Here is a 57671-nt window from a genome sequence, read left to right as displayed (position 1 = left end):
TCGGCGGCGGGATCGTCGAACTCGCGGGCTGGCGCTGGCTGTTCTTCCTCAACCTGCCGATCGGCGCGGCCGCGCTGCTGCTGGCCCGCCGCACGGTACCCGCCGACCACCCGGACAGCGCCCCCGCGCCCACGCCTGCCGGCACCGCCAGGAGCACCGCGCGCTTCGACGCCCCGGGCTTCGCGCTGCTCTCCCCGGGCCTGGGGGTCCTCGTCTACGGCCTCTCGCAGGCGGGCGCGGGCGCCGCGGCGGGCTCGCCTGCGGTGATCGTGCCGCTCGCCGTCGGCGCCGCGCTGCTGACCGGTTACGCGGTCCACGCGCTGCGCACCGCCGCCGAGCCGCTCATCGACCTCAGGCTCTTCCGCAACCGCCGGTTCGCGCTGTGCACGGTGACGCTCTTCCTCCTGGGGTTCACGGTCAACAGCGGGCTGTTCCTCCTGCCGCTGTTCGACCAGATCGCCAGGGGCGAGGGCCCGGTGCACGCCGGGCTGGTCGTGGCGCCGCAGGGCCTGGGGGCGGCGCTGGTGCTGCCGTTCGTCGGCCGCCTCACCGACCGCTTCGGGGCGCGCGGCGTCGTCCCTGTCGGCATGGCCCTGGCCGGCGTCGGCACCCTGGCCTATACGCAGATCGACGCGGAGAGCGGCCAACTGTGGCTGGCCTTCTGGCTGTTGGTGCGCGGAGTCGGCACGGGAGCCACCTTCGCACCCGCGCTCGGCGCCGCCTACCAGGTGATCGACGGCGCGGTCGCCGCCCGCGCCACCAGCGCCCTGTACGTCCTGCTCCAGCTCGGCGGCGCGGTCGGCACGGCGGGGCTGGCGCTGCTGCTCCAGAACCGCATCGCCGCGGCGGTTCCGGGGGCCGACGCGGCGTCCGGCCCGCCGAGCGTCGCCGACGACCCGCACGTGGCCGGGCCGCTCGCGCACGCCTTCGGGCAGACGTTCTGGGGCGCCGCGGCCGTCTGCGCCGTGGCGGTCGTCGCCGGGCTCTTCCTCCCCGGCCGCTACCGCGGCCCGGACGGCGGCCGGGATCAGGAGGTCGCCGAGACGGCCGGCTCCGCCGGCAGATGATCCGCCGGCAGGTGAGAGGTGTCGTTGTGGCACAGCAGCGCCCACCCCAGGGCGCTGCCGGGCACGGGCGGCCACGGCAGCGGCCGGCGCGCCCAGTGCGTCAGCCCCGTGGGGTGCGAGACGAACGCGGTGTGCGCGCGGACGTCGGCGGGCAGCCGCAGCAGGATCTGGCTGACGGCCGCGACGGTCTCGCCGTGCCCGACGACCAGGACGCGCTGCCCGGCGTGCCGTTCGAGCAGCCGGTCCAGGGCGGCCCGTACCCGGCGCAGGTAGGCGCCCCAGCTCTCCGCGCCGGGGGCCAGCGGCCGCTCGGGGCGCAGCGCCGGGGCTCCGCCGAAGGCGGCCACCACCTCGCGCCAGGGCCGCCCGTCGGCCGCCCCCATGTCCGCCTCGCGCAGGCCGGGTTCCGTGACGACGTCCAGCCCCAGCGCCGCGGAGACGAGACGGGCGCTCTGCTGGACGCGCGTCAGGTGCGAGGCGGCGTACAGGGCGTCGAGCGGCCGGCGGGCGTGCTCGGCGCGCAGCCGCCGGGCCAGCCGCCCGGTCTGCCGGCGCCCGTGCGCCGTCAGACCGCGACAGCCGAGCGGCCCGCCCACCGTGCCCGACCTGCTGCTCTGCGATTCGCCGTGGCGGACGAGCAGCAGTTCCGTGGGTGCGTCCCGGTTCACGCCGCGGGCCCCGGGCCGGGGCGGGACGGCGTGCCGTCCGGTCCGGGCGGGACGGCGGGCGGTGAGGCGAGCACCGCTTCCAGGCCGGTGCCCACGCGGGGGCCCGGGGCGAACGTCGCGGGCAGGGCGGCGAACCCGTTGACCTGTCCCACCGAGGGGTAGTCGGTGGCCCCCGCGAGGTCCACCTCGTACGCGGGCATCCGTTCCAGGACGGCCGAGAGCATCGTCTCGAACATCAGCCGGGCGAAGTGCGCGCCCAGGCAGCGGTGGATGCCGACGCCGAAGGCCAGGTGGCGGTTGGGGGCCCGGTCGACGACCAGCCGCTCGGGGTTCTCCACCGTCGCCGGGTCGTGGTTGGCCGCGGCCCAGGAGATCAGGACGCGGTCCCCGGCCCGCAGCCGGCGGCCGCCCAGCTCCGTCTCCCGGGTCACGGTCCGGGCGTTGAAGTGGATGGGGGAGAAGTAGCGCAGGAACTCGTCGGTCGCCCTGTCCGTCAACTCCGGTTCCTCGCGCAGCCGTCGGCGTTCGTCCGGGTGGCGGCCGAGCCACTCCAGGCTGCGGCCGAGGAGGGCGGTGGTGCTGTCCGCGCCGCCGAAGAACAGCAGTTGGCAGATGCTGACGACCTCGTCGTCGGACAGGCCCGTGCCCCGCCGCGTCAGATGGCTGATCAGGTCGCCCCGCGGCGCCCGCCGCCGGTCGGCCACGACCTCCCGGAGCAGGGCGAGCACGTCCTCCAGGAGCCGTCCCGCCGCACGGTGCTCCGCGCTGCCGGGGGCGGCGGAGACGAGGGTGTGGAACGGGTGGGTCAGCTCCCGCCAGTCCTGCGCGGGCAGGCCGAGCCAGGCGACCACGAAGCAGGCGGGCAGCGGGAATCCCAGGTCGCCGACGAAGTCGATCCGCCCCGTCCCGATCCGCTCGTCGAGCAGCGCCGTGGCGAGGTCGGCCAGCCACGGCCGCCACACCTCGCACGCCGTACGGGAGAAGCGCGGTGCCAGGACGCGCCGGTAGCGGTGGAACTCCGGCGGATCCACCTCCTGCGGGATGCTGCGCGTCCCGGAGGAGAAGGGGACGCCCACGCCCCGGAAGCCGCCGCGCGCGCCCTCCGGGTCGTGGTCGGAGGAGTAGGTGGCGTCGTCCCCGGCGACCGCGGCGACCGCCGCGCCGCTGGAGACCACCCAGAACCCGCCGTGGTGCGGGGAGTGGGCCACCGGGCACCGCTCCCGCAGCTCACGGTAGAGGTCCTGCCACCGCTGCCCGTACTCGGCCGAGCCGAAGTCGACGTCGGTGTCGTACCGTTCGACGGGCCCGCCGGATCCGGGAGGGCCGGAGGACCGGGCCATCAGTAGCGGTAGTGCTCGGGCTTGTACGGACCCTGCACCGGCACGCCGATGTAGGCGGCCTGCTCCTCGGTGAGCTCGGTCAGCTCGCCGCCGAGCGCCCGCACGTGGATCCGGGCCACCTTCTCGTCCAGCTCCTTGGGCAGCCGGTACACCTGGCGCTCGTACTTCTCGCGCGCCGTGAACAGCTCGATCTGCGCGATGACCTGGTTGGCGAACGAACAGGACATCACGAACGACGGGTGGCCGGTCGCGTTGCCCAGGTTCACCAGCCGCCCCTCGGCGAGCACGATGATGGAGTGCCCGTCCGGGAACCGCCACTCGTCCACCTGCGGCTTGACGGTGATGCGCCGGATGCCCGGCACCCGCGCCAGACCGGCCATGTCCAGCTCGTTGTCGAAGTGGCCGATATTCGCCAGGATGGTCTGGTGCTTCATCCGGGCCATGTGCTCCAGGCGCACCACGTCCTTGTTGCCGGTGGTGGTGATGACGATGTCGGCCCGGTCCACGACGCTGTCCAGGGAGGCCACTTCGTACCCGTCCATCTGGGCCTGGAGCGCGCAGATGGGGTCGATCTCGGTGACGATCACCCGGGCGCCCTGCCCGCGCAGCGAGTCGGCGGACCCCTTGCCGACGTCCCCGTAGCCGCAGACCACGGCGACCTTGCCGCCGATCAGCACGTCGGTTCCCCGGTTGATGCCGTCGATGAGGGAGTGCCGGATGCCGTAGCGGTTGTCGAACTTCGACTTGGTCACCGAGTCGTTGACGTTGATGGCCGGGAACAGCAGCTCGCCCGCGTCCGCCAGGTGGTACAGCCGGTGCACGCCGGTCGTCGTCTCCTCGCTGACGCCCAGGATCTCGTCCGCCGCCCGGCTCCACCGTGAGCCGTGCGCGGCCAGGGAACCGCGCAGCTGCTCCAGGAAGGCCCGCCACTCCTCGGAGTCGTCCGGCCCGGGCTGCGGCACCGCGCCGGCCTTCTCGTACTCCACGCCCTTGTGGACGAGCAGGGTCGCGTCGCCGCCGTCGTCGACGATCGCCGTCGGGCCGCGGTCGCCCGGCCAGGTCAGCATCTGCTCGGTGCACCACCAGTACTCTTCGAGGCTCTCGCCCTTCCACGCGAACACCGGTACGCCGGCGGGCGCTTCGGGTGTGCCGTCGGGGCCGACGACGACGGCGGCGGCCGCGTGGTCCTGGGTGGAGAAGATGTTGCAGGAGGCCCAGCGCACCTCGGCGCCCAGCGCGACCAGGGTCTCGATCAGCACGGCCGTCTGGACCGTCATGTGCAGCGAGCCGGAGATCCGCGCGCCCCGGAGCGGGCGGGCGTCGCCGTACTCGCGGCGCAGCTCGACCAGTCCGGGCATCTCGTGCTCGGCGAGCCGGATCTCGTTGCGGCCGAACTCGGCCAGGGACAGGTCGGCGACGGCGAATTCGACGCCGTTGCGGATCTGCAGTCGATCGGCGGTCATCGGTGCGGGTCCTCTCGTGTCGTCAATGTGCTGCGACGATAGATCAATAGGCGGTGTGATCAAGGGAGTTGGGGAAAGAGTCCGGCCACCCGCGACTGGTGAACCAGCACCCGGCGCGGTAGTTGACGATCGCGGCGCGCATGTACGGGACGACGTCGGCGGGCAGCGCGTCGAGCGGACTCCACAGCAGCCCGGCGCACTTGTGCGGCTCGGCGTTGGACACCTCGCCCGTCCAGCGCCCGCAGACGGCGAAGAAGTCGACGCGGCTGCCGCCCTCCAGGCGGTGCACGACCGACACCACCTCGACCTCCCGGCGCCGCACCGTCACACCGACCTCCTCCCGGGCCTCCCGGGCGGCCCCGCCGTACACGCTCTCGTCGTCCTCCAGATGACCGCCGACCAGGCTCAGCCAGCCGTCCCGGTAGCCGGTGCCGCGCCGGCGCGAGAGCAGCACGTTGCCGTCGCGCACCAGGAGGAGCCAGACGGCCGCGATCACCTCAGGTGACCTCGGCGGCCTCGGGCCGGGGGTCCTCCCCGGCCCGGGAGCCGCGCGCGGCCGTGACCGGGCCGGCCGGGGGCCCGGGCAGCAGCGCCGGGTCCTTGGCGGCCAGCCGGCCGTCCAGGACGAGCAGGTCCAGCTCGCTGCCCAGGAAGGTACGGACCGCGTCCCGGGGGAGTTGACGATCGGCTCACCCGCCAGATTGAAGGAGGTGTTGAGGAGGACCGGGACCCCGGTCAGTTCCTCGAAGCGCCGGATCAGCGCCCAGTAGCGCGGGGCGTGCGCGCGGTCCACCGCCTGCGGGCGCGCGCTGCCGTCCACGTGCACCACCGCCGGAATGCGGGAGCGCACCTCGGGCCGTACCGTCGCCGACACGTTCATGAAGGGGGAGCGGTGCGCGGCGTCGAAATAGTCGTCGAAGCGCTCCGACAGCACGCTGGGCGCCAGCGGCCGCCAGATCTCCCGCCCCTTGATCCGGTTGAGCCGGGAGACGATCCGCCGGTCCCGCGGGTCGGCGAGCACGCTGCGGGCGCCCAGGGCCCGGGGGCCGATCTCCGCCCGGCCGCAGAACCAGCCGACGATCCGCCCCGCGGCCAGGGCGGCGGCGACATAGCCGGTCAGCTCGGCGTCCGACAGCCGCACCGATGTCAGGCCGCCCGCCGACAGGGCGTCGGCGATCTCGGCGTCGGTGGCGCCGGGCCCCCAGTAGGCGTGGTCGATCCGGGTGGGGGCGAAGGGACCACCGGTGGCGCGGGCGTGGGCGTGCGCGGTGTGCAGGGCCGCGCCCAGGCTCACCCCGGGGTCGTGGGCGACGGGCAGGAAGTAGTACGCGTCGAAGAGGCCGCTGGCGGCGATCCGGGCGTTGGCGGAGCAGTTCTGGGCCACGCCGCCGGCGACGACCAGGCGGCCGCTGCGGGTCGACCGGCGGGCGGTGCGGGCGAGTTCGAGCAGCGCCTCCTCCAGGGCGGCCTGCGCGGCGGCGGCGAAGTGCGCGTAGGCCATCTGCTCCTCCCCGTGGCCCGCCACGTACGGGAAGGCGGTGCGGCGCCACCAGTCCAGCAGCGCGGCGCGCATCTCCGTGCGGGTGTCGGCGGTGTGCGGCACCCGGACCCCGGCCGCCAGGGCGGGGCCGCCGTCCTCGGTGATCAGGGGCATCGTCTCCCGCGCGGCGGAGGCCTCGGCGCGTCCGTAGGCGGCCAGGCCCATCAGCTTGCCCTCGCCGCGCGAGGCGGGCGACTCCAGCCCCGCGTACTGGGTGGCCGCGCGGTAGAAGTGCCCGAGGGAGGCGTTGACCGGGTAGCTCGCCAGGATGCGGATGCCGTCCGCGTCCCCGTACGCCACGGAGCTGGACTCGCGCTCGCCCTGCCCGTCCACCACCACGATCGCCGCCTCGTCGAAGCCGCTGGACCACAGGGCGCTGGCGGCGTGGGCCATGTGGTGGGCCACGGGCACCACCGTGGGGCGCAGCGGGCGGGCGAAGTCGGCCGGCAGGGCGTTGTCCAGCTCCAGGCAGGGCGCGGGCGGCAGCGGCGGGTCGAAGCGGGCGACGTCCCAGCCGGTGGCGACGGCCTCGACGTCGCCGGCCCGTGCCCCGGCCTGCCGCAGGCAGGACTGGACGGCCTCGATCGGCATCTCCAGGCGGGCCCGCTTGCGGCGGCTGAACCGCTCCTGCTCGGCCATGGCCAGCAGCCGGCCGTCCTCCAGCAGCGCGGCCGAGGGGTCGTGGAAGCCGAAGTTGATCCCCAGGACGAGCATCAGAACCCGCCCTGCGCGGTGCGCGCCCGCCCGGCCGGTGCCCCGGGCCGTACGGGGGCCACGGGGTCCACGAGGTCCCGCAGGGGGTGTCCGGCCCGGAGCCGGTGGATGTTGGCGCAGGCGGAGCGGAAGTACATCTCGGCGACCTCCCGGGTGCGACCGGCGATATGGGGTGTCAGCAGCAGATGGGGGGACCCGTCCAGCGGGGAGGACGGGCCGGGGGGCTCGGTGGTGAAGACGTCCAGCGCGGCCCCCGCCAGGTGACCGGCCCGCAGCGCCCCGGCCAGCGCGTGCTCGTCGACGAGCGTGCCGCGCGAGGTGTTGACGAAGTATCCGCCGGGGCGCATGAGGCCGAAGAGCCGGGTGTCGAAGACGAAGGGCGCGGCGGGGTCGGGGCGGATGTGCAGACTGACGACGTCGGCGGCGGCCAGCAGCTCGTCGAGGGGCCGGTGGACGGCCGCCAGGTCCCGCTCCTCCCCGGGGGCGAGGCGGGTGCGCGACCAGTAGGCCACCTCGGCCCCGAAGGCGGCCAGCAGCCGGGCGGTGGCCCGCCCGACGCGGCCCATGCCCACGAGCGCGACCGAGGCGCCGTCCAACTGCCGGGTCGCCGCGTCGAAGCGGTGGGAGCCGCCGGCCTCACGCCACTGCCCTGACCGTACGAACGCGTCGGCGTCCGGCAGTTGCCGCAGCAGCGCGAGGATCACCATGACCGTGTGCTCGGCGGTGGCGCGCGCCGCGAAGCCCGAGCGGTTGTGGGCCACCGGGACGCCCCGGGCGCGGGCGGCGGCGAGTTCGCCGGAGATGTCGAACTGTCCGCGCCCCAGGCGCTGGACGAGGCGCAGGCGCGTCATCCGCGCGAAGTCCGCCTCGGTGAGGGGGGCTTGGTCGACCAGCACCGCCTCGCACCGGGCGAGCCGCTCGGCGCGCAGCGGGTCGGTGTCGTCGGTGAACTCCAGGTGGTAGGGGGGCGGGGCGAGTTCGTCGCGCAGCACCCGTTCCCCCAGTGCGCTGACGGCGCCGCAGACCAGCACGTTCACCCGGTGCTCCCTTCTTCCGCGGCGGCGGGCCAGTCGTGTCCGAGCGCGGTGAGCTTGCGCCGGGCGACCTCGGCGTCGACCGCGTCCGGGACCGGCAGCAGGCGCCGGGGCAGCCGCGTCGTGCCGAGCCCCGCGAGGTGCGCCAGGCACAGGGCGTGCAGGGCGAGGGAGACGTCCATCATCTCCGGCGGGTTGATCCCGGCGAAGACGTGGTTGTGCCCCGGCCCCTCCAGCAGCGTGAGGTGCTTGCCGTCCAGGAGGTAGGTGATCCGGCCGGGCCCGGCGCGGCGTTCGGTGGCGGCGCCGTCGAGTGCCGCGCGGTCGATCTCCTCCCGGGAGTGGCCGATGCCGCCGACCACCGCGCCGTCCTTGAGCGCGCGCAGCCGCTCCAGGGTGAGCACCCGGGCGGAGTCGGTGACGGTGAGGACCACGTCGGCCGCCGGCAGGCCCTGGTCCAGCGGCACCAGGCGGTGGCCCTCGTAGACGGCACGCAGCGCGGCCACCGGTGAGACCTCGGCCACCGCGACCCGGCCGTGGCACCCCCGGGCGTAGTCGGCGACCGCCCGTCCGGTGACGCCGAACCCGACCACCAGGACGTTCTTGCCCGCCAGCAGGACGCCCGCGTCGAGCAGTCCGCGCAGGGCGGCCTGCCCGGTGCCGTGCGCGGTCTCCACAGCGGCCTTCAGCGGGGAACCGAAGACGGAGAGCAGCGGGAACGGCAGGTCGCCGCCGAGCGCCCCCAGGTTCTTGACCGCGTTCCGGGAGTGCGCGGTGCCGCCGGTCACCGGCGGCGGCTGCGGCGTCCGGCTCCAGAGCCGGGCGAACTCGCCGTTGTCCAGCACCAGGTCCGGCGCCGCCGTCAGCACGGCGCGGGCGGTTGCGGCGGACTGCTGCACCGGGGCGGCCCATACCTCGGCGCCCAGCTCGGTCATCTCCTTCGCCGCCCCGGCGTCGAAGGTCGTGGTCTTGGAGGAGACGACGGTGACCCGGGCGCCGCCCGCCACCAGCACCCGCACCAGGCCACCGGCCTCCGGCGTGACGTTGAGCGCGGCGGCCACCCGGCGACCGGCCAGCGGGCCGCGGTCGCCGAAGTCCCGCTCCAGGGACGACAGAACGGGCATGACGGGGCGGGCGGCCGCGGGAGGTGTGCGGGTCATGCGACGTACCCCAGGGACCGGAGCTTGGCGCGGGCCACGGCGTCCGTCAGCTCGCCGGGCATCTCGCCCAGCCCCGGCGGCAGTTGGCCGCGCCGCTCCCACAGGCGGACCGTGCACAGCGCGTGCAGGGAGAGCGAGAGGTCCATCATCTCGCCCGCGTTGCCGTCCCCGCAGACATGGTTGAACTGCGCGCCGCCGCCCAGCAGGTAGAGCGACTTGCCCGGCAGCTGGTACTCCTCCAGACCGGGCGCCACCGGCAGCACCTTCTTGGCCGCGGCCCGCAGCGCCGGGACGTCGATGGCGTCCGGATAGTGCCCGATGTTGCCGAGCACCGCGCCGTCCTGGAGCAGGTCCAGGTCGGGGCCGGTGATGACGTCGTGCGTGCCGCTGGCGACGATGACGGCGTCGGCGTAACTCAGCGCCCCCGTCAGCGAGTCGATGCCGTACCCGGCGGCGACGGCCCGCAGGCACGCCACGGCCGAGACGTCCACCACCGTCACCCGTGCCCGCAGCGCCGAGAGGTAGGCGGCGATGCCGGCTCCCGCCGTGCCGTACCCGATGACCACGACCCGCTTCCCGCCGAGCTGCATCCCCGTCGCCCTGATGAGCGCGGCGGCGGTGGACTGGCCGGTGCCCATCGGCGTCTCTATGGCGCTCTTGAGCGGGTTGTCCGCCATGGCGATCACGGGTACGGGAGGCCGGTCGGGCTCCTCGGCCAGCAGCTCGCGGACCGTCCGCAGTCCGCTGCGCGAGTGCACCGTGGCGCCCGCCAACTCGCCTGCTGCCCGGGGTGATCGACGGCATACGCCCAGGAGCGTCGAGTTGTCGATCAAGAGCTGCGGGCGGAACCGGTCCAACTCCTCGGGGAGCGCACCGGGTTCCCCGGGAAGCACGCGCACCGCGCGCAGCCGCTCCAGCTCGGCCACGGCGCCCGGGTCGACCGTGCGCGGGTCGGACGGGAACAGGAGGAGCTGTGCGCCGGCGTCCTTGAGGGAGACCAGCAGGTGGGCGCTCTCCGCGCTGATGTGCAGGGCGGCGGCGATCCGTACGTCGCGCAGGGGTTTTTCGGGGCGGAACCTGCGGCGCAGCGCGGTCAGGACGGGCATCTGGCGCCAGGCCAGCTTGACCCGGGCGCGCTCGGAGGCGGGGGTGGGGGCGGGCGGGGGCACGGGTGCGGGGGAGGAGGGGGACGAGGAAGGGGCCGGGGCCGGGGAACCGGGCAGGGACGGGGAAGTCACCGCGTTCGTCGCCCCGTTCACGCCTGCGACTTCCACAGCCGGCACATGGACACCAGCCCGTCGGGGGTCTGGGGTTTGCCGTTCTTGGCGAGCACCGTCTCGGCCGGGCAGCCGCTGAGCCACGGCTCGTCCTTGGCCTGGAAGGTGGCCTGGGTGAACAGCTCGAACTCGTTGTGCTGGCGGTTGAGCCGGAGCCCCCGGTCGGTCATCGTCGCGAAGTGCATCGGCTCGTCGAAGAGCACCGAGCACACGTAGCAGCGGCCGTCGGGGAAGATCGACAGGCGGTCGAGCGAGCAGCCGACGCAGCCGCGGTAGCCCTCGTCGATGTAGCGGTCGAGCTTCTTGGCGTGGGCGTAGGTCGGCGGGTACCAGATGGACGTCTTGTAGTCGTCCTTGATCGACTCCAGGTGTTCGTAGAAGTCGATCCAGCGCTGCGGCGAGAGCGACCAGTCCTCGGCGTTGGCGATGCCGCGTCCCTCCTCGGAGAAGACGTGGAAGTTGACCATCTTCACGCCGAGTTCGTCGGCGAGCGCGAGCAGCGGCTCCGCGTCGTCGATGTTGAGCTGGGAGATGGTGCAGATCAGGCGGACGTCGTAGCCCGCGGCGATGGTCTCGCGGATGCACGGCACGGTCTTGTCGAACATGCCCTCGCCGCGGATCGCGTCGTGGGTGGCCGGGCTCGCGCCGTCCAGGCTGAAGGAGATGTAGTGCAGCTTCTCCGGGGCGATCTTGTCGATGGTGCGCTCCAGCAGGCCATTGGAGTTGATCATGACCTGGCGGTAGCCCTGGTCGAGGGCGTAGTCGACCATCCGGGGCAGCTCGGGGTGGAGCGTGGGCTCCCCGCCGAGGAAGGTGATGTACTCGCCGCCCAGTGTGCGGCAGTAGTCCATGATCTTGGTCGCGCGCTCGTACGTCAGCGACAGGCCGCGCTCCAGCCGGTCGCCCATGTAGCAGTGGCCACAGCGGAGTTGGCACTTCTCGGTGATGTAGAGGTAGATGTTGTGGAACCGCTTGTAGTGGACCCGGGTGCGGTCACGGGGCGCTGCGGTGACGCTCTCCGTGGGTATGAACGCTTCCATCGGCACTCCCTGTACTGCTGTACGGAAGGAAACCCGGCCGGGGTAAGACTTTCGGCGGACTCGTCAACAGGCGCTCTGCGCAGGCGAATGCGGCCGATCCATGTACCCCTCACGCTTTTTCGAGGCTAGTGGCGCTGCTTCGTATGAGGAGAGAGGTGTTCCGGTCGCTGCCCTGGGCGAGTGCCGGGAGCACTCTTCCGGAGGGCGTACGGGGGCAAAGCCGGGCAAAGGTGATGGTTGAAGCCGGGTGGGCGTGGTGGCCGTCGACGGCCGCCGGCGCTCGCGAGGCGTCGCCTCACCGCACGGATTCGCTGATCAGGCGCCTACTCATGGCGTTCGCCGGGGAATTGACGACCCGTCTTGTCCACTTTTCGTGCACTGCGGCCGAATCCCGATTGTGCTGGATGTGCCCTGCGTCGTAGGTTGATCCATTTAGGTATGCCTTACCTAAGCGGCTTGGGGGGTGTCGCGGCCGGGAGCGGGGCGCGGCCATGGGAGACGCGGCCGCCGCCGGGCGTCGGCGGGTCCGGTGCCGGCTCGGGGCCTCCGGGGTGTTGTCGGGCCGGGCACATTCGGTGAAGCGCCGGTGGTGCGTACCGCCTGCGCGCCCGAGGGCCGCGTGCCGCTCGCCCAGGGGCGGGACGCCGTGGTGTGCGCCACCGTGGTCCGGTGCGAGCGGGATGTGGGCTCGCGGTCAGGGACGCTCCGCTCGGCGGGGGTGGGCGGTCATGGGCAGATGGTCGGGGTGGGGCATGCCGGCGGGAGAGGGTCTGGGCGTGTGGCCGGCGACGGGCGCGAGATGCCAGCGGGCCAGGACCGTGGCCAGGGTGATCACGCTCTCGGTGACGGCGTACGTGTCGCCGACGCATTTGCGGTTCCCGGCTCCGAAGGGGATGAACCCCGGAGGCAGAAGGGCGCGCGCGGGCCGGTCGGGATCGAAGCGATCCGGGTGGGGAAAGAGGCGGGCGTCGCGGTGGAGGGCGTAAGGGCTGAAGGCCAGTTCCGTGCCTGGCGGGAGGGCGTAGCCGCCGAGGTCGACGGGTTCAGTGGCGCGGCGCATGAGCAGGGTGATGCTGTGCAGACGCAGTGTCTCCTCGAAGACGCGGCGGGTGTACGCGAGTCGGGGCAGCTGGTGGCTCCCCACCGGAGACGGGGGCGTCCCGAGCACGGCGTCGAGTTCGGCGACGATCCGTTCCTCGACCCGCGGGTGCCGGGCGATCTCATGGAAGGCCCAGGCGAGGGTGGAGGCCACGGTTTCGGTGCCGGCGAAGAGCAGGGTGACGAGTTCGTCGCGTACCTCGGTGTCGGTCAGGGGCGAGGCGAGCAGGGCGGACAGCAGGTCGGTCCGGTCCGAGGGCGGGTTGTGCCGGGCGGTGGTGATGAGGTCGTCGACGGCCCGGTGCAGCCGCTTCGCGGTTGCGTGGAAGCGGCGGTTCGGCGAGCTGGGCAGGCGGTCAAGGAAGGCGGGCGTCACCGCCCGCATGAGCATGGCGTGATGCCGGGCGGGACCCGAGCCGACCGCTTCGGCGAGCGCCCGGTGTCCGTTCCCGGCGACACCGGTGGGGAACAGGGTCGCCGTCAGCGTGCCGACCGCGAACGTCCTCATCTCCTTCTCCACCGCGATGAGTTGGCCCGGCGTCCAGGACTGGGCGAGCTCGCGGGCCCGCTCACCGATGATCCGGCAGTAAGCGGTGATGCGGTCGTTGTGGAACATCGGCTGGATCAGCCTGCGGTGCGCGCGGTGGGTACGGGCGTCGGCGGTGCCCAGGCCGTTGCCGAGCATGGGCCGCATCAGCTGGTGGAACCGCCCCTTTTCGAAGCCGCGGGCCTGCCGGGTGGTCACCGCCTGGATCAGGTCGGGGCAGGCGACGAAGACGACGGGCAGGGCGCCGATGTCGATACGGACCAGTTTCCCGGCGTTCTGGAGGCTCCTGAGGAAGCCGAGGGGGTCGCGCCGCAGGGGCAGGGCGTGACCGAGCAGCGGCAGGCGGCCGGGGGCTGTGGGCATCTGCTCGAGACCGCGGAGCATGGCGCACCTTCCTCCGTAGGCGCTAGAGAGACCACCACCAGGAGATGGCGGGGATGGCGAGCGGCTCATCACTGCTGTCGGAGGGGCGGTCGGTGAAGGCGGCGGGCAGCGGCGCGGGGGCGTCGGGGGTGGTGTAGCGGCTGGTGGTGATGCTCCAGTCCTGGCCGCCGCGGATGAAGGAGTCCAGCATCCCCAGATGCGTCCCCAGTCCCGGGCCGCCGTCGGCGGCCGCGAGCCGGTCGCGCAGGTGCAGATAGCGGCACAGGACACGGTCCCGTTGGGCGACGCACTCCCGCACGGCCGCCGGTGCGGACAGCGACCGCTCGTGGGCGAGGACGCTGACGGCGTTGAGCCGGTGGCGACTTGTCCGGCTCTCCCGGTGCAGCGAGAACAAGTCGTTGTCCCAGCAGATGACGAACTGCGCCATCTCGGTCACCGCCCGCACCGCACGGGCATCGCGCACATCGGCGTCGAGCCGGTGGGCGGGGTTGGTCTCCATGAGGCGCCAGATCGCGGGAACGGCGCCGTCGTAGAGCCGCATCAGGGTGTAGTCGCCCAGCCCCGGCACGACCCGGCGCCGCCGGTGCTCGGCCTCCCACACCACCGCCAGGAAGTACTCCCGCAGGCCGTCCACCCAGCGCGCCACCCCGCTCGGCGGGGCGTACGCCTCGGCCCTCCGCCGCACGTCCCGCAGCCCCGCGGCGAGCCGGTCGCCACGGAGCACGTCGCTGTCCGGGTGCTGCGCGACCCTCAGCAGCCGGGAGAAGGCACCCGCCAGCCACCCCGGGTCGCTCCCCAGCTCGTCGTCCTCGCAGTACCCGTCGTCCACCCCGCACAGCCAGCACATGAAATCCGCGACCACCTGGACGAAGGCTTCGTCCGCCTCGGGCAGCATCCGCGCGGCCAGCGTTCCGAAACCCTGCCCCGCCAGCTCCTGCCGCTGCGGCAAGGTGCCGATGCCGAAGCGCTCCACCCACGCCGCGCTCCGTTGATCGACGGCCGCGTGCGCCGGGTGGATGGCCGACACGAACGGTGAGTACAGCGCCGAGATCGTCACCCGGCCCAGCTGCGCGGGGAGCACCTGCCCAGGCGCCACCGCCTCCCCCTCCTCACAGACCACGACTCGTCCCGCAGCGGGATACCCGCCCGGACACGACACATCGCCCTCCCCTCCGGCACGGCGATGTCGCTCGCATCCGCCCGAAGTCCTTCTCCCTCTCCCTCAGCAAAACTCCACCGTGGCAAGCGCGCAGCCCCGACCCGCGGGGCGCATGGATGCACACCGAGGGGAGGGGTGTACGCCCTCTGCGCCGTTGCGGGGACGGCCTCGTTCTGCTGGGGAGAGGGGTGGCCGGGAGGTCCGGACAGGCGGCTGGGGGCCGACGGCACCGAGGTCGCGGTGCAGCGCGGGACGTTCAGCCGCGGGCACCGGTCCCCGGGACTGGACTCGGGGTAGAGAGCGGAGGGCCCCGCACGGAACCGCCGGGAGGCCGGGGGTTCACGTGCCGGGCCGCGCTCACTTGGTGGGGCCGTCAGACTGCGGTCAGGGCGAACGTACCCGTCCCGTCCTGCCTGCCACTGGAGTACTGGCGGATCAACTCCCCATCCGCGTAGCGGTCGTAGCCCATCATGGAGCCGGTGTACTTGTTCTGCACACCGATCTTCGAGCTGCCGGGTACGTCGCGGTAGATGGAGAACCGCTGGAGGTCGTCCTCACCGCAGGTGGCCGTCGTCAGGTATGCCTGTTCCACGTTGGCGATGTCCGCCGGGATGGTCGCGCAACCGCCGTTGCCCCAGTTCCACAGGGTCGCCTCGATGATCCCGTTGTTCTCCGTCACATCGCACAGCCGCCAGTTGTCCAGGTGGGCACTGGTCCAATTGGACTGGCGCAGACGGATGCCGTCGTTGGCCAGGAGCGGTGCGCTCCAGTTCAGGGGCTTGCCGGGGACGTCGATCCTGTAGGCGGCGGGTTGGCAGTTCAGGGCGGCGCGCGGGGCGGGCTTGGCCGCCTGGGCGGCCTTCATCCGCTGGGGGTCCTTGGCGGCTGTGGCGGCGTTGCCGGCGTCGTGCTTGGCCTGGTCGGCCTTGGCCGAGGGAACCGGTCCGGCCGGGTGCTTCGCGGTGGCGGCGGGGGAGCCGCAGTCGAGGAGATCCTGTGCCTTGCGCATGATGCTGTTGGCCGGGACGGTGTCCTCGCAGCGGACCGCGCCTTCTTCGAGGGTGGTGTAGGTGGTGTAACTGCCGCTCCCGGGCCCATCGACCCACGTGGTGGCGTAGGTGCCGTTGCCGGTGTCGACGCGGTTGCAGTTCAGGCTGCCGTACCGCCCGGTGACCTTGCGGGTTCCCTCATAGACGCCGTAGTAGCCGGGCCTGCGGAAGTCCCAGGAGATGGACTTGGACTGGCTGCTGGTGGTACTGGAGGACATCTGCACGTTCAGGCCCAGGCTCCCGCCCACCTGGCCGAGCAGCTCGACCTGGAAGCTGCCCTGGATGTTGGCGGAGAGGCCGACCTGGACGGTGACGACGGTCTGTGTGCTGGTCTCGATCGTCTGGGAGCCTGTCGACCCCTCGGTGACGTACCAGCCCTTGAAATGCGTGATCGTCGGAACGACCTGCGTGGACTTGATGTACGGGTAGCGCTTGCCGAGGTCGGCCGACGTACAGGAATCGCCGAGTTTGGGCTGACCGGCCGCCGGAGTGGCCGGTTTGACCGCGGCCGGAGCCGCCGCGGGCGGAGCGGCCGTCGCCGTTGCAGCGGCGAACGCGGAGGCGGCGAGCGCGGTGAGGACTGGCAGCCCTCTTCTCCAGAGACCGGACGATCGTGAATGACGCATCGTGCTCATCCCCCTCGGACCAGGCTCCGCGTTGGGGCAGGTGGGAGTCCCGGCCAGTGGTGTGGTCGGTGTGAGGGTGGGCGGTTCTTGATCAGGGTGAACGTAGCGTCGGCGGCGGCGGAGTGGCGATGACGGAATCGGTCGGTTTCGGGGCGCAGCCCGTGGCCTGTCATGGACTGTTCGGCAGGCTTGCCCTGAACGGGTTCAGCAGAATTTCATGTGCGGAGATACAGTCCGCCGCAATCAGTGTGGAGATGGCTGCTTGGTCCTGAATCTGCTGCCACGCCTCCGGCAATCAGTGAGTGCCGGACCAGTTCCTCATGATCTGCCGACGCGGCCGACCGCCATCAAATAGCCATGGAATTCGGCCAATTCGTGCACTCCGGAATCGAGTGCCTTCGGCGGCCGGGGCGGCCTCGATATTTGTGCGCTTGCCCAAACAGCTCTAAGAACGACGCAAGCAGGCCGTCACCGGCGAGATGAGGGGACTCGGCAAAGGTGGCGCGCCTGCCCGAGGAGAGGCCGGGCTGTCCAGGGCCGCATCTGCTCGGCGCCAGAGGAATCCCTTGTGAACCGGGATCAGATGCGCCTGCCGGGCCGACTGCGGATGCGAGCACCAGAGCCGGCCGGTGTCCGAGAAGGCCATGACGCAGCGGCACCGTACGACAACCTCGCCTGCCGCCGAGGTCGAGCGCCCGGTAGCTGATGGCCGGCCGTGCCCCACGGCCGGCCCCCGGCAGCGTCCGCAGACCCCGAGCACGTCCGCTACGCGCACCGAGACCGTACCAACCGGAAGACACGGAGAAGGAGATGAACATGTCCATACCGGGTTTACGTCGCCACCGCGGAGGTCGGGACCGAAAGCCGAACAGGCTGCGCCGTGCACTGTCAGGGGCGACGGTGACCGCGACGGCCGCCGCTGTCGGGTTCAGCGGTGGCGCGGCAACGGCCGCCTCCGCGCCCACGTATCCCGCCGACCGCGGGAGCGTCGTCACGGAAGGCCCGACGGAACACACCATCACGTCCAAGATGACCACGGTGCGGGTGACGGAGCTGGTCCCCACACCACCGGACCGCGCGGGCAACGTCACCGTGCGGCTGGCCGACGGGAGGACCATTCCCATCCCGGCGGCCCACAAGGACCTTGTGATGCGCCGCGCCGCCCAGCAGGCCAGGGCCCGGCTCAAGGCCGCCGAGCCCAGACCCTGCGGCATCCCCTGGGTCAGGCTCAAGGAGAAGTCCAACCACCACCCGTTCGCCATGGAGACCGGGTTCGATGTGTTGGGCGGGTCGGCCATCGGCTACAAGTGGCGCGTCACCATCAAGGGGCCGAACAACTACACCCACGAGTACACCAGTCAAGGCCAGCTTGCCTTCCGCGGCAGCTGGCAGGGCGGCTACACGAGCGATAAGAACCAGGACGAGGGACTCTACACAGCCGAGGTCGATCCCGCTGTATCCCACTTCCAGTTCCTGAACGGCGACATCTGCGTGGCGGAGCCGGCGCGCAGAACGGAGCGCCTCACCAAACCGAAGGCCGCATGCCTGAAGATGATGCAGGCCAATTCCGGCGACGGGTGGATCCTCAACAGCACCCAACCGGTCCCGCACCGCAACCAGACCGACCCGACCAGCCCGGCCGGTACCCGGGCAGCCGGCGCGCAAGCCTGCCTGCGGAAGACACTCGGCAAGGGCAGCCCGGCTTCCGGGGAGATCACCGGCTGGCAGGACGCACAGGAATTCGCCCGCCCGTACGCCACGCCCGGCACCCCGGCACCGTACGGGCTCGCCCGGTGCCATCTGATCGCCAACATCCTCGGCGGGAAAGGACAGACACTGGACGGGGGACAGGACAACCTCGTCCCCTGCTGGCAGGTGGGGATGAACACCGGAACACCCAGCATGCGGACCTACGAGACGCAGGTGAAGGACGCGGTCGACGCGACCACCATGGGACCGGACGATGCGGTCTACTACCAGGTGACACCCCTCTACAAGAACGATGCCAGTACGATTCCCACGGGCGTCACCATGAGTGCCGCGATTCAGCGGGCGGACGGAACGCAGAGTCTGCTGCCCATCGCCGGTGTGACCAACACCAAGGGGAACACCGGGCTGCTCAACCTCGGAAACTGACATCCACCGGTTAGTGCCTACGGGAGCCAGTATGAGTCGCACCACGCCGCCGCGGCCGCTCGACGTCACCGCACTCTTCCCTCAACTGGCCCCGCTGGCACGCACGGCGACCCGGTTGCACCCCCGCCCCGGATCACCGTCCGTGCACGACAGTTCCGTCGGCGGGCCGCTGCTGTGGCCCGCCGACGAGCCGTGGCCGCACTGCGACGAGCCGCACGAAGAATACGGTGCGAACGCAGGCCCCTCGCCAGAGGACGTGCGGCTGCTGCGTCGCCACCGGGCGGCGATAGAAGAGCGGCGGCGCCGCGAACCTCAGGGCCCCTGGGCCACGCCCGAGGAACTGGCGACCGACACCCGGCTCCAGGCCGGCCGTCCGTGGCCCGAGGGCCCGGTCGCCATGCTGCCCGTGGCCCAGCTGTACGTGCGTGACATTCCTCAACTCCGCACGCTCGGGCCGTCCGAGGCCGATCTCCTCCAGGTCCTCTGGTGTCCCTTCGACCACCCGGCGAACCCCAGGCCCGTACTGTTCTGGCGGTCCGTCGCCGAGGTCACCGACATCCTCGGCGCCCCTCCCGAGCCCTCCGCGCTCCAGTTCTCCGACTACCTGCCCGATCCCTGCCTGTTCGCACCGGAGCAGATCACCGAGTACCCGAACTTCCTGGAGCTGAGCAAGGAGCTGCAGGAGCAACTGAGCGACTGGAACAGGTGGCAGGCGGCCGGATCAGCGGTGGACAGCTCCTACGAGCCCGCCCCGGACGAGTTCTACCTGAACCACCTCTCGGTCTCCCCCGGTTGGAAGGTCGGCGGCTGGAGCAACTGGGGCCTCACCGACCCCATGCCCCGGCGCTGCCCCGCGTGCGGCACCGAGATGGAGCCGCTGCTGACGATCGCCTCGACCGAATGGGACGGTGGCACCGAGAGCTGGGCCCCCATCGAGGACCAGGCCGGCGACCCCCTGCCGCCGGGAAATCCCCCGGCGAACTTCACCGGTGTCGTCCTCGCCAGGGGCTATGGCATGCAATTTCACATCTGCCCGGTGTCCCCGGAGCATCCGTTCATGGAACTGATTCAGTGAGGATTTCTCGGACACCATCCGCCTCGGGCAGGCCCTAGACCATGTCTCTCCGATCATGAGCGGAGCCGGATGATGACGGTCGCGAAGGTCACGGTGCCCAGGAACACGTAGCCTCGCTTGTCATAGCGGGTTGCCACGTCTTGGAAGCCCTTGAGCTTGGTGATCGCCCGCTCGACGACGTTGCGTTTCTTGTACCGTTCCTTGCCGAAGCCGGGAGGCCGGCCGCCGTGCGAGCCGCGCTTGATGCGGTTGGCCGCCTGGTCGGCCTTCTCGGGAAGGACGTGCCGGATACCTCGTTTGCCCAGGTAGGCCCGCGTGCGGCGGTTGATGTACGCCTTACCGGCGCTGACGCTGTTGGGGCGGGTGCGGGGCCGCCCGGCACCGTTGCGCGGGAGGCGGATCTACTCCATGACGGGGGAGCCGGCTCGAACTGGATGCAGTCGGCCCGCTGTCCAGGTGTGCCCACCAGGGACAGCGGGCGACACCGGCCGTCGGCGCTCAGGTGCACCTTGGTGGTGAACCCGCCGCGCGATACTCCGGACCGTACAGCGTCCCCGCCCAGCCGAAGACGGCCCCGAAGAACTCTGCGGATTCCCGAGCCGAGGCGGTGGGAAACTCGACCATCGTGAAGCTGTTCATGCCCTCGATCATGTGAAGGGCCGTTGAGGCGGGGTGCCCATACATCCCGGTGACAGTTCCGGGTGTGGCCGACAGCGGCCACCCGACATTCCCCAGGTACGGCCAGCTGGCACGCCCGCCCATGGCCAGCAGTGCCCCTCATGGGCGGCCAGCAGCACTGTGTGTGACAGCGCGCGTGGGCCCGGGCAGGGCCGCCGGCGCACGACCAAGCGTTACGGGAGGGGCGGGAGTGTCAGTGGGGGATGCCAGGATGCGATCTTCGAGATCATCGCAGGAGGTTGTGCATGCGTTCGGTATCAGTTGCGGGAACGACTGTCTCCTACCGGAGGGAGGGCCAGGGCACCGGCCTCACCCTGCTGCACGGCAGCATGAGTGATGGGGCGTCAGGTTTCGGGCACCTGGTCGGCCGATTTGCCGACTGCCGTGCGGTCGTGACCCCCGACTTCGCCGGAGCCGGGAATTCGACCATCCCGAACGGGCCGCTCTCGCTCGATCTGCTCGTTGCCCAGGCCGTGGCGGTCATCAAGGACTCTGCCGATGGGCCGGTGGACCTGTTGGGCACCTCCCTGGGGGCCGTGGTCGCTGCCGCCACGGCGGCCACCCACCCCGAACTCGTCCGCCGGCTGGTTCTGGTGGCGGGGTGGGCGAGCAGCGACGACGCCCGCCACCAACTGGTCTTCAAGACGTGGGAGCGGTTGCTGCGCTCCGACCCTGCCCTGGCGACACCGTTCGGCCTCTCGCTCGCCTTCAGCCCGTCGTTCCTCGCCGGTCTCGGAGGCGAGCGGGTCAGCCAGCTCGCCAACCGGAAGTTCCCGGACGCGACGGACCGGCGGATCGAGCTGGGCCTGCGCATCGACATACGCCACCTGGTCGGCAGAATCACCGCGCCCACTCTCGTCGTCGGCCTGACCCAGGACTACTTGGTGCCTTCCCGGCACGCCAAGGCTGTGCACACTGCGATCCCCGCCAGCCAGTACGCGGAGATCGACAGCGGCCACGCCGTACAACTGGAGAAGCCGGACGAACTGGTACATCTTGCGCGAGGCTTCTTTCTGACCGACACCGCCACGGTGACGGGCTGAGTCGTTGAGTCCGCACCCGCGCAACCTGGACAGATCAACCATCTACTGACTACCCACCGTCACCGCTGGCGGCCGGCTTCACTCCCCCTCAACGGGCCGCCACTGGGGAATTCCACGCGGCCACCAACATGTGGCCGCCCGCTATGACAAGCACAGCTACGCCTGTCCGGCACGGTCACCACAGCCGGGCTGCTTGTCTGGCTCTGCTCATGATCGAGGAGACAGGCCCTAGGCCGCTGCGCAAACGGCCTCCGCCCGTTTGCGCAGCGCCTGGTTGAACGTGTCGAGGTCGCCCGTCCCGGCGAGGATCCTGCGGCGGAGGAGAGGGACGAGGACGCCGGTGAACCGCTCGTGCTGGACGAGGCGGGTACCGCCGCCGTCCAAGTCCGTGAGGACGAAGCGGTGTTCGCGGTCGAGCAGGCCCGGTACGAGCAGCCGGCCGCGCCAGCCCAGCTCGCGCCCGGGGACGACGGCGCACACGCGCGGGCGGACGGTCCTCGGCCGGCGGCCCGCCGGGTGCGTCCGCAGCCGCAGCCGGGCGCCCACGGTCACGGAACCGGACGCCTCGCGGACGAACGGATTCCAGTCTCCGTAGTGCCCGAAGTCGGTGAGCACCTCCCAGACCCGTGCGGGAGGCGCCCCGATGTCGATCCAGGCGGCTGTCTCACGCATCTCACCCCGATGGTCCCCCGGTTCCCGCCCCATCGCCATAGGAGGCGACGATTCCCAGGGTCACGAAGACCGCTGTGTGCACCACCAGCACCGTGCGTAAGGCGTACGGGGCGAGGGCGGCCGGCCCACGGGTCGGTGCCGCCGCGCGGCCGACCCGCCGCGCGGCTCCCGGCGCCTTTGGTGCGGGTTCCCCCACCCACCCGGTGTAGCCGGAACGGCGCATCCGCCTGGCAGCGTCACGCCGGCTGGGTCACTATCACGCTATGTCAATAAGTCGACATAAATCGGAATGCGGCGACACCGTCGCCGCCCGCCGCACGATCGCAGTCGGGATGATCGGCACCACCCTGGTCTGGTACGACTTCTTCCTGTACGTCGGCGCATCGGTCGTGGTGTTCAAACACCAGTTCTTCCCCTATCTCGCCCCCCTGTCCGGGGTGCTGACGGGCATCGGTCTGTACGGTGCGGGGCTGGTGGCGCGCCCGCTCGGCGGTCTGCTCTTCGGTCATGTGGGCGACCGGTTCGGCAGGCGCGTGGCCGTGACGACGACGCTGTTGCTCACCGGGGCCGCGACGGGCCTGATCGGCCTGTTGCCGTCGTACCGGCAGATCGGGATCGCCGCGCCGCTGCTGCTGGTGGCGCTGCGCATGGCGCAGGGGCTCGGCCTGGGAGGCGCCTGGGGAAGCGCGGTCGTCATCTCGCTGGAGTCCGCCCCGCCGGGACGTCGCGGGTGGGTCACCAGCTGGGCCCAGATCGGGGCACCGGCCGGGAACCTGCTGGCCTTCGGCGTGACAGCGGCCGTCACGGCCTGCATGACACCCGCCGAATTCCTCGCCTGGGGCTGGCGGTTGCCGTTCCTGGTCTCGGCCGTCCTGGTGGCGGTGGGGCTGTGGGCACGGGTACGCATCGCAGAGACACGGCCGTTCCGGCAACTGTCCATGACGGGTTCACGTCCCAGACTGCCGGTCCTCACGCTGGTCACGAGGCACCGGAGCGAGCTGATGACGGCCGCCGCCCTGGCGCTGGGGATGGACGTCGCGCTGTTCACCTTCTCCTTCGGGTACGTGCTGAACGCCCTCAACGTCACGGGCCTGTCCGTCGTCCCCCTCCTGTGCTTCACGGTGCTCGCACCCCTCGCCCTGATCACGCTGATCCCCGTCTTCGGCGCCTTGTCCGACCGCTGGGGACGACGGCGTGTCTGTCTGGCCGGCACCGCCGTGACCGCACTGTGGGCCGCCACGTTCCCGGCCCTGTTCCGGACCGGATCGCTGCCGGCCCTGGCCGTCGTCTGTCTGCCCGCCCTGCTCGCCTTCGCGGCGGCGCTCGCCCCGCAAACGGCCCTGATCGCCGAGCTGTTCCCCAGCCGGGTACGGCTCAGCGGCGCCGCGATCGGCCATCAGCTCGCCGGCCTCCTCGGCGGCGTTCTCGCCCTCTTCCTCGCCGAGCAGGTGACCGGCTGGGGGCGCGCCCCCCTGGCGGTACCGCTCTGTACCGCGGGGGCCCTGACCCTCAGCGGCGCGGTGCTGCTGATCGCACACCGCTCTCCACGAGAAGCACCGGCACGAGGAGAACCGGCATGAGAATACCCTGGCGTCTCACCTCCGTCGTGACGGCCGCCGCCCTGCTCGGCGGCCTCTTCCTCCACAACGTCTCGTCGGCGCGAGCAGCACAGATCATCACCTGTGACCACTCCTGGACGATGACCTTCGAGCCCGGCCTGACCATCACACCCCAGCCGAAGGTCTCGGTGAGAGTCGGGAACCCGGACGGCACGCTGAGCCGGTGCACCGGCGATCCCGCGATCAGCGCGGCGACCTTCGTGACCGAGGGCGCGGGCTCCAACGTGACCTGCGCGGCGGGCATATACGGCAACGAGGCCGGTTCGACCGATCACGTCGTCTGGAACGCCACGAGCGGCGAGACCGCCATGGACTACAGCTGGACCATGCGGCCCGTCGGGGACCTGCTGAGCGTCAGCACCCCGTTGAGCGGCGGCATCACCCAGGGCCGCTACAAGGGCGGAACCTGGACCGCGACGATCGACCCGACCCGCTCCACGATCGGCCTGACGGACTGCATGGCCCCGGGCGGCCTGAAGTCCATGAAGATCGCGGGCACGCTCATCATCACCACGCCCGGATGAGCGTCCGCCCTGGGAAAGGCCACGGGAAAGGCTTCCTGATGCGCACCCGCCCGAACCCCGGCACCGTCGCGCGGTACTACGACGCCATGACGCCCAAACTGCTGGGCAAGTACGGAGCCGGCCCGCGCGTTCACTACCACATGGGCTTCTACGCCTCCCGGACGTGCCCGGACCACCCGGACGGGACACCGCCCGACACGATCCGGGCCAGTATGAACCGGCACCAGGAGCTGCTCCTCCGGAAGACGGCCGAGGTGTGGGACGCCCCCACCCGGTTCAGCGGCGCCGTCCTGGACGTCGGATGCGGGCTCGGCGGGCCGGCCATCTGGTGGGCGCAACGCTACGGGGCGGACGTCACCTGCGTCACCATCGCCCCTGGGCATCCACCGATCATCGAGCAGCTGGCCGAACGAGCCGGCGTGCGGGACAGGATCGAGGTCCTGCTGTGCGAGGCGGAACGCGTCCCCGCCGGGAGGCTGTACGACACGGCGGTGGCGATCGAGTCGGCGGACTACTTCGACCGGTCCCGCTGGTTCCAGCGGCTCGCCGGGCTGGTCAGGCCCGGTGGCAGCGTGTGCGTGGAAGACGTGTTCACCAGGGAACCGAGAGGAGCCCCGGTCTGGTCGGACTACTTCTACGCCCGTCCCGGCAGCGTGGAGGAGTTCACCGAGGCCGCGCGCGCTGCCGGGTTCCGCCTGGCCGACCTCGTCGACGTCACCGAGGAGACGGCGCCCTTCTGGACGGAGAGCGCCGCCTGGACGAGGGCGGTGCTCGACGGCCCCGGCAGCGAGCGTCTCGACTGCGAGGAGCGGCGCCGCCTCCGCATCTCCCTCCACATGCACCGGGCGCTGCATGAGGAGTGGCGCTCCGGGAGCATGCGCGAGGCGATCCTCCGGTTCGAGAGGACCGGTGTCTGAGATGCGGCTCGCCTGCGGCCACGGCTGGGTCACCGTGCCCGGACTGAGGATGCCGATCCCGGTGCACGCCCCGAACCCCTTCCGGGAACACGCCGCACGGGAGGTGGCCGACTGGCTGGACCGTCATGGCCTGTGCCGGTCCCCCGGTTCGCGGAAGCGGCTGGAACGTGCCAGGATCACGCTGCCCGCCGCCCTCGCCTTCCCCCGGGCCCCCAAGGACGTCATCGTCCTGAACGCCCTGTGGACGGCGTGGGTGTTCATCGTGGACGACGAGTTCGAGGAAGGGCCCGTCGGCCGCCGGCCGGAACGGGTCGGGGACGTCGTCGGCGCCCTCCTCGCCGCCCTCGACGGAGACGGCGCCGGGAGCCCGGTGGAGCGAGCCCTCGCCGAGCTGTGGCAGCGCACCCGGACCGGGCGCTCCGATGCCTGGTGCCGGTACATGCGCGCCACGGTCGGGAGGTGGATGCTGACGTACCACCAGGACAGCGCCGACCGGGCCGCCGGGCACCGGCCCACCATGGAGGAGTACCTCGCACGTCGGCCGGCGGCGGTCGCCGCGTACGTCTACCTGGCCCTCGGCGAGCCCGCCGCGGGCCTCGACCTCGCCCCGGAGAGCCGCGCCCTCCCGTCCCTCCGCCGGCTGCGGATCGCCTGCGCCGAGTACTGCGCCCTCTCCAACGACCTGTGGTCGGTGGCCAAGGACGACCGGTCCGGGGACGAGAACGCGATGACGCTGATGCGGTACCACGACGGGACGCGGCCTCAGGACGCGATGAACAAGGTCGGCGCCGTCCTGGACCGGTGCGCCGGCCGCATCGTCGCCCTGCGCGAGGAGCTGCGGTCGGCCGGGGCGGGAGCGAGCGTCCTGGCCTGTGCCGCCGCGTACGAGGACGTCGTGCGCGGTTGCTTCGACTACTGGCCGCTGGCCGCCCGGTACGCCGATCCGTCTCGCGAGGCGGAGGGGACGGAGCCGTCGGAGCGGTCGGACAGTGTCCACCGGCTCTTCGACGGACTGTTCCTGAACGCCGATCAGCGCGACTCGCTCCGCCTTGCGTCTCCCGCGAAGACGCTGGTCGACGGACGCGACTGAAAGTCCGTGGTCTCCGTCGGCCCAGGGCCGCGCCGGGCTTCTACTCTCGCTCCATGACCGAGAACGAGATCAAGCTCAAGGCTATTGCCGCGTTGACGGCTCTCCGTGGCGGTGTGGGTGCGGAGTATGTCTCGGATCTGCTCGGTGAGGTGGTCCCCCCGCACTTCGTGGTGCCTGCCGACGGGGACGCCAGAGAGGTCGGGCTTGCCGTGCTGAGGCAGCTCTCCGAGCCGTTGAGCGCGCTGATCACCGGGTTTGTGCTGGCCTTCGGGGCGCTCGCGGAGGTCTACGAGCAGACGGGTCCGACGGCCTCCGTGGAGGAGATTCTGCAATCACTCGCACTTGAACTCTCACGCAACTCGGAGTGACCTGCCGCAAGACGGCTGGTCACGAGGGGGACGGCGGCGGGTTCCAAAGCGTCGGCCTCCACCCGGGTACGAGGCCGCCTTGATTCTGTCCGGCTCAGGTTTTACGACAGATAGGAGGGCAGTGGCGACGGTGCCGCGCCTCTCGCGGTCTCGGGAGAGGAGGTCCGAGGATGGCACGCGCGGTTGGAATCGATCTGGGGACGACGAACTCGGTTGTCAGTGTCCTGGAGGGCGGTGAGCCCACCGTCGTCACCAACGCCGAGGGTGCGAGGACCACTCCTTCGGTCGTGGCCTTCGCGAAGGGGGGCGAGGTGCTCGTCGGTGAGGTCGCCAAGCGCCAGGCCGTCACCAACATCGAACGCACCGCCCGCTCGGTCAAACGGCACATGGGCGATGCGCAATGGCGCTTCCCGGAGAAGGGCGACATCGACGGCAAGCGGTACACGGCGCAGGAGATCTCGGCGCGGGTGCTGCAGAAGCTGAAGCGGGACGCCGAGGCGTACCTGGGCGAGGACGTCACGGACGCGGTGATCACCGTGCCGGCGTACTTCAACGACGCCCAGCGCACCGCGACCAAGGAGGCCGGTGAGATCGCCGGACTGAAGGTGCTGCGGATCATCAACGAGCCGACTTCTGCCGCCCTGGCGTACGGACTGGACAAGGAGAAGGAACAGACCGTGCTCGTCTTCGACCTGGGCGGCGGCACGTTCGACGTCTCGCTGCTGGAGATCGGCGAGGGCGTGGTCGAGGTCAAGGCGACCCATGGCGACACGCTTCTGGGCGGTGACGACTGGGACCAGCGGATCGTCGACCACCTGGCCAAGCAGTTCAAGAACGGCTACGGCGTCGACCTGTCCAAGGACAAGATGGCCGTGCAGCGGCTGCGGGAGGCGGCCGAGCGGGCCAAGGTCGAGCTGTCCTCGTCCACCGAGACCACGATCAACCTGCCCTACATCACGGCCTCCGCCGAGGGCCCGCTGCACCTGGACGAGAAGCTCACCCGCGCCCAGTTCGAGCAGTTGACGGCGGACCTGCTGGACCGCTGCCGGGAGCCGTTCGACCAGGCGGTGAAGGACGCGAACATCAAGGTCTCCGACCTTGATCACGTGATCCTCGTCGGCGGTTCGACGCGGATGCCGGCGGTGACCGGCCTGGTGAAGGAGCTGACCGGCAAGGACCCCCACAAGGGTGTGAACCCGGACGAGGTCGTCGCCATCGGCGCCTCGCTCCAGGCCGGTGTCCTCAAGGGCGAGGTCAAGGACGTCCTGCTGCTGGACGTCACCCCGCTGTCCCTCGGCATCGAGACCAAGGGCGGCATCATGACCAAGCTGATCGAGCGCAACACCACGATCCCGACGAAGCGCTCCGAGATCTTCACGACGGCGGAGGACAACCAGCCGTCCGTGCAGATCCAGGTCTACCAGGGCGAGCGCGAGATCGCGGCGTACAACAAGAAGCTGGGCATGTTCGAGCTGACCGGCCTCCCGCCGGCCCCGCGCGGCGTCCCGCAGATCGAGGTCACCTTCGACATCGACGCCAACGGCATCATGCACGTGGCCGCGAAGGACCTCGGCACGGGCAAGGAGCAGAAGATGACCGTCACCGGCGGCTCCTCGCTGCCGAAGGACGAGATCGACCGCATGATGCGCGAGGCCGAGCAGCACGCCGAGGAGGACCGCCGCCGGAAGGAGGGCGCCGAGGTCCGCAACCAGGGCGAGCAGCTCGTCTACCAGACGGAGAAGTTCCTCAAGGACAACGAGGACAAGGTCTCCGCCGAGGTCAGGACCGAGGTCGAGACCGCGGTCTCCGAGCTCAAGGAGAAGCTGAAGGGCGAGGACACCGCCGAGATCCGCACCGCGTCCGAGAAGGTCGCCGCGGTCAGCCAGAAGCTCGGCCAGGCCATGTACGCCGACGCCCAGGCCGCCCAGGGTGCCGCCGGCGCCGCGGGCGCGGCCGGCGGCCGGCAGGCCAAGGCCGAGGACGACGTCGTCGACGCGGAGATCGTCGACGAGGACGAAGGGGAGAGGCGGCGGCACTGACAGGTGCCGCCGCCTTGGGGAACCGGCTCAGTCGGCCCGGTTCTCCGTGTGCTTGGGCAGGAAGAACATCAGGGCCCACATCAGGGTGAGGAGGCTGCCGACCCACCACAGCACGGTGACGAACGCGTCGCGGTGGAGTCCGGCGTCGGGCGAGCCGCCGGTGGTGGCGAAGAACACCAGGGCGGTCAGCGCGGTACCGAGGGCGATGCCCAGGTGGATGGCGGTGTTGAACAAGCCGGAGGCGGCTCCCGCGTTCTCGTGCGGGACCTTGGCGAGGGACAGGTCGGCGAGCGGGCCGCTGACCATGCCGAGGCCGAAGCCGATCAGTACCACCGGAGCGGTCATCGCCGGCAGGGTCAACTGCGCCTGATCTTCGGCGGCCTGGAGTCCGTAGGCGGCCATCGCAGCGGCCGCGATGAGGGCTCCGGCCTGGGGAAGGCGACGGGCGAAGCGCCCGCCGCTCCTCGCCGCGAGCGTCGCGCCGGCCAGCTCACCGACGGACAGCAGCACGAAGGCCAGGGCCGCGTGGAAGGGGCTCATGCCCAGCCCGCGCTGGAGGTAGAGGGTCCAGGTCATGAAGAACAGCCCGCACAGCAGGCCGTGCAACAGCTGCGCGGCCGTGCCGCCGGAGAACTGCCTGCCCCGGAAGAGGGACAGGGGCACGAGGGGCGCCTTGTTCTGCTTGCGCCGCTGATGGCGCAGGAAGACACCCAGGGCAAGGAGACCGGTGGCGAGCATGGCGAAGCACCACAGCGGCCAGTGATGGAGGTGCCCCTCACTGAGCGGGAAGACGATCAGGACGAGGGCCAGAGCGGACAGCAGCATGCCGGCCAGGTCGGGCCGGGCGGCGTTCTTGACGGTCGACTCGGGGATGAACCGGCGTCCCAGGAGGAGCACGGCAAGGCCGACGGGCACGTTGACCAGGAAGATCGGCCGCCAGGACAGCCCGAACACGTCGGCCTCGGTGAGCAGGCCGCCCATCACCGGGCCCAGGACATTGGCGAGCGACATGACGGCCCCGTACAGACCGAACACTTTGCCGCGGTTGTGCCCGTCGAAGGTGACGTGGAGGGTGGCCAGGATCTGCGGGATCATGATGGCCACGCCCACACCCTGGAGGGCGCGGGCGCCGATCAGCACGCCCGGCCCGGCCGCGAGGCCGCACAGCAGCGAGGCCGTGGTGAACACGACGGTGCCGATGAGGAGGACCCTGCGCCGGCCGTAGAGGTCGCCGAGGCGCCCGCCGGTGATCAGCCCGACGGCGACGGGCAGGGAGTAGCCGGTGGTCAGCCACTGCACCGCGTCCGGTCCGGCGCCGGTCGACTCCTGGATCGCGGGCAGGGCGGTCAGGACGACCGACTGGTCGATCATGTCCATCAGCTCGGCGCCCAGCAGCACCAGGAGGGCGATCCAGGCCGTCAGGCCCATCTTCGACAGTCCGGGCGTGGGGTGGTTCGGGGGTTCGGTGGTGTGCTGCGGCTCGTTCTCGAGCGCGGGGGAAGGCACTGCGGGGCTCCTGATCCAAGGAGTCGGGGAGCCCTGCCGTCGGCCGCACCGGGGCCGGACAACACGAAACCCGGGGCAGACGGCAGAGCTGCACCCGGAACATGACAGGGAAACGCGGGGGTGGGTAACGCAACTCAGGCCGGTGCGACGTCCGCCCCCGGACACGTTCAGACGATCAGAACGTGGGGGAACTGCGGACGGCTACTTGGCCTGGGAGATAAGTCGCCACCTCGAAACACAGCGCCGGGGCCCCGGAGTGGGCACAGGCGGAACGTGAAACAGGGTAAAGGCCCCTCCGGCGTGCATGCAACGCGATAACTCACACACCTCGCGGCACCCGCCTCACCCGGGCCCGCACGGCCCGCCCCTCACTCCGTTGCTGTCCCAGATGGTGCCTTCCCACTTCACGTACGGAGGTTCGCGGTCACGGAGCAGCACGGGCTTGAGATGGCCGTGGAAGAGGAGCGTGCGGCCCTGGTCCTTGCGGCTGCGGCGGCTGAACCACAGAGCGCTCTGCTGGTGGCCGGCGGGAGGCGACTGCAAGGACACTACGGCTGCGTGATCCGGTCGCGCAGCCAGGATTCGACGCCGCTGAGGGCCGTCCTGGCCACGGCCGTGGGGTGGCCGGTGAAGCCATGAGGTGATTCGGGGTAGACCCTGAGTTCGACGTCATTGCCGGCCGCTGACAACCGACCCGCCAGCGCCAGGTTGTCCTCCAGCAGCACGTCTGCGCTGCCGACGACCAGCAGCGTGGGAGGAAGTCCGCGAAGAACGCCGTAGACGGGAGAGATGTCGGGAACGGTGCGGTCTTCCACGTGACCGGCATACGCCTGGATGAAGTATTCGTCCGAGATGCGGCGACCGGCCGGGGTGCGTCCGCTCAAGTCGTAGGCGCCGAATTGGAGTGCGGCGCCGGTGAATTGGCCGACTGCACCTCTGTCTCTCAGCCGGAGCAGGGTAGTCAGGGCGAGAGTGGCTCCGGCGGAGCTCCCGCCGATCGCGAGTCGGGACGTTCCGAAGCGGGCTTCGGCTTCTTCGACGAGCCAGAGGGCCGCCGCTTCACAATCGTCGGGTGCCGCCGGCCATGGGTGCTCAGGGGCCAGCCGGTAGTCGACGCTGACGACGGCGAGACGCGCGGCGTTTGCGAGTTCGCGGTTGCGTCTGTCCCCTTGCGCCGCGGAGTCCATGTAGAACCCGCCGCCGTGTATGTCCAGGTAGACGCCCAGCGGCGGACCGTCGACAAGCGTGAAGATCCTGACAGGGACGCACACTCCTGCGGCGTCGATCGTCTCTTCGAGGGCAGGCGGATAGGCGACGGGAGGCGCAGGCCTCTTCGCTCTGGTCTCCTTCAGCTCCTCCAGCGAGCCGGGGCCACGGCCTGCCGCCCTCGACTTGTAGAAGTCACGGGCTTCAGCGACGTACTCCGCGGGTACGTCGGCCAGCAGTGCGTCCAGCGCGAACCGCACGCGCCCTCCTCGTCGTTCGGGTTTTGACTCGCACGCTATCGCGGCCTTGAGGTGGCGCAGGCGGCGAGTGTGGGGCCGTGGTCGGAGGGGAGGCCTGGACGCCGGTGACGCCGGCCCGGTTACTCCGCTGCCCGGTGTTCGCGCGCCGACCGGACGGCCAGCACGTTGTCGACCAGCCGTACGGCCTCGGTCGCCGGGTCCATCGGCATGGAGAGCAGGGCGCGGACGTAGGCCGGGGCGAGGACCAGCTCGAAGATGTCCATCCAGGTCAGGACGGTGGCGTCGGCGGCGTCCAGGGTGGCCTGGATCTGGCGGATGCGGGGTTCGGCGAAGGCCAGGGTGTCCTGTCCGTCGCCGCCGGCCCGGAGGAGGGCGCGGAAGAAGGCCAGATGGCCGGGGTGGGTCAGGTCGGTGAGCAGGTTGGTGATCCAGGTGTGGAGGTCGGCTCGCAGGTCGCCGGTGGCGGGGAGGGGGGAGCGGCTGTCCAGGTCGTCCACGACCGCGTCGATGATCAGGCCGTCGGCGGTGCGCCAGCGCCGGTAGACGGTGGCGAGGTGGACGCCGGAGCGGGCCGCCACCTCGGCGATGTCGACGGTGCCGTCGGTGGATTCGGCCAGCAGCTCGCGGGTGGCGGCGCGGACGGCCTCGCGGGTGCGGGCGGTACGGCCTCCGGGCCGGGCTGTTCCTGGTGCGTGCGTCACCATCCCATCCTATCGCGAAACTCTTGCATTAGTGCGGTCGGCGGGTCTACGTTAAACGCGAATTATTCGCGTCAGGGGTTGCAGGGGAAGCGGAGGCTCTCGTGGCTCATGTACTGGTCGTCGGCGGCGGAATCGCGGGTGACACCCTCGCCCTGCTCCTGGAGCGGGACGGCTGGACGGTCACCGTCGCGGAGATCGCGCCGGCCCTGCGCACCGGCGGCCAGACCGTCGACCTTCGCGGCGACAGCCGGGAGGTGCTGGAGAGCGCCGGACTGCTCCGGCAGGCCCTTGCCTGCCTGGTGCCGCAGCGCGGTGCGGCCTGGATCGACGCGCAGGGGCGGCACCTCGCCGAGATGCCGGTCGAGGCGTTCGGCGGGCGTGGCTACGTCTCCCGCGAAGAGCTGCTGCGCACCGACCTCGCCCGGGTCATCCACGAAGCGGCCGGGCCGGGCGTGACGCACCGGTTCGGCGAGACCGTGGACGCGCTGGAGGACACCGGGACGGGTGTGCTCGCCCGCTTCCGCAGCGGCACGGAGGAGACGTACGACCTCGTGGTCGGTGCGGACGGCGCGCACTCGCGGGTCCGCGCGCTGCGGTTCGGGCCGGAGGAGGACTACCGCAAGCCCCTCGGCCTGGCGCACGCCTGGTTCACCCTCACCGAACAGCCCGGGACGCCGCCGCTGGACGGCTGGTTCCTCATCCACAACGCACCCGGCCGCCGAGGCGTCGAAGCCCGCCCCGGACACCCGGGCGAGCAGGAGATCGGCCTGACCTTCGCCGCCGACGGCCTGCCCCCGCGGCACGACCGGGAGGCCCGATTCGCGCTGCTGGAGCGGACGTTCGCGGGCGTCGGATGGCGCACCGCCGAGTTCCTGGCCGCCGCCCGGCAGGCCGACGACTTCGCCCTGGACACCTACGACCAGGTGCACATGCCGCGGTGGCACACCGGCCGGACCGTCCTGCTCGGCGACAGCGCCTGGTGCGCCAGCCCGCTCAGCGGACTGGGCACCGCTCTCGCCCTGCGCGGCGCCGCCGAGTTGGCGGCCGCGCTCCGGGCCGCCGGTGCGCCCGGCGACACCGCGGGGGTGCCCGCCGCGCTGACCGCCTTCGAGCGGACGATGCGGCCCAGGACCGCCTCGGCCCAGCAACTCCCGCCCGGCCGGGTCGTGTCCATGGCCCCGAAGTCCGCGCTGGGCATCCGGGTCAACGCGCTGGCCATGCGCGCACTCCAGTCCAAGGCCGCCCGCCCGCTCGTCAACCGCGCCCTCGCCGCCTCCGAGCACGGCCGCACCCCGGCCCCCGCCGCAGCGTCGCAAACGGGCGCCGGCGTCTGAGCGGCGCGGCCGGGCAGGGCCGGGACGGTTCAGCAGGTGCGCCTGACGGCCGCTGAGGGGGCGTCGGCAACTTCCGTGATCTCGTCCAGATGTTGTTCCACCCAGCGGCGAAGTCCGGACAGCGGGACGGCCGCACCGCGGCCCAGGTCGGTCAGGGCGTACTCGACGTGCGGCGGGACGGCGGGGAAGACCGTGCGGGTGACGAAGCCCATGGCCTCCAGGCCGCGCAGGGTGGAGGTGAGGACCTTCGGGCTGATGCCGTCCAGGCGGCGGCGCAGGGCGCCGAAGCGTTGCGGGCCGTCCTCCAGGGCTCCGATGGCCAGGGCCGACCACTTGTTGGCGAGCAGGTCGAGCACCTCGCGGCACGGGCACAGGGACGCGTAGACGTCGTGCCGGTCGTGCCTGCCGGACGGGCAGTTCATCGCCATCGCATATCTCCCACCCCTATCCATTATCCATCTCAATGGTATCCGTCGGATACTAATGTCCCTTGCGGGTAACCACCGCCCCATCGATACCGTCCCCGACGTCATCAACGGACCGCACCGGTCCTGCACTTCGGAGGGGACGCCATCACATGAGACTGCACGCGATCCTGCTGACAGCGGTGCTCACCCCGGGCGGCGCCCGATGAGCGAAGAGCCCGTCACGCTGGCCGTCATCGACCTGTCCTTCCACCGTGCCACGGCCGCCGTGGTCCGCCGGATCCTGGAGGCACACGGGCACGAGGTGCGGACCGTCGAGGCGCCGCACGAGGCGGCGTTCGGGCTGCTGGCCGAGGGCCGGGCCGACGTGCTCGTCTCGGCGTGGCTGCCGGCGAGCCACGGCACGTATCTCGCCGCCTGCGGCGACGCAGTGCAGGTCCTGCCCACGCACTACGCGCCGTACTGCCTGTGGGCGGTTCCGCCGTACGTCCCCGCCGGCCCGGTGCGCGAGATCGGCGACCTGGCACGGCCGGACGTGGCCCGGCGCTTCACCCGCATCATCGACGGCATCAATCCCGGGGCGGGCATCAGCCGGTTCTCCGTCCGCGCCGTCGAGGAGTACGGGCTCGGGCGGCAGGGCTACGCCTTCGTGCCCGGGACGGAATCCACCTTCACCGAACGGGTCGAGCGGGGGATCGCCGCGGGCGAGTGGTTCGTCGTGCCGCTGTGGCGGCCGCAGTACCTCAACCTCCGCCACGGGCTGCGGCCGCTCGGCGATCCGCGGGGCGTGCTGGGCGGCGTCGACGCCGCGCGTCCCGTCGTCCGGCGGGAGGCGGCCGGGCGGCTGCACCCCGCAGCACTGGCACAGTTGGAGAACCTGTGGCTCGGCAACGAGGGCGTGGAGGCCATCGACTTGCTCGCCCACTCCGGGCATCTCACCCCCGTCGAGGCCGCCGACCGCTACCGGTGCGGGAGATCCGGCCCACTCGGCGGCTGATCGTGCCGTTGCGGCGCAGCGCCCGGGCTCCCCCCGCCCCACGCCCCGTGGGAAGGCACCGCAAGGCCCCGCTACAGGCCCGGGATCCGGCCGTTGCGGAAGAGGTCCACGAAGATCTGGTGGTCCTGTCGGGCGCGGGCGCCGTAGGTGTGGGCGAAGTCGGTGAGCAGGTCCGGGAAGCCGGCCTCGTCGGCGGCGAGCACAGCGTCGATGGCGTGCTCGGTGGAGAACGGTACGAGTGAGTGGCCGCTGGTGTCGTCGGCGGCGGCGTGCATGGTGGCGGTGGCGCGGCCCAGGTCGGCGACGACGGCGGCGATCTGCGCCGGGTCGTCGATGTCGGACCAGTCGAGGTCGACGGCGTACGGCGAGACCTCGGCGACCAGTTGACCGGCGCCGTCGAGCTCCGTCCAGCCCAGCCACGGGTCGGCGTGCGCCTGGAGGGCGCGCTGGGAGATCACCGTGCGGTGGCCCTCGTGCGCGAAGTACGCGCGCACGCGGCGGTCGGTGACGTGCCGGGAGACCGCGGGATGCTGCGCCTGCTTCATGTAGAGGACGACGTCGTTCTCCAGGGCGTCGCTGTTGCCCTCCAGCAGGATGTTGTAGGAGGGCAGGCCGGCGCTGCCGATGCCGATGCCGCGGCGGCCGACGACGTCCTTGACGCGGTGGGCGTCGGGGCGGGCCAGGCTGCTGCCGGGCAGGGTGTCCAGGTAGGCGTCGAAGGCGGCGAGGACCCGGCGGCGGGTGGCGGCGTCCAGTGCCACCGAGCCGTCGCCGTCGAGGAAGCGCCGGTCGTGTCCGCGGATCTCGGTCATCGTCGACAGCAGCCCGAAGCGGGTGCGGGCGCGGGCCTCGCGCAGGGCGCCGAGGAGCGGGCCCTCGGCGGTGTCGAGGGTGAAGGGCGGGACCTCGTCGTCCTTGGCGCCGGTGGCCAGGGCGTGGATGCGCTCGCGGTAGGCGGCGGCGTAGATCCGTACCAGCTCGGTGATGGTGGCGTCGCTGAGCGCCTTGGCGTGGCCGAGCAGGGCCACGGAGGCGGCGAAGCGCTTGAGGTCCCAGAGGAACGGTCCGACGTACGCCTCGTCGAAGTCGTTGACGTTGAAGACCAGGCGGCCGTTGGCGTCCATGTAGGTGCCGAAGTTCTCGGCGTGCAGGTCGCCGTGGATCCACACCCGGGAGGTCCGCTCGTCCAGGTAGGGGCCGGAGTCCCGCTCGTGGGCCAGGTCGTTGTAGAAGAGGCAGGCCGTGCCCCGGTAGAACGCGAAGGCGGAGGCCGCCATCTTCCGGAACTTGACGCGGAAGGCGGCCGGGTCGGCCGCCAGCAGCTCTCCGAACGCGGTGTCGAAGACGGCGAGGATCTCCTCGCCTCGCCGGGCGGCCTGGTCGTGCTCGAGCGCCATCGCTGGTCCTCCTGGGGTGGGTCATCGGGCGGACAGATGTGCGTCCGCCCTTCACCGCGTGAGGCTAGCGTGGTGCGGTGCCGGCCTCCGTCGGTGGGGGCCGCCGGCCCGCCCGGAGCCGGCCGCGTCGACGGCACCGCGCGGCGGCCCCGGCCGGCGGCCGTCCTCGGACGGACGGACCCGGTGGCCGCACATGATCGCGCGTGGCCCTTGCGCGACTCCTGCGCGGCCTTTGCGCGACCGCGCGCACCCGGCCCCGGACAGGAGGACCGCTACGCCCCGGACCGAGAACCGCTACGCGGCGGCGATCGACTGCGGGAAGCGGAAGAACCCATAGGGGTCGTAGGCCGCCTTGACCCGTCCCAGCCTCGGAAGGTTCGAACCGTAGTAGGCGTCGGCCCAGTCCGTCAGTTCGGGGTCGGGGAAGTTCACGTAGGAACGCCCGTTGGAGTAGGGATCCACCGCGCCGAAGACGCCGTTCAGCCACTGCCCGGCGGCCGCCTTGTCCTCGTCGGTGAGGGAGGCACCGCTGAGACTGGCCGTGATGGTCGCGCTGTAGAGCGCGTCACGGTGCACCCAGGCCGTGGAGTCCGTGGCGGGCAGGTTGGCGTTCTTGCCCAGGCCCAGCAGGCTGATGACGCGGAAGTGGCCCGCGCGGCGGTCGGCGTCGAAGGCGGCGAGCATCTCGTCCACGCCCGTCCGGGGCATGACGCGGCTGAACATCCGGCCGCGGTTCCTGACGTACGCGGTGCGGGGGAGGGACGCCTCGGGGCTGCTGCCGGTGAGGTGGCAGGCGTCCACCGTCTTGTCCTCGCAGCCGAAGACCCGCATCATCGCCTTCTCGTAGGTGAGGTCCTGGACGGCGCGCGTCGCGGGCTCGCCGCCGATCAGGGCCGACAGCAGCCGCAGTTCGGCCTCCAGCGCCTCCATCGGGCCGAAGTGCACACCGGAGACGACGAACACGGGGAGCGCTCCCGGGCGCGCGTCGGCCAGCCGCAGGACACCGCCGCAGGCGAGGTCGGCGGACGCCTGCGCCGCCCACTCCAGATAGCCGGAGACCGCGGCCTGCGCCTTGTCCCAGGGCCACGTCAGCGTGTAGTGCCCGACCCGGGTGACGGAGGTCGGTCTCATCCGGTACTCGGTGACCACGCCGAAGTTGCCGCCCCCGCCCCCGCGCAGCGCCCAGAAGAGGTCGGGGTGCTGGTACTTCGACGCCGTGACGATCCGCCCGTCCGCCAGGACGACCTCGGCGGAGAGCAACCGGTCGGACGCGGGCCCGTACTTGCGGTACTGCCAGCCGGTGCCGCCGCCCGTGACGAACCCGCCGGGGCAGACGCTCGCGCAGAATCCCGCGGGCACCGTGAGCCCGTAGGGGCTCAGCCGAGGGGTGACGTCCACCGTCTGGACACCCGGGCCGAGCCGGACCTCGGTCGCGCCGGGCACCACGCGGTTCATCCGGGTCAGATTGATGACGAGCCCCTCGGTGGTCGACCAGCCGCCGTAGTTGTGGCCGCCGCTGCGCACCGCGGCGTGGATGCCGTGGTCCTGGGCGAACCGGACGCAGGCGCCGACGTCCTGGGGCGTCTCGCACAGCGCGACGGCCTGCGGGTGGATGGAGTCGAACTGGGCGCTGGCGAGCCTTCTGGCGCTCTCGTACGCGGCGTCGGAGGGCAGCACCACGTCGCCGGTGAGCGAGGCGCGCAGCGCGTTCCACTTCGCGTCCTCGCCCGCCGTCGCGGGGCGGGCCGTGGCCGCGCCGGCCGTGGCGATTCCGCCGGAGGCGGCGAGTGCGGCGCTCGCTCCCAGGAGCGTCCTGCGGCTGATCATTGCGTCAATCTCCCTCGGTGTGCACGTCGTCGACGTGATGGGACGGTGGGGAGGCCGGCACGCACCAGGCGTCGACGCGTCCGGCCAGGACGTGGGTGGCGATCTGGTCGGGGCGGGCCTGGAAGCCGCTCAGCAGGACGGCGACGCCGAGCGACGAGCGGACGGTGTCGGCCAGTTCGAGCGCGTCGAGCAGCGCCTCCGGGTCGGCCGTGCCGCCGTCCGGAGCCGCGAGGTCGACCAGATCGCACAGGCCCGCCCGGCGCATCACCCGCAGCCGGGCCAGCGTCGCCCCGGCCGCTCCCGTCCCGCCGGAGCAGGGAGTGCGTACGGCGACGGCGGGGGCCGGGGGCCGTCCGGCGGCGCGTGCGTCCTCCGCGAGCGCCTCGGCCAGGGACGTCGCGAGGGTCTCCGCCTCGGTGGCGGCCCGCGCACCGTCCGGCGGGCACGGCCCCATGTCGATCAGGCCGAGGGCGGCCGTCGCGCCGTCCCGGCCCGTGAACGCGATCCGCCCGGTGCGGACGGCCGTTCGCGGCCCGGGACCACCGGTGGCGGCCGCGCGCAGGAGGCGTCCGGGCAGGCGGGCGGCGCCCGCCTCCAGGGGCAGCGCGAGAACGCCGGCGGGCGGGAGCGGTGCGTCGCCGGCCAGCACCCGCGTGGCCCGCCGCACCAGCTCGGGGGCGTCGTCCGCGAGCTTCTCCACCGACGGCAGCGAGGCGCGGCTGAGCAGGTGCACGGCGAACTGCGGCGCGGGGCGCCGCAGGAAGGCCGGGGCCTGCTCGAACCAGCGCATGCTGCGCTCGCCCGCCGCCGTCAACTCCCGCGCGGCGGGCAGCCGTCCGCGCTCGTACTCGGCCAGGGCGGCCGCGAGGTCGTCGTTGCGCCCGAGCGCCTGCCCGAGGGTGAAGGCGTCCTCCAGCGCGAGGCGGGTTCCCGACCCCACCGAGTAGTGCGCGGTGTGCGCCGCGTCGCCGATGAGCACCACGTTCTCGTGGACGCACCGGTCGAGGCGAACGGTGGGGAAGTGCTCCCACCGCAGGTCCTTGGCGCGCAGCGGCCGGTGGCCGAGGTGCTCCGCGAAGACCCGCGACCAGTGGCCGAGATCGCGCTCCGCCCGTTCCCGCGTTCCGGCCGCGGGGCCGTCGCGTCCGGGCACCTCGACCACGAACGTGCTGATGCCGTCGCCGTGCGGGTAGCCGTGGGCGACGGCGAGTCCGTCGGGGGTCTCCTCGAAGACGAACGTCATGGCGTCGAACGCGGCCGGAGTGCCGAGCCACGCGAACCGCGAGCGGCCCCGCCCGACGCGGGCGCCCAGTTCCGCCGCGAGCGCCGCGCGGGTGCGGCTGCGCGCTCCGTCGGCGGCGACCACCAGGTCGTACCGGGACCGCAGTTCGTCCAGGGCGACGGGGGTCTCGTAACGCAGTTCGACCCCCGCGTCGAGGGCCTGCGCGCGCAGTTCGGCGAGCAGCCGGTGCCGGGAGAGGGCGACGTAGCCGTGACCGGAGACGCGGTGCCGCAGGCCGTGGGCCCGGATCTCGACGTCCTGCCAGGCCACTTGGGAGGCGAGGACCGCACCGAGCGCCGGTGTCATGAACCGGATGGTGCGGACCGCGACGTCCGAGAAGACCACGCCGTACCCGTACGTCACGTCCTTCGGCGACCGCTCGTGGACGACGACCTGCCAGTCCGGCCGGGCGGCCTTGATCCGGGCGGCGGCCAGGAGACCGGCCGGACCGGCCCCCACGCAGACGGCCCTCCCGCGCGCCCGGCCGGGACGGGGACCGCTCACCGCGCCCCGCCGCACTGTTCCGCGAGCACCCGCCGCAGGATCTTCCCGGCCGCGTTCCGCGGGATCCCGGAGACGGTCCGGACCTCCCTCGGGAGCTTGTACGAGGCGAGCCGGCCGTGCAGGAAGGTGAGGAGCGCGTCGGGGGAGAACGCGGCACCCTCGCGGACCACGACGAACACCAGCGGGACCTCACCCCACACCTCGTCGGGGACGCCGATCACCGCGGCGTCCGCCACGCCGTCGAAACCGGCGACGGCGTTCTCGACCTCCGCCGGGAAGACGTTCTGGCCGCCGCGCTTGATGACGTCCTTCTTGCGGTCCTTGAGGTGGACGTAACCGTTCCCGTCCATCCAGCCGAGATCGCCGGTGCGGACCCAGCCGTCCACGAGCGTGCGGCCGGTCTCCGCCGCGTCACCGACGTAGTGCGACATCCGCCCGGGGGCCAGGACGCACACCTCCCCGACCTCGCCGTCGGGCAGCGGACGGTTCTCCTCGTCGTGGATCTCGACGCGGACGCCGGGGACGGCGCGTCCGCTGGACTCCAGCGGCACGCTCGCGGTCTCCTCCAGGGAACTGTCGGACAGCCAGGTGCAGAAGGTGCCGCCGGCCTCCGTCATGCCGTAGATGTTGCGGAACCCGCAGCCGAAGGCCTCCCGGGCACCGCGCAGCAGCTCCTGGTCGATCGGCGCCGCCCCCAGCATGATCTCGCGCAGCCGGTTGGGCACCCGGGCGTTCTCGCCGACCGCCATCATCAGGAACCGCAGCATCTGCGGCACCATCCAGACGTGGGTGACGCCCTGTTCGGTGATCTGCCGCAGGACGGCCCGCGGCTGGAACTCGCGCATCAGGTGCAAGGTGGCGCCGGCCGCGAGGTAGTGGAACGTCACGGTGACCCCGCCGTGCGCCAGCGAGTTGAGGTTGAGCAGGCGGACGGTGTCGTCCGCGCGGGCCTGGGCCAGCCACGACAGCGTCATCTGCCGCAGCGCGCCGGCGGTCTGGAGCACGCCCTTGGGCCTGCCGGTGGTCCCGGAGGTCAGCAGCACCGCCAGCGGGTCCTCCAGGGCCGCGGTGGACGGCGGCGGGGCCTGCCCGGCGACGAGTGTCTCCTGGAACTCCACGGAGTCGAACACGGTCGTCCGCTCCTCGGCGGGACCGAGCCTCTCCACCGGGCGCCGCTCGCCCATGACGTGCCGGATGTCCATGCGCTCGGCGGCGTCGGCGAACTCGGCCGGCGACATGGCGTGGTTGACGGGCACGAACGGTGCGCCCAGGTGCGCCAGCGCGAAGTAACTCACGACGACCTCCAGCCGGTTGCGCGAGTACACCGCGACCCGGTCGCCGTGCCGCACGCCCCGCTCGCTCAGGCGCGCCGCCACCGAGTGGGCCGCGCCGCGCAGTTCGAGCCAGGTGAGGCCCCGTTCGCCCTCCACGACGGCGGGCGCGTGCCCGCGCTGGCGGCAGTGCCGGTCGAGAATGTCACTGAACCACATGGGTCTCTCCGATGAGTCGCCGCGCCGCGTCCGTCCGCGCGGGCCGGTGCCTGTCCGGCGCGGCCAGGCCGGCGAGCACCGTGACGGCGTGGTGGATGTCCGTGTACGAGACGTAGAGGCTGTTGAAGCCGAAGCGCAGCAGGGCGGGGGGACGTACGTCGCCGAGCACGCCGCGCGCGGCCAGCCCGTCCATGAGCTCGGAGGCGTGCGGGTGGCTCAACGTGACCTGGCTGCTGCGCCGTTCGGCCGCCCGGGGAGTGACCAGGCCGAAGCCGAGGCCGGCCAGGTGCTCGTCGAAGCACTCGATGAAGAACCGGCCGAGTGCGGTGTTCTTGGCGCGGATGTCCTCGACGGAGACGCCGTCGAAGACGTCCAGCGCCGCGTCGAGCGCCGACAGGGACAGCATGGGCGGCGCGCCGATGCGGAAGCGGGACATGTCCTCGGCGGGGCGGTAGCCGGCCGCCATCGCGAACGGCGCGGCGTGGCCGAGCCATCCGGTCAGGGGCTGATCGGCGGCGGCCCGGTGCCGCCGGGCGACGTAGAGGTAGGCCGGGGCCCCGGGGCCGCCGGAGAGGAACTTGTAGCCGCAGCCGACCGCGAGATCGACGCCGTCCGCGTCCAGCGACAGCGGCAGGGCCCCGGCGGCGTGACACAGGTCCCACACGGTGACGGCGCCGGCCCGGTGGGCCCGCGCGGTGATCGCGGCGATGTCGAAGAGCTCACCCGTGCGGAAGTCGACCGGGGCGCCCAGGACGACGGCGACCTCCTGTCCGTACGCCTCCAGAGCCGCTCGCATGTCGCCCATGCGGCACGGGCGGAGCTCCAGGCCGAGCAGGCGTGCGACGGACGAGGCGAGATAGCGGTCGGTGGGGAAGCCGTCGGCGTCGTACAGGAGGACCGTGCGCTCCGGCCGGAGCCGGGCCGCGGTGACCAGCGCGTTGAACAGCTGGACGGAGGTGGAGTCGCCGGCGACCGTCTGGCCGGGCGCGGCGCCGAGGAGCCGTCCCACGCGGTCGCCGGTCCGCGTCGGCGCGTCCAGCCAGCCGTCGTCGGTCCAGCCCTTGATCAGGTGGTCGCGCCACTGCCGGACGGTGCGGTCGAGGGCCCGCGGGACGCCGCGGGGCAGGGCGCCGAGCGAGTTGCCGTCCAGGTACACGACTCCCGGCGGGATGTCGAAGGACGCCCGGGTGCGGGCGAGGGGGTCGGCGCGGTCGAGCCGCTCGGCGGTTGCGCGGCTGGTCATCTGCGGGATCTCCGATCGGACGGTGGCGGGTCGTCGTCGGGGGTGACGGGCCCGGGGGGAGCGACGGGCGGCGGGGCGTCCGGCGGGCCGGTCACGCGGCGTTTCCTCTCGCGGGGGCCGGCTCCCGGGCGGGGGCGGGCGGGCGGCGGTGCTCCGCGCGGTCGACGGCCAGCAGGGCGGGCCCGGTCAGGGCGGTGGTGGTCAGTGCCATGACGAGGAAGGCGAGGTAGAGCGCGGTGGTCAGGACGCCGGCGCTGTGGCAGACCTGGAGCACGATGAGCTCGGTCAGGCCGCGGGTGTTCATCAGGGCGCCGACCCGCAGGGCGTCGAAGTGCCCGTACCGGCCCAGCCGGGCGCCGCAGTACCCGCCCAGCGCCTTGCCCGCGACGCCGAGCAGCGTGGTGAGGACGATGAGGGCGGGCGACGCGGAGCCCAGGGCGCCGGTGAGCACGGTGACGCCGCCGACGACGAAGAAGACGGGCACCAGCGCGTGGCCGGCCCTGGTGACGGCGGCCACCGCGGGCACCCACTCCCGGCGGGTCCGGGAGGGGACGGCCAGTCCGGCGAGGACGGCGCCGATGATCGCCGTCATGCCGTGCTCCTTCATGGTGAAGGCCATCGCGAGGGCGAGCCCGGCGACCGCGAGGGCGGCCGCCCGGGGGAAGCGCCCGGCGAGACGGGTGGCGGCGGGGCGGGCGAGCAGCGCGCGCAGGGCGGCCGCGGCCAGGACGCCCGCGCCGAGGACGGCGGCCGCCCGCAGGAAGCCGCCGCTGTCGCCCGAGCGCAGACCCACGGCCACCGGCAGCAGCAGCCAGGCCACGGCGTCGATGACGATCGCGGCCAGGAGGGTGTCACGGCCCGTGCCGGTCTCCATGAGCCCGCGGTCGTCGAGGATCCGGGCCAGCACGGGCACCGCCGTGATGGACGTGCACACGGCCACGGCGAGCAGGAAGGCGGGCAGCGGGGCGCCGCCGCGGGCGGCCCGGTCGTCGGTGAGCAGGATCCAGCCCGCGAGCAGCAGCCCGGCGGCGCAGGCGGGCAGGAACGATCCTGCCACCAGCCACCCCGTCCGCGCGCGCCTGGCGGCCGCCCGGCCCGGCCGGAGGTGGCCGGCCAGACCCACCATGAACAGGGCGAGTCCGGCCTCGGCGATCACCTTGAGGGTGCCGAGCACGGGGGCGGGCAGGAGCGCCGCGAAGGTGCCGGGCCCGAGCAGCCGGATCAGGACCGGGCCGGCCAGCAGGCCGGTCACGATCTCGCCGATGACCTCCGGCTGGCGGGCCGCGCGGGCCGGCAGCCGGCCCGCCCGCACGACCACCATCGCCGCGCAGAGCACCGCCAGCACGTGGGCGGCCCGGAGCAGTGGTTCAGAGGCTGTCACGCGATTCCTGTCGGTCGGGGACGGAGGACGGCCGCCGGTGAGGCCGGCTGCCCGTGAGCCGGCCGCTCACTTCCGGTGCAGCCGGCGCAGGTAGTCGTAGGTGCTGGGCAGCGTCCGCAGCAGCTCCTCCCGGCGCTTGGCGACCTCGGCGAACGCGGACTCGGCGGTGGCGATCGACTCGGGACGGTGGGCCAGCGCGGGCATCACGTGGTCGGGCAGGTAGTCGAGCCCCGCGAACACGCAGTAGTAGTTCGCGTTGCTCCAGAAGTTGCGGAACTCGGCCTCGAAGTTGCCGTAGTAGCTGCTCTCGTCCGTCACTGGCAGGTTGACGCCGAGGCCGGACTTGTAGAGCGCGACCTTCTCCTTGAAGCCCTCGGCGAGTTCCAGTTCCTTGCAGGCCCGCCAGAACGGGGTGTCGTCGCGGGGCGCGAAGCTGAAGTGGGCCTGGATGAAGTCCCGCGTGTCGTCGAACATCGTCTCGATCTCGCTGTTGAAGCGGTTGACCAGGACGGGGTCGAAGCGCTTGTCGGGGAAGTTCTTGACCAGCTGGTAGAGGGCCGCGTAGACGAAGTAGATGCCGGTGGACTCCAGCGGCTCCAGGAAGCACGAGGACAGGCCGATGCCGACGCAGTTCTTCACCCACGCGCGGCGGTTGCGGCCGACGCGGAACCTGACGTGGTTGAGCGGCTGCGTCGCGGGGTCGAGGCCCCACATCCGGCAGAACTCCTCGGTGGCCTCGTCCTGCGTGGTGAACCGGCTGGAGTAGACGTAACCGGTGCCGAAGCGCCCGAGCATGGGGATCTTCCAGGTCCAGCCCGAGGACATCGCGATGGCCGAGGTGAAGGGCTCGACGCCGTCCGCCTCGTCGTCGTGCGGCACCTGGGTGGCGACCGCGCGGTCGTTGAGGAGGTGGTCGCTCATGTCCAGGAACGGTTCCTTCATGACCTGGTTGACGAGCAGGCTGCGGAAGCCGGAGCAGTCGACGAAGAGGTCGGCCTCCAGGGTGCGTCCGCCCTCGGTCCTGATCGCCGTGATGTGGCCGCGCTGGTCGATGTCCGCCCCGACGAACGTGTCCTCGACGTGGATCGCGCCCTGCTTCTGCGTGGCGAAGCGGCGCAGGAAGTCGGCGACCAGCTGGGCGTCGAAGTGCCAGGCGTAGCTGGCCCACTTGGTCCCGTCGAGGAAGCGGGGGGAGAGCTTGCGGTCGAAGACCGCCGGCTGCGGGTAGCAGGCCCGGTCGAACGGCTCGTCGGTCAGCCCGTTGAGCCGCTTGTACGTCCAGTAGTGCGACAGCGGCAGGTCGTCGTGCTCGGGCAGCAGGCCGAAGAGGTGGTCGAAGTGGTCCTTGCCCCCGCCCAGCGGGCGGCCCGTGGCCTCGCCGGCGCCGGGCGTACGCCAGTTGACGAACCGGATGCCCATCTTGAAGCTGGCGTTGCACTCGGGCATCCAGTCCTCCTCGCGCAGCCCGAGGAAGTCGAAGAACACCTTCTGCAGATTGGCGATCGTGGCCTCGCCGACGCCGATCCTGGGGATCGCCGGTGCCTCCAGCACCGTGATCCTGACGGTGTCGCCCAGCGCCCGGCCCAGGTAGGCGGCGGACATCCAGCCGGCGGTACCGCCGCCGAGGACGACGATGTTCTTGATCCGGTTGTCGTCGGTCATGAGTGAGTGCACCCCAAGAAGTCAGCTGGTTCGACGCGGAGATGAGGAGAGAAGCGATCAGGAAGCCGTCAGCCCCAGCTGACGGAACACGGCCCCGCCGAGATCCGTCGCCGGATCGTCGAGGTCGAAGGGGAGGTCGAAGTGGTTGCGGTGGGGGACGATCAGGTTCCGCACGGCGGGCGAACGCCCCGCGACCGCCTCGGCCAGCTCGTCGTGCTGGCGCCGGAACTCCTCGGTCTCCACCCCGCCCAGGGCGACGGTCAGCGGCGGCAGCCGGCCGGGCAGCCGGCGCACCGGGCTCATCAGGCGCGCGGTGCGCTCGGTCAGGCCGAGCGGCTCGTTGACGTACGTCAGCCGGAGCGGCTCGAGGTCGTAGACACCGCTGAGCAGGACGGCGCCCGCGAAGACGTCGGCCGGGTGCCGGCCGTCCGGCCGCCAGTCGTCCAGCAGCGCCATCAGCACCAGGTGGGCGCCCGCGGAACTGCCGCTCAGATGGATGCGGTTCTTGTCCACGCCCAGCTCGGCGGCGTGCGTGACCAGCCACTCCAGTCCGCGGCGGACCTGGCCGACGATCTCCTCCAGCCGGTACGCGGGGGCCAGCCCGTAGTCGAGGGCGGCGAAGGCGGCGCCCGCGGGCACCGTCCGCCGCGCCGGGAAGGAGGAGTCGTCCTTGCCCAACTCCTGCCAGTAGCCGCCGTGGACGAACACGAGCAGCGGCGCCCCGGGCCGCGCGGCGGGGAAGAAGTCCAGCGTCTCGCACTCCCGGCGGCCGTACGGGACGCCGGCGCGGACGGTGAGGCGGTTGCGGGTCCGCTCGCTGAGCGCGGCGTACTCGTCGAGGAAGACGGTGATGTCGGGAACGCGGGAACTGGGGGAGTACTGCCGGTCCAGCGCCTCCTGGTCGTACGCCCCGTAGACGAGCGGGCCGCGTGCGGTGTCCTCCGGCATCACAGTTCCGTACGGACGGACCACAGTTCGGGGAAGAACCGGTGCTCGGCGACGCGCCGGAGCCACTCGACCCCCAGCGTGCCGCCCGTCCCCGGCTTGTACCCCATGATCCGCTCGACGGTCAGCAGGTGCGTGGTGCGCCAGCGGGAATACTGGTAGTTCAGCTCCGCCAGCGCCTCGGCGAGGGCGTGCAGCTGCGGGTCGTCCGCCGGGGACCGGTAGACGGCGCCCCACGCCTCCTCCACCAGGGGATCGGGCACGTAGGGCGCGGCGTACTCGCGCGGGACGCAGCTCCCGGGGACGCGCCCCCGGCGGTGCAGCAGCGACAGCACCGCGTCGTACAGGCCCGGAGCCCGCAGCACCGCCGTGACCTGCTCGTACAGCCAGGGAACGGCGCGATAGGCCTCGGCCATCCGGCGCTCCTTGTTGCCGAGCGAGAACTCCAGCTGCCGGTACATGTACGACTGGAACCCCGATGCCGTGCCCAACTGGTCCCGGAATCCCGCGAATTCGGTGGGGGTGAGGGTGCTGACCGGCTCCCAGCAGGCGGTGAGGACGCGCTGGACGCGCTCGATCCGGCGGAGGTGGCGGAGCGCGTCGTCGACCCGGTCGTCGAACAACAGGTCACGGACCCGGTTGACCTCGGTGAACATGAGCTTGAACAGCAGTTCCTGAACCTGGCCGGTGATGTAGAAGGTCAGCTCCGCCGGCTCCTCGGTGCGCGGGTGCTGGAGGCTCAGCAGCACGTCGACGCTGTGGTAGTCGATGTACGGGGTGCTGTCCTCGTTGACCCGGCCCACGCTGAAGTCCAGGACCGGCTCGCCGTCGGTCCTCCGGGACTGCGAGCGCCGCTCCTCCTCGCTCATGGCGCGGTACGCGCGGGGCCCCGGCGCAACTCCCTTGGATGTCATGGGTGATGAGCTCCAGTCGTGCGTGGTGGACCCCGGACGGTGACGTGGTCGCCACGGGTCCGCCGGTACAGGGATCGGTCATGGCGTGGCGGGACGCCGTGTGCTGTGCCCCGCGTGCCGCGCATCGGACAGGGCGGGACGTGAAAAGCGGCGGGCGGCCGGAAAGCCGATTCAGGGCCCTCGGCCGGCATCGCTTTCCGCCGTACCGGAAGGGGAGTTATCGAAATTCCCCCACTCCCGGACGCGTCGGTCCGCCGGTACGAGGCGGGACGGTAGTGCAGATTTTTTTGCCAAGTCAAGAGCTTCGCCGCCGACTTGGCGCGGGGCCCGGCGGCTTTCGCTCCCGCCCTCCACGTCACACGCTCACCCGTGCGACCTGCAATACTCGTGACATGTGAATCAGGTCACGCCGGGAAATCCGGAAGGTCAAGTCATTGCTTCCGCTTTTGATTCGGCGCGTGAATCCGGTGTTCCGTCGCATGCGGATCCGTTCAATTCCGCCCGGGTTGACAGTTCCGTTCCCCGTGAAAGGGTCCGGTTGCGGCCTGTCCGGGGCAGGCCGGGCCGGGGCCGGGCCCTGGCGACGGCGTATCCGGCTCCCCACAGCGCCCCCGGGGAAGGCCCGGAGTGTTCAACTGGGGACGCCGGCACGGCACTCGACGGAGACCAGGACACCCACTATCTTCAATGTCGTGAAGATGGCCACGACAGTCGAGTGGATGGCCCACGTCTGCCTCACGCTGGCGTGTGCCCCGCCGGGAACGTCGCTGCAGGCCGCCGCGCTGGCGGAGTTCCACGGACTGCCCAAGCCCTACCTGACCAAGCAGCTCCAGGCCCTCGTGAAGTCCGGGATCCTGCGCTCCGCACCGGGGGTGCGGGGCGGCTTCTCGCTGGCGCGTCCCAGCTCCGAGATCACGCTGATGGACGTCGTCGTGGCGGTCGAGGGCCCGGCCGACCTGTTCCAGTGCACCGCCATCAGGAAGAACGGCGTCGTCGCCGCGGCCGCTCCCGGCAGCGGCGATCTGCCGTGCATCGTCCAACTCGAAATGAAAAAGGCCGAGATGGCCTGGCGCAAGGCCCTGGCCTCGCAGACGCTCGAAAATCTCGCCGAGCGCCTGGAGCAGGGCGCACCGCAAGTGGTGACCATGACCCGTGAGTGGATCCGGGCGATCTGAACCCGGGTCCACCCTCCACGCTCCTCCGTGCTCCGGGCTGCCCCCGGGCCTGTGATGCCCCGTCGTGGCGTCGCACGCCCTCGCGTGGTGGGCACCCCCCGGCATGCCCGCGTCCCCGCATCACCGGCACATCACAGGCAGAAGGGTGCCATGACCAGCAGCGCGACCGTCCCGCGGCCAGCAGGGACAACTCAGCACGCATCGCCAGGACTTGCCGTCGCCATCGTCCTGGTCGCCGCGTTCCTCGTCCTGGCCGACACCTCCATCGTCAATGTGGCGGCGCCCGTCCTGCAGAGCGATCTGGGGGCCAGCTTCGCCGAGACCCAGTGGGTGGTGGCCGCCTACCAGCTCGCCTACGCGGTGCTGTTGATCACCGGAGGCCGGCTCGGGGACCTCCACGGCCGCCGGCGGATGTTCGTCACCGGCCTCGTCGGCTTCGTCCTCACCTCGGCCGCCTGCGGCTTCGCCACCAGTTCGGGCATGCTCATCGCGGCGCGGGCGCTGCAGGGCGCGACGGCCGCCCTCATGTACCCGCAGACGCTCGCCGTCATCCAGGTGGTGGTTCCCCCGAGCGCCGCCCCAAGGCCTTCGCGGTCCTCGGCATGGTCGTCAGCGGTGCCACCATCGCCGGGCCGATGATCTCCGGCGTCCTCATCCAGGCGGACCTCTTCGGCAGCGGCTGGCGGCCGGCGTTCCTGGTGAACCTGCCGATCGGGCTCCTCGGCGTGCTCGGCGCGCTGCGCTTCCTTCCCGAGTCGCGCTCCGACCAGGCCCGCCGGCTCGACCTCCCGTCGGTCCTGCTGGTCAGCGCCGCGCTCGTCTGCCTGATCTACCCGCTGATCGAAGGCCACGAACGCGACTGGCCCTGGTGGTCCTTCGCCCTGATGGCCCTCTCCGTCCCGCTCTTCGCCGCCTTCCACCTGCGCTGCGTGGCGACGCACCGGCGGACGCGGTCGGCCCTCGTGCCGCCGTCCCTGTGGCGCGACCGGGCGTTCACCGTCGGCCTGGGCATGTACCTGCTGGCCTACTCGGGCATCGCGTCATTCTTCCTGTACCAGTCCTTGATGCTCCAGTTCGCCTATGGATACAGTGCGTTGGGCGTCGCCGCGACGATGAGTCCCTTCGCCGTCGGGTCGATGGCCGGCTACTACTCCTCCGCCCCCTTCGTGAAGCGGGCGAGCGGGCGGAAGGCCGTCGCCATGGGCGCGCTGATCTGGTCCCTCGGCGTCGCCGGGGTCGGTGCCACCACGCTGCTGTCCGGAAACGGGCTCAAGGGCTGGTACTTCGTCCCCGCCTTCGCCGTCGCCGGTTTCGGCCTCGGCTTCGCCCTCGCTCCGCTGCTTGGTGTGGTCCTCGGCTCGGTGCGCAGCTCCGACGCCGGTTCCGCCTCCGGCACCCTGAGCACCGGCCAGCAGGTCGGCGCCGTCCTGGGCGTGGCCCTCATGGGCGCCGTCTTCTTCGGCACGCTCGGCAGCTCCGCCGAGCACTCGGCGGAGGAGCGGGCCGCCACGGTCCGCACCGCCGTCTCGGCGACGGCGGGGCCCGACCAGGCGGAGCGGCTGGCGGCCCGGTTCTCGTCCTGTGCGATCGCCCAGGGCGAGGGCGGCCAGGTCACCGACGAGAAGTGCCGGGCGCTGCTCGCCGGTTCCGAACCCACCGTCAAGACCCAGTTGAGGGAGGCCAGGAGGGACGACTACCGGATGGCCTACGCGATGAGCGCCTTCGTGCTCGCCGTGGCCGCCGCGCTCGTCGCCCTCGGCGTCAGGTTCCTGCCGCGTCCCGCACCGGCCCCTCAGCAGTGAACTCGTACGGCCAGAACGGACCTTCCACCATGACCGAAACGCTCCCGCAGCTCATGGAGAGCCGCGGCGCGCTCTCCTCCCTCACCTTCGTGGAGGAGAACCGCCGCCTCTCCCTCGCCGGCCTGCTGGCGGAGTCCCGGGCCACCGCCGGCGGCCTGGTGACCCTGGGCGCCGCCCCCGGCGACCGGATCGCCTTCATCATGCACAACGGCAGCGGCTTCCTCCGGGTGCTCTTCGGCGCCCAGTACGCCCACGCCGTGCCCCTGTCCATCGCCCTGCCCTTCGGCTACGGCGGCGTGGACGGATACGTCGAGCACGTCCGGGGCATCCTGGACGACGCCGGCGCCCGGATCCTCGTCGTCGACCCGGAGCTGGCGAGCGTCCGGCGCGCCCTGGAACAGGCGCTGCCCCACGTCTCCGTCGTGCCTGCCGACACCCTCCACACGGCGCCGGACCCCGGCCCGGTCCCCGCCGGCGCCGGCGACCCGCGCCGACTGGCCTATATCCAGTACACGTCGGGCAGCACGTCCCGGCCGAAGGGCGTGCCGCTCACCCACGCCAACATCCTCGCGGGACTGCACGCCCTGGCCGTCCCCTCCGGGACGACCGACCAGGACCGCTGGGGCCTGTGGGTGCCGCTCTTCCACGACATGGGCATGTTCTGCCTGTTGACCGCGCTGTCCGCGGGAGCCGACGTGGTGCTGTGGCGGCCGAGGAGCGGCATCAGACGCCCCCTCGACTGGCTGCGCCGGTTCGCCGCCGAGGGCTGCACGCACACCGCCGCGCCCAACTTCTTCGCCGACGCCCTGGTCGCCGCCGCCCGGGCGGAGGAGACGGCCCCGGAGCCCGCCGACCTGTCGGCGTGGCGGGTCTGGTGCAACGGCGCCGAGCCGGTCAACGCCCGCTCCCTGGAGGAATTCCAGAAGACCTTCGGGCCCTGGGGCTTCCGGCCGCAGTCCATGTGCCCGGTCTACGGCATGGCCGAGGCGACCCTCACCGTGACCTTCCCGCCGCCGGGCCGCGAGCCCGTGGTGCGCTGGGCCGACCGCGAGGCCCTGGCCGACGGGCACTTCGTGGCCGCCGGGGAGGGACCGGGCGCGCGCCCGCTCGTCGGCGTGGGCCGTCCCGTCCCGGGCATCGGCGTACGGATCCGGGCGGACGGCCGCCCCGCGCCCGAGGGCCGGGCGGGCGAGATCGAGATCTGCGGGCCGCCCGTGATGGGCGGCTACTACCGCAGGGAGCCGGGGGAGGAGCGCTCGCCCGACGGCTGGTACCGCACCGGCGACATGGGCGTCGTCGTGGACGGCGAACTCTTCGTCTTCGGCCGCAAGAAGGACATGATCATCGTCCGTGGCGTCAACTACTACGCCGAGGACGCCGAGACGGTCGTGCGCGACCTGCCCGGGGTCTACCGCAAGCGGTGCGCCGCCGTCGCGGACGAGGACCGCATGGCGCTCGTCGTGGAGACGGCCCTGGAGACCGAGGAGGAACGTTCCGCCCTGGTCAGGGAGTGCCACCGGCGGATCCGCACGCGCATGGGCCTCGACGAGGTGACGGTCTGCCTCGCCCCCGCCCGCTTCCTGCCCCAGACCAGCAGCGGCAAGGTCCAGCGCGGCAAGCTGCGTTCGTCCCTCGCCGAGCTGGCCGCCGGCGGGTCCACCGGCCCCGGTGGTCCGGCATGACCGCATCAGCTTCCGCCTCCGCCGCCCAACGAACCGAAGGAGAAACGGAGATGGCGATGACCGTTCCCGTCGACGTCGCGGCGTCCGTACGCGACGCCCTCGTGGCCGAGCTGGGCATCGACGCCACCGCTCTGGCCGGAGAGGCCGAACTCTCCCTGCTGCCCGGCATGGAGTCCGTGAAGCTCCTGCGGATCGTCAGCGCGCTGGAGGAGGTCCACGGCGTGTCCCTCGACGACGACGTGCTGTTCTCCATCGAGACCGTGGACGACCTGATCCGGGCGCTGGGCGGCGCCCCGGACGCCGGCGGGACCACCGGGGAGACCGGGCCGTGACCGGCCCGACGGGGGCCCCGGCCACCGCCGCCGGGCGCGGCGCGGCCGGGTGGATCGACGCACTGCACCGGATCGTGCCCACGCCCGAGCGCTATGCCCGCTTCGACACCGACCGCCACAGCGCCCTGGCCATCATGCGCTGCCCGCCCGGCGTCCTCGACCTGCTGATGAAGGAAGGACTGCGGTACCGCGCCGACGGCGACCGCGTCCTGTTCGACGACAGCGACATCCGCAACGTGGCCGCGGCATCCGGATCCGGCGGTTCCGTCCTGGAACTGGTGCAGCGCTACCTGTTCCGCTTCGCCGCCGCCGCACCGGCCGAATGGACCGCCGAACGCACCTGGGCCGTCCGCAACCTCGCCGCCTGCCCCGCCGGCGACCCCTGCGCCGAGCCCTGGGAGTTCGCCCCCCTGGCCGCCGAGGACTTCGGCGGGCGCTCCTGGGACGTGCGGACGGCGACCGGTGCCGCCGTCGACGCCCGCGGCGCCGGCGTCGACGGACTCGCCCCGCTCGCGGAGTTCGCCGCCACCGTCCGCACCGCAGGCGCCGTACGGAGGGTCCGCGACCGGCTGGTGCGCGACGCCTTCCACGAATCCCTCGACGAGATGCGCAGCGGCCGCATGGCCTACCAGGCCATGCCCCCCGCCCTGCGCAACGACCCGGCCGCCGCCCGCGCGAACGGCACGGCCAACTGCATCAGCGTCAGCCTCCACCTGGAGCGGGTCTTCACCGACGCCGGACTCGAGGCCCGCACCCGCAAGGGCTACCTCATGGGCCTCCTCGGCAGCGACCACTCCTGGGTGGAGATCCGGGAGGACGGCCGGTGGAAGGTCGTCGACCCCGTCTTCGCCCTCCTCGGCCTCCGCCAGGGCGCCTCGCAGGAGTTCGTCGAGTTCTGCCTCGGCTCCGTGCCCAACCGGCTGGTCCCCTGCGCGTGCCCCGCGGACCTGGAGACCGTCCGCCACACCCACCGCCGGACCCCGGCCCCCACCCGCAACGTGGTGCTCGTCACCCCCCTCAAGGAGGTCCCCCATGAACGGCCGTGAACTCCTGGCCCAGTGCGTCTCCGCGCCCGGCGTCCTCGACTCCCTGACCGACGACCAGGACCTGCGCGAGGCCGGACTCAACTCCGGCGAGATCGTCCTGGCGGTCATGCGGCTCGAAGAACGCCTCGGCCGGGCCCTGGACGACGACGAGATCGCCTCGGTCACCACGATCGCCGGCATCGACGCGCTCCTGCGCCCGGCCGGCGGACCCACCGCGGACACACAGGACGCCGCGTAACCACCGCGCGGCCGAAAACGGGGGACGATGCGGTGGGGGACGGAACGGCCATGGGAGCGGGCGTCGCACGGCGCGGCGGCCCGCCCCGGGGAACGGTCATCGGATTCGCCGACGCGGACGAGGACGGGACGGCGCTCCCGCACGGAGCCGAACGCGGCCTGATGGCCGCGCTGCCCGCCGCCCGCAGGGACGACTTCCGGCTCGGCAGGACGGCGGCCGCCCGCTGCCTGGCCCGGCTCGGCACACCGGGCCCCGTCCTGGCCGACGGAAGACTGCCCCGGTTCCCCGCCGGCGTCGTCGGCTCGATCAGCCACCGCGACGGCACCGCCGTATGCCTCGCCGCCGCCGACCCGCACATCCGGGCGGTGGGCGTGGACATCGAACGCGCCGGCGCGCTGCCCCCCGCCGCGGCCCGCCTCCTGTGCACCGAACGCGAGCGCGCCTGGCTGGAGCACCGGCCGGACGGCACCGCCGGCCCGCTCGCCGCACTCTTCTCCCTCAAGGAATCGGTCTACAAGGCGCTCTGCGCACTGGGCGTGACCGTCCGCGGCTTCAAGGACATCGACTGCCCGACGGGCGGTCCCGACGGGCTCCCGGTCACCGGACCCGTCACCGTGCGGGGCGTCCGGCTCGAAACCGGCGGCCTGCGCTCCGCACACACCGTACTGACCTGGGCAGTCGCCCGCACCTGACGGCAAGGACGTTGCATGCGCGGATACCACCGACTCCTCGACGGGATCGTCGCCGGCCGGGCCGGCCCACCGCCCGTCGTCGAGGCCATGAGGCTGCCCGGCATCGACGGCTGGGCCGACGGCCGCGTCTGGGGCACCTGGGACGTCGATCCCGTCGTCGTCGGGCCCGGCGGGGTCTTCGGCGGCTACCTCGCGGCCGTCGCGGACAGCTTCTCCGGCATCTGCATGTACACCGTCCTCGAGGACGGCCAGTGGCTGGCCACCCGCGAACTGACCCTCCGCTTCCTGCTGCCGGTGACCGGCGGACGCGTCCGCACCGAGTCGTCCGTCGTCCGCACCGAAGGCCGCCGGGTCTGGATCGACACCGTGTTCCGCACCGACGACGGAACCAAGGTCTGCACGGCCCGGGCCGTGCAAGTCGTCGTCGCCGGGCAACCCCCCGCCCCCCGCCCCACCGCACCGTCCACCGCACCGTCTGGAGACACCTCCCATGCCCGCATCCCCCAGTGAGACCCTCCGCATCGGCGAGCTGTTCGACATGGGCGCCGCGCGGCACCCCGGCAGCCACATGACCCTCGACCACACCCTGCGCATGTTCCCGGAGTCCGGGACCAGGATCACCTTCCGCCGCCTCGCCGACCACGTCGCCGAGACCTCCGCCCGCCTCACCGCCGCCGGCGTCCGGGCCGGCCGGCACGTCGTGCTGTTCGCCTCCAACACCTTCGACCTGGTGCTCACCGCCTGCGCGCTCGCACGGGCCGGCGCGATCCCCGTACTCCTCTCCCCGCGGCTCGACGGCGACGTCGTCGCCCAACTGCTGGCCAAACTCGACGAACCGCCGCTGCTCCTCACCGACGCCGACACCCTGGGCGGCGCCCTGGACGGCATCGACCTGTCCAAGACGGTCGCCCGCGTCCTGCTGATCCACGGCGAGGCCGACGACCACCCCCGGCTGGAGACGTTCGCCGGCGCGCCCCGCCGCGCCCCCGTACGCACCGCACCCGACGCCCCCGCCCTGGTCACCCACACCTCCGGCACCACCGGACTGCCCAAGCTCGTGGTCCAGTCCGCCCGCAGCCTGTGGTGGCACCTCAAGCCCCAGCTGAGGACCGCCACCATCATGCGGGCCCACGAGACCCGCGGCATCTGCGTCTCGCTCGTGCACGCCCGCATGTGGCCCCTCCTCCACATCGTCATCTCCCGGGGCCAGCACACCGTCGTCCTCACCGACCCCGACCCGCGCAAGGTCGCCGACATCTTCAGCGAGACCCGCCCCGGCCTGGTCGAGGCCCACCCCAACTGCTTCATCCTGTGGGAGAAGCTGGCCGACGACCCGCGGGGCCCGCTCGCCGGCGTCCGCTACTTCATCAACACCTTCGACGCCATCCACCCGCGCACGATGCGCATCCTGCTCGGCGCCAGCCGGCGCAGGATGCCCGTCTACATCCAGGGCTACGGCCAGTCCGAGACAGGACCGATCTGCCTGCGCCCCTACACCCGCGCCCTGGCCCGGACCGCCGACGGCCGCTGCCTCGGACGCACCTTCAACGGGATCACCGAGGTGAGGATCGGCGAACCCCTGATCGACGCACCGGGCCCCGAGAGGATCGGCCCCATCCTCGTACGCACCCAGGGCCACTCCCTCGGCATCATCGGCGGCGCCGAGCAGTTCGCCGGGCGCTTCGCCGGCGGCTGGTGGCGCATGGGCGACCTCGGCTACCGCAGCAAGTGGGGCTGCGTGCACCTGCTGGACCGGGAGATCGACCACATCGACGGCGTCACCAGCAGCCTGCGCGTCGAGGACACCCTCATGGAACGGCTGCCCCAGCTCACCGAGATCGTCCTGGTCGGCGACGGCGCGGGACGGCCCGTCCCCGTCGTCGCCACCCACGACGACGCGCCCCTCGACACCCGCGCGTGGCAGCGCGCGGTGACCGACCTGCCCACCATGGCCGCACCCCTGCACTGCGCCTGGAACGCCATCCCCATGACCTCCACCTGGAAGGTCCGCCGCCAGGCGCTGTCCGCCATGGTGACCGCCGGCACCCTGCCCCTCCTGGGCGCCACCACCACGGCCTGACCGAGGGGCCACGATGACCACCGACACGACCGCCGCACCCACCGTCGACCTCTTCGCCCAGGACTTCGCCGCCGACCCGTTCCCGGTCCTCGCGGACCTGCGCCGCACCGCACCGGTGCACTACGACCCGGCCACACGCCTGTGGCTGGTCAGCCGGGACAAGGACATCCGCAAAGTCCTGCTGGACCCCGCCACCTACCGCAACGACAACGCCCTCGGCGCGGTCCTCCCGCTGCGCCTCCCGGCCCTGCGCATCCTGGACCGCGCCGGGTTCAAGACCCTGCCGCCCGCCCTGTTCAACAACAGCGACGCGACCCATCCGGCCCTGCGCGGAGCCGTCCTCAGACTCCTGAGCGCGCAGCGGGTACGGGACGCCCTCCCGATGATCGAGAAGATCACCCGGGAGGAACTCGACCGCATGGCCGCCGAGTTGGAGACCACCGGGCGCTACGACCTCGCCCGCGGCCCGGCCCGCGCCATCCCCGTGCGCGTCATGCTGGAGATGCTCGGCATCCCCCGGGCGGAGCGGGCCGACGTCACCACGGTCGCCGACTGGACGGACGCGTTCATCACCCTCTTCTGGGGACGCACCGACAAGGACCGGCAGCGCGAACTGGCCCACCAGGTCGCCGACTTCCACACCTGGCTGTGCGGCCTGGCCGCGCTCCGCGACGCCCCCGCCGACTCCCTCCCCGGCGCCCTCGCCCGTGCCCGCATGCCCGACGGCTCCCCGGTGAGCCCCGAGGTCGTCGTCGCCGTCTGCTCCAACCTGATGATCGCCGGCCACGTGACCACCTCCCAGCTCCTCCGCACCGCGGCCTACCGCGCCCTGGAGAGCGACGGCCGGTGGCAGGCCCTCGCGCGGGACCCCGACCGGGCCGAGGGCTGGATCGAGGAGACCCTGCGCCGGGAGCCGTCCCTGACGGCCTGGCGCCGGGTCACCAGCCGCGCCACCACCCTGGGCGGGGTGGACCTTCCGCGGGGCGCGCAGCTCCTCCTGCTGCTCACCAGCGCCGGCACCGACCCCGAGGCCCACGAGGAACCCGAACGGATCTGCCCGGTGCGCGGAGCCGGCCGCGGACACCTCGGCTTCGGCCTCGGCCGGCACCGCTGCCCGGGCGCCGAACTCGCCCGCGCCGAGGGCCGCGTGGTGCTGGCCGCACTGGCCACCCGGTTCCCGCAGCTGAGGCTCCTCGCCCCGCGGCGCCCGCCCTTCCTCGAAC

At 72.2% G+C, this 57671-nt stretch carries 47 protein-coding genes and 1 pseudogene (2 of these 48 running past the window's edge); 22 read left to right on the top strand and 26 right to left on the bottom strand.

Translation table 11 applies throughout. The annotated features are described in order from the left end of the window. A protein-coding gene (locus AC230_RS20605) for a DHA2 family efflux MFS transporter permease subunit (protein WP_049717768.1) crosses the window boundary here: on the top strand, positions 1-1067 show its 3' portion. The gene continues 490 nt to the left of window position 1, outside the view; the window shows 1067 of its 1557 coding nt (coding positions 491-1557); the start codon falls outside the window, past its left edge; the stop codon is at positions 1065-1067. Here the strand turns inward: AC230_RS20605 and AC230_RS20600 are convergent. The 11 genes from AC230_RS20600 to AC230_RS20550 all read right to left on the bottom strand — a co-directional run bounded on the left by AC230_RS20600 (position 1028) and on the right by AC230_RS20550 (position 16166). Then, positions 1028-1735, bottom strand: a complete 708-nt coding sequence (locus AC230_RS20600) for a histidine phosphatase family protein (protein ID WP_053161306.1) — start codon at positions 1733-1735, stop codon at positions 1028-1030. The two genes, AC230_RS20605 and AC230_RS20600, sit on opposite strands and share 40 nt — an antisense overlap. Beyond that, the gene (locus tag AC230_RS20595; protein ID WP_049717767.1) at positions 1732-3075 is read right to left on the bottom strand and encodes a cytochrome P450; all 1344 of its coding nucleotides are present in this window, start codon (positions 3073-3075) and stop codon (positions 1732-1734) included. Before AC230_RS20595 ends, AC230_RS20600 begins: the two co-directional genes overlap by 4 nt. Continuing rightward, positions 3075-4538, bottom strand: a complete 1464-nt coding sequence (gene ahcY / locus AC230_RS20590) for an adenosylhomocysteinase (protein WP_049717766.1) — start codon at positions 4536-4538, stop codon at positions 3075-3077. Before ahcY ends, AC230_RS20595 begins: the two co-directional genes overlap by 1 nt. Positions 4539-4581: 43 nt before the next feature. Beyond that, positions 4582-6792: a carbamoyltransferase C-terminal domain-containing protein gene (locus AC230_RS20585; protein ID WP_049717765.1), complete on the bottom strand. Its 2211-nt coding sequence runs from the start codon at positions 6790-6792 to the stop codon at positions 4582-4584. Continuing rightward, the gene (locus AC230_RS20580; RefSeq protein WP_049717764.1) at positions 6792-7829 is read right to left on the bottom strand and encodes an NAD(P)-dependent oxidoreductase; all 1038 of its coding nucleotides are present in this window, start codon (positions 7827-7829) and stop codon (positions 6792-6794) included. Before AC230_RS20580 ends, AC230_RS20585 begins: the two co-directional genes overlap by 1 nt. Next, positions 7826-8986 carry an NAD(P)-dependent oxidoreductase gene (locus AC230_RS20575; protein WP_049717763.1) on the bottom strand — a complete coding sequence of 387 codons (1161 nt, stop codon included), beginning with the start codon at positions 8984-8986 and terminating at the stop codon, positions 7826-7828. The genes AC230_RS20580 and AC230_RS20575 overlap by 4 nt, the downstream gene beginning before the upstream one ends. Continuing rightward, the gene (locus tag AC230_RS20570) at positions 8983-10155 is read right to left on the bottom strand and encodes an adenosylhomocysteinase (protein WP_157868620.1); all 1173 of its coding nucleotides are present in this window, start codon (positions 10153-10155) and stop codon (positions 8983-8985) included. The genes AC230_RS20575 and AC230_RS20570 overlap by 4 nt, the downstream gene beginning before the upstream one ends. A gap of 86 nt (positions 10156-10241) precedes the next feature. Then, positions 10242-11303: a radical SAM/SPASM domain-containing protein gene (locus tag AC230_RS20565; RefSeq protein ID WP_053161303.1), complete on the bottom strand. Its 1062-nt coding sequence runs from the start codon at positions 11301-11303 to the stop codon at positions 10242-10244. A gap of 694 nt (positions 11304-11997) precedes the next feature. Beyond that, positions 11998-13332 (bottom strand): cytochrome P450, encoded by a 1335-nt coding sequence (locus AC230_RS20560; RefSeq protein ID WP_049717761.1) that lies wholly within the window; start codon positions 13330-13332, stop codon positions 11998-12000. A gap of 22 nt (positions 13333-13354) precedes the next feature. Continuing rightward, entirely contained in the window at positions 13355-14428 is a 1074-nt protein-coding gene (locus AC230_RS20555) for a selina-4(15),7(11)-diene synthase (RefSeq protein WP_241833303.1), read from the bottom strand. Between the two features lie 436 nt (positions 14429-14864). Next, complete coding sequence (locus AC230_RS20550; protein WP_049717832.1) at positions 14865-16166, bottom strand: hypothetical protein; 1302 nt, start codon at positions 16164-16166, stop codon at positions 14865-14867. Positions 16167-17066: 900 nt separating this feature from the next. Here AC230_RS20550 and AC230_RS30415 point away from each other — a divergent pair. Continuing rightward, positions 17067-18302 carry a DNA/RNA non-specific endonuclease gene (locus AC230_RS30415; protein ID WP_053161300.1) on the top strand — a complete coding sequence of 412 codons (1236 nt, stop codon included), beginning with the start codon at positions 17067-17069 and terminating at the stop codon, positions 18300-18302. 31 nt (positions 18303-18333) lie between these two features. Beyond that, positions 18334-19377: a hypothetical protein gene (locus tag AC230_RS20540; protein ID WP_049717760.1), complete on the top strand. Its 1044-nt coding sequence runs from the start codon at positions 18334-18336 to the stop codon at positions 19375-19377. A gap of 498 nt (positions 19378-19875) precedes the next feature. On the opposite strand, the gene AC230_RS31295 is transcribed toward AC230_RS20540, so the two are convergent. Beyond that, complete coding sequence (locus AC230_RS31295; RefSeq protein ID WP_198535578.1) at positions 19876-20016, bottom strand: hypothetical protein; 141 nt, start codon at positions 20014-20016, stop codon at positions 19876-19878. A gap of 284 nt (positions 20017-20300) precedes the next feature. On the opposite strand from AC230_RS31295, the gene AC230_RS20530 reads away from it, so the two are divergent. After that, positions 20301-21098, top strand: a complete 798-nt coding sequence (locus tag AC230_RS20530) for an alpha/beta fold hydrolase (protein ID WP_049717758.1) — start codon at positions 20301-20303, stop codon at positions 21096-21098. 228 nt (positions 21099-21326) lie between these two features. Here the strand turns inward: AC230_RS20530 and AC230_RS20525 are convergent, their stop codons facing one another. Then, entirely contained in the window at positions 21327-21770 is a 444-nt protein-coding gene (locus tag AC230_RS20525) for an SRPBCC domain-containing protein (RefSeq protein WP_049717757.1), read from the bottom strand. Between the two features lie 332 nt (positions 21771-22102). On the opposite strand from AC230_RS20525, the gene AC230_RS20520 reads away from it, so the two are divergent. The 6 genes from AC230_RS20520 (at position 22103) to dnaK (ending at position 28327) form a co-directional block, all read left to right on the top strand. Continuing rightward, a complete protein-coding gene (locus AC230_RS20520; RefSeq protein ID WP_049717756.1) occupies positions 22103-23350 on the top strand; it encodes an MFS transporter in 1248 nt (415 codons plus the stop codon). Further along, positions 23347-23913, top strand: coding sequence for a hypothetical protein (locus AC230_RS20515; protein WP_049717755.1), 567 nt, complete (start codon positions 23347-23349; stop codon positions 23911-23913). Before AC230_RS20520 ends, AC230_RS20515 begins: the two co-directional genes overlap by 4 nt. Before the next feature lie 38 nt (positions 23914-23951). Further along, on the top strand, positions 23952-24830 hold the full coding sequence (locus AC230_RS20510) for an SAM-dependent methyltransferase (RefSeq protein WP_049717754.1): 879 nt from the start codon (positions 23952-23954) through the stop codon (positions 24828-24830). Position 24831: 1 nt separating this feature from the next. Then, positions 24832-25920, top strand: coding sequence for a terpene synthase family protein (locus tag AC230_RS20505; RefSeq protein ID WP_049717753.1), 1089 nt, complete (start codon positions 24832-24834; stop codon positions 25918-25920). A gap of 53 nt (positions 25921-25973) precedes the next feature. Further along, positions 25974-26288 carry a hypothetical protein gene (locus AC230_RS20500; RefSeq protein ID WP_049717752.1) on the top strand — a complete coding sequence of 105 codons (315 nt, stop codon included), beginning with the start codon at positions 25974-25976 and terminating at the stop codon, positions 26286-26288. A gap of 170 nt (positions 26289-26458) precedes the next feature. Further along, on the top strand, positions 26459-28327 hold the full coding sequence (gene dnaK, locus AC230_RS20495) for a molecular chaperone DnaK (RefSeq protein WP_049717751.1): 1869 nt from the start codon (positions 26459-26461) through the stop codon (positions 28325-28327). A gap of 27 nt (positions 28328-28354) precedes the next feature. Here the strand turns inward: dnaK and AC230_RS20490 are convergent, their stop codons facing one another. From AC230_RS20490 to AC230_RS20475, 3 genes are all read right to left on the bottom strand, one after another. Next, complete coding sequence (locus tag AC230_RS20490) at positions 28355-29833, bottom strand: MFS transporter (RefSeq protein WP_049717750.1); 1479 nt, start codon at positions 29831-29833, stop codon at positions 28355-28357. 548 nt (positions 29834-30381) lie between these two features. Further along, a complete protein-coding gene (locus tag AC230_RS20480; RefSeq protein WP_049717748.1) occupies positions 30382-31299 on the bottom strand; it encodes an alpha/beta hydrolase in 918 nt (305 codons plus the stop codon). A gap of 119 nt (positions 31300-31418) precedes the next feature. Then, the gene (locus tag AC230_RS20475) at positions 31419-32000 is read right to left on the bottom strand and encodes a TetR-like C-terminal domain-containing protein (protein WP_157868618.1); all 582 of its coding nucleotides are present in this window, start codon (positions 31998-32000) and stop codon (positions 31419-31421) included. 101 nt (positions 32001-32101) lie between these two features. Here AC230_RS20475 and AC230_RS20470 point away from each other — a divergent pair, with 101 nt between their 5' ends. Further along, positions 32102-33334: an FAD-dependent monooxygenase gene (locus AC230_RS20470; protein ID WP_049717746.1), complete on the top strand. Its 1233-nt coding sequence runs from the start codon at positions 32102-32104 to the stop codon at positions 33332-33334. 29 nt (positions 33335-33363) lie between these two features. On the opposite strand, the gene AC230_RS20465 is transcribed toward AC230_RS20470, so the two are convergent. Beyond that, entirely contained in the window at positions 33364-33762 is a 399-nt protein-coding gene (locus AC230_RS20465) for a winged helix-turn-helix transcriptional regulator (protein ID WP_049717745.1), read from the bottom strand. A 202-nt stretch (positions 33763-33964) separates the two neighbouring features. Between AC230_RS20465 and AC230_RS20460 the strand changes: the two genes are divergently transcribed. Beyond that, positions 33965-34756, top strand: coding sequence for a glycine betaine ABC transporter substrate-binding protein (locus AC230_RS20460; protein WP_049717744.1), 792 nt, complete (start codon positions 33965-33967; stop codon positions 34754-34756). 71 nt (positions 34757-34827) lie between these two features. Here the strand turns inward: AC230_RS20460 and AC230_RS20455 are convergent, their stop codons facing one another. From AC230_RS20455 to AC230_RS20415, 9 genes are all read right to left on the bottom strand, one after another. Continuing rightward, positions 34828-36153, bottom strand: coding sequence for a DUF2252 domain-containing protein (locus AC230_RS20455; RefSeq protein ID WP_049717743.1), 1326 nt, complete (start codon positions 36151-36153; stop codon positions 34828-34830). Between the two features lie 294 nt (positions 36154-36447). Beyond that, the gene (locus AC230_RS20450) at positions 36448-37980 is read right to left on the bottom strand and encodes an FAD-binding oxidoreductase (protein WP_049717742.1); all 1533 of its coding nucleotides are present in this window, start codon (positions 37978-37980) and stop codon (positions 36448-36450) included. A 4-nt stretch (positions 37981-37984) separates the two neighbouring features. Then, positions 37985-39721 (bottom strand): FAD-dependent monooxygenase, encoded by a 1737-nt coding sequence (locus tag AC230_RS20445; protein WP_198535577.1) that lies wholly within the window; start codon positions 39719-39721, stop codon positions 37985-37987. A gap of 41 nt (positions 39722-39762) precedes the next feature. After that, complete coding sequence (locus tag AC230_RS20440; RefSeq protein WP_049717740.1) at positions 39763-41256, bottom strand: class I adenylate-forming enzyme family protein; 1494 nt, start codon at positions 41254-41256, stop codon at positions 39763-39765. After that, positions 41243-42499 (bottom strand): kynureninase, encoded by a 1257-nt coding sequence (kynU, locus tag AC230_RS20435; RefSeq protein ID WP_078871431.1) that lies wholly within the window; start codon positions 42497-42499, stop codon positions 41243-41245. Before kynU ends, AC230_RS20440 begins: the two co-directional genes overlap by 14 nt. A 91-nt stretch (positions 42500-42590) precedes the next feature. Next, positions 42591-43880: a cation:proton antiporter gene (locus tag AC230_RS20430; RefSeq protein ID WP_078871430.1), complete on the bottom strand. Its 1290-nt coding sequence runs from the start codon at positions 43878-43880 to the stop codon at positions 42591-42593. Between the two features lie 66 nt (positions 43881-43946). Further along, positions 43947-45542: a tryptophan halogenase family protein gene (locus AC230_RS20425; RefSeq protein WP_049717739.1), complete on the bottom strand. Its 1596-nt coding sequence runs from the start codon at positions 45540-45542 to the stop codon at positions 43947-43949. 57 nt (positions 45543-45599) lie between these two features. Continuing rightward, positions 45600-46490 (bottom strand): alpha/beta hydrolase, encoded by an 891-nt coding sequence (locus tag AC230_RS20420; protein WP_049717738.1) that lies wholly within the window; start codon positions 46488-46490, stop codon positions 45600-45602. Further along, a complete protein-coding gene (locus tag AC230_RS20415; protein WP_241833302.1) occupies positions 46490-47401 on the bottom strand; it encodes a tryptophan 2,3-dioxygenase in 912 nt (303 codons plus the stop codon). The genes AC230_RS20420 and AC230_RS20415 overlap by 1 nt, the downstream gene beginning before the upstream one ends. A 698-nt stretch (positions 47402-48099) precedes the next feature. On the opposite strand from AC230_RS20415, the gene AC230_RS20410 reads away from it, so the two are divergent. The 10 genes and pseudogenes from AC230_RS20410 to AC230_RS20360 form a co-directional block, all read left to right on the top strand. Continuing rightward, positions 48100-48576, top strand: a complete 477-nt coding sequence (locus AC230_RS20410) for an RrF2 family transcriptional regulator (protein ID WP_049717827.1) — start codon at positions 48100-48102, stop codon at positions 48574-48576. A 54-nt stretch (positions 48577-48630) separates the two neighbouring features. After that, positions 48631-50378, top strand: a pseudogene (locus AC230_RS20400) (MFS transporter). A 29-nt stretch (positions 50379-50407) separates the two neighbouring features. Then, positions 50408-52060 (top strand): AMP-binding protein, encoded by a 1653-nt coding sequence (locus AC230_RS20395; RefSeq protein WP_049717735.1) that lies wholly within the window; start codon positions 50408-50410, stop codon positions 52058-52060. A 50-nt stretch (positions 52061-52110) separates the two neighbouring features. Further along, a complete protein-coding gene (locus AC230_RS20390; protein ID WP_049717734.1) occupies positions 52111-52392 on the top strand; it encodes an acyl carrier protein in 282 nt (93 codons plus the stop codon). Next, complete coding sequence (locus AC230_RS20385) at positions 52389-53438, top strand: hypothetical protein (protein WP_049717733.1); 1050 nt, start codon at positions 52389-52391, stop codon at positions 53436-53438. Before AC230_RS20390 ends, AC230_RS20385 begins: the two co-directional genes overlap by 4 nt. Next, positions 53425-53676 carry an acyl carrier protein gene (locus AC230_RS20380; RefSeq protein ID WP_049717732.1) on the top strand — a complete coding sequence of 84 codons (252 nt, stop codon included), beginning with the start codon at positions 53425-53427 and terminating at the stop codon, positions 53674-53676. The genes AC230_RS20385 and AC230_RS20380 overlap by 14 nt, the downstream gene beginning before the upstream one ends. A gap of 50 nt (positions 53677-53726) precedes the next feature. Next, a complete protein-coding gene (locus AC230_RS20375; RefSeq protein WP_049717731.1) occupies positions 53727-54368 on the top strand; it encodes a 4'-phosphopantetheinyl transferase family protein in 642 nt (213 codons plus the stop codon). Between the two features lie 15 nt (positions 54369-54383). Then, a complete protein-coding gene (locus AC230_RS30410; protein ID WP_053161297.1) occupies positions 54384-54878 on the top strand; it encodes a PaaI family thioesterase in 495 nt (164 codons plus the stop codon). Further along, entirely contained in the window at positions 54859-56448 is a 1590-nt protein-coding gene (locus tag AC230_RS20365) for a class I adenylate-forming enzyme family protein (RefSeq protein ID WP_049717730.1), read from the top strand. Before AC230_RS30410 ends, AC230_RS20365 begins: the two co-directional genes overlap by 20 nt. Before the next feature lie 13 nt (positions 56449-56461). Next, positions 56462-57671 carry the 5' portion of a cytochrome P450 gene (locus AC230_RS20360; protein ID WP_049717729.1) on the top strand. It continues 80 nt past the right edge of the window, so 1210 of the gene's 1290 nt are visible here — the first part of the coding sequence; the start codon lies at positions 56462-56464; the stop codon falls past the right edge of the window.

This window comes from Streptomyces caatingaensis (assembly GCF_001187435.1).
Taxonomy (GTDB): Bacteria; Actinomycetota; Actinomycetes; order Streptomycetales; family Streptomycetaceae; genus Streptomyces; species Streptomyces caatingaensis.
Note: the sequence above shows the minus strand (reverse complement) of the source record. Positions and strands in the feature narration are given on the sequence as shown.

Bases quoted from the DNA above. Each gene is read 5' to 3' on its own strand.
- AC230_RS20595 (WP_049717767.1), bottom strand. From the start codon at position 3,075: ATGGCCCGGTCCTCCGGCCCTCCCGGATCCGGCGGGCCCGTCGAACGG.
- ahcY (WP_049717766.1), bottom strand. From the start codon at position 4,538: ATGACCGCCGATCGACTGCAGATCCGCAACGGCGTCGAATTCGCCGTC.
- AC230_RS20585 (WP_049717765.1), bottom strand. From the start codon at position 6,792: ATGCTCGTCCTGGGGATCAACTTCGGCTTCCACGACCCCTCGGCCGCG.
- AC230_RS20575 (WP_049717763.1), bottom strand. From the start codon at position 8,986: ATGACCCGCACACCTCCCGCGGCCGCCCGCCCCGTCATGCCCGTTCTG.
- AC230_RS20565 (WP_053161303.1), bottom strand. From the start codon at position 11,303: ATGGAAGCGTTCATACCCACGGAGAGCGTCACCGCAGCGCCCCGTGAC.
- AC230_RS20560 (WP_049717761.1), bottom strand. From the start codon at position 13,332: ATGCTCCGCGGTCTCGAGCAGATGCCCACAGCCCCCGGCCGCCTGCCG.
- AC230_RS20550 (WP_049717832.1), bottom strand. From the start codon at position 16,166: ATGCGTCATTCACGATCGTCCGGTCTCTGGAGAAGAGGGCTGCCAGTC.
- AC230_RS20540 (WP_049717760.1), top strand. From the start codon at position 18,334: ATGAGTCGCACCACGCCGCCGCGGCCGCTCGACGTCACCGCACTCTTC.
- AC230_RS31295 (WP_198535578.1), bottom strand. From the start codon at position 20,016: ATGAACAGCTTCACGATGGTCGAGTTTCCCACCGCCTCGGCTCGGGAA.
- AC230_RS20530 (WP_049717758.1), top strand. From the start codon at position 20,301: ATGCGTTCGGTATCAGTTGCGGGAACGACTGTCTCCTACCGGAGGGAG.
- AC230_RS20525 (WP_049717757.1), bottom strand. From the start codon at position 21,770: ATGCGTGAGACAGCCGCCTGGATCGACATCGGGGCGCCTCCCGCACGG.
- AC230_RS20520 (WP_049717756.1), top strand. From the start codon at position 22,103: ATGATCGGCACCACCCTGGTCTGGTACGACTTCTTCCTGTACGTCGGC.
- AC230_RS20515 (WP_049717755.1), top strand. From the start codon at position 23,347: ATGAGAATACCCTGGCGTCTCACCTCCGTCGTGACGGCCGCCGCCCTG.
- AC230_RS20510 (WP_049717754.1), top strand. From the start codon at position 23,952: ATGCGCACCCGCCCGAACCCCGGCACCGTCGCGCGGTACTACGACGCC.
- AC230_RS20505 (WP_049717753.1), top strand. From the start codon at position 24,832: ATGCGGCTCGCCTGCGGCCACGGCTGGGTCACCGTGCCCGGACTGAGG.
- AC230_RS20500 (WP_049717752.1), top strand. From the start codon at position 25,974: ATGACCGAGAACGAGATCAAGCTCAAGGCTATTGCCGCGTTGACGGCT.
- dnaK (WP_049717751.1), top strand. From the start codon at position 26,459: ATGGCACGCGCGGTTGGAATCGATCTGGGGACGACGAACTCGGTTGTC.
- AC230_RS20465 (WP_049717745.1), bottom strand. From the start codon at position 33,762: ATGGCGATGAACTGCCCGTCCGGCAGGCACGACCGGCACGACGTCTAC.
- AC230_RS20460 (WP_049717744.1), top strand. From the start codon at position 33,965: ATGAGCGAAGAGCCCGTCACGCTGGCCGTCATCGACCTGTCCTTCCAC.
- AC230_RS20455 (WP_049717743.1), bottom strand. From the start codon at position 36,153: ATGGCGCTCGAGCACGACCAGGCCGCCCGGCGAGGCGAGGAGATCCTC.
- AC230_RS20450 (WP_049717742.1), bottom strand. From the start codon at position 37,980: ATGATCAGCCGCAGGACGCTCCTGGGAGCGAGCGCCGCACTCGCCGCC.
- AC230_RS20440 (WP_049717740.1), bottom strand. From the start codon at position 41,256: ATGTGGTTCAGTGACATTCTCGACCGGCACTGCCGCCAGCGCGGGCAC.
- kynU (WP_078871431.1), bottom strand. From the start codon at position 42,499: ATGACCAGCCGCGCAACCGCCGAGCGGCTCGACCGCGCCGACCCCCTC.
- AC230_RS20425 (WP_049717739.1), bottom strand. From the start codon at position 45,542: ATGACCGACGACAACCGGATCAAGAACATCGTCGTCCTCGGCGGCGGT.
- AC230_RS20420 (WP_049717738.1), bottom strand. From the start codon at position 46,490: ATGCCGGAGGACACCGCACGCGGCCCGCTCGTCTACGGGGCGTACGAC.
- AC230_RS20415 (WP_241833302.1), bottom strand. From the start codon at position 47,401: ATGACATCCAAGGGAGTTGCGCCGGGGCCCCGCGCGTACCGCGCCATG.
- AC230_RS20410 (WP_049717827.1), top strand. From the start codon at position 48,100: ATGGCCACGACAGTCGAGTGGATGGCCCACGTCTGCCTCACGCTGGCG.
- AC230_RS20395 (WP_049717735.1), top strand. From the start codon at position 50,408: ATGACCGAAACGCTCCCGCAGCTCATGGAGAGCCGCGGCGCGCTCTCC.
- AC230_RS20390 (WP_049717734.1), top strand. From the start codon at position 52,111: ATGGCGATGACCGTTCCCGTCGACGTCGCGGCGTCCGTACGCGACGCC.
- AC230_RS20380 (WP_049717732.1), top strand. From the start codon at position 53,425: ATGAACGGCCGTGAACTCCTGGCCCAGTGCGTCTCCGCGCCCGGCGTC.
- AC230_RS20375 (WP_049717731.1), top strand. From the start codon at position 53,727: ATGGGAGCGGGCGTCGCACGGCGCGGCGGCCCGCCCCGGGGAACGGTC.
- AC230_RS30410 (WP_053161297.1), top strand. From the start codon at position 54,384: ATGCGCGGATACCACCGACTCCTCGACGGGATCGTCGCCGGCCGGGCC.
- AC230_RS20365 (WP_049717730.1), top strand. From the start codon at position 54,859: ATGCCCGCATCCCCCAGTGAGACCCTCCGCATCGGCGAGCTGTTCGAC.